The organism is Enterobacter cloacae complex sp. HYC074_NIDB, assembly GCF_056673345.1.
Window position 1 is genome coordinate 1,315,545 of the sequence record NZ_CP114214.1, and the last position, 56,562, is coordinate 1,372,106.

The window sequence follows — 56,562 nt, forward strand, 5'->3', positions numbered from 1 at the left end:
GCGGTGGACGTCAGCTGGTATCCGGCGTACGGCCCCGAGCTGGCGGCGGTGGAGGGCAACAGCGTGCCGATCGGTTTCCCGGTATGGAATACGGGGCTGCGCATTCTGGATGCGATGATGCGCCCGGTACCGTTCGGCGTGGCGGGGGATCTGTATCTCACCGGCATCCAGCTGGCGCAGGGGTATCTGGGACGCCCCGACCTTACCGCCAGCCGCTTTATCGCCGACCCGTTCGCGCCGGGCGAGCGGATGTACCGCACCGGTGACGTTGCCCGCTGGCTGGATAACGGCGCGGTGGAATATCTGGGCCGCAGCGACGACCAGCTGAAAATTCGCGGCCAGCGCATCGAGCTGGGTGAAATCGACCGGGCCATGCTGTCGCTGCCGGACGTGGCCCAGGCCGTGGCGCACGCCTGCGTGTTCAACCAGGCGGCAGCCACGGGTGGCGATGCCCGACAGCTGGTGGGGTACGTGGTTTCCGAATCCGGCTTACCGCTGGATCGCGACGCGCTGCTTGCATCACTCAAAGCCCAGCTGCCACCGCATATGGTGCCGGTGGTGCTGCTGCAAATCAGCGCGCTGCCGTTAAGCGCCAACGGCAAGCTGGATCGCAAGGCGCTGCCGCTGCCGGAGCTGACCAGCAGAACTTCCGGTCGCGCACCTGAGACGCAAACCGAAGTGGCCGTGGCGCAGGCGTTTTCTTCCCTGCTGGGCTGCGCGGTGAACGATATCGAGGCCGATTTCTTTGCCCTCGGCGGCCACTCGCTGCTGGCGATGCGCCTCGCGGCTCAGCTCAGCCGTGCGTTCAGCCGTAAGGTCACGCCGGGGCAGATTATGGTCGCCTCGACGGTAAGCAAGCTTAGCGCCCTGCTGGACTCGCAGATGAGCGACGAACAGGCGCAGCGTCTGGGGTATGAAACCCTTCTGCCGCTGCGTGAAAGCAACGGCCCGACGCTGTTCTGCTTCCATCCGGCGTCCGGCTTTGCCTGGCAGTTTAGCGTCCTGGCGCGCTACCTCAGCCCGCGCTGGTCCATCGTCGGCATTCAGTCGCCGCGGCCAAACGGCCCGATGCAGCAGTGCGCGGATCTCGATGGAGTAATCGAACATCATCTGAACACGTTGCGTAAGCAGCAGCCGCAGGGGCCGTATTACCTGTTCGGCTATTCCCTCGGCGGCACGCTGGCGCAGGGCATTGCGGCCCGCCTGCGCGAGCAGGGTGAAGCGGTGGCGTTCCTCGGCCTGCTGGATACCTGGCCGCCGGAAACCCAGAACTGGGCGGAGAAAGAGGCCAACGGCCTCGACCCGGCGGTGCTGGCAGAAATCGAGCGCGAGCGTCAGGCGTTTATCGCCGCCCAGCAGGGGCAGGGCTCCAGCGAGCTGTTTAACGCCATTGAGGGCAACTACGCCGACGCGGTGCGGCTGCTCACCACCGCACACAGCGCGCGCTTTGACGGTAAAGCGACGCTGTTTGTCGCCGAGCGAACGCGAACCCTGGATCCTCAGGCCGCGTGGGCGCCGTGGGTGGGCGAGCTGGAGGTCTACAGCCAGGACTGCGCCCACGTGGATATTATTTCACCGCAGGCGTTTGAGAAAATTGGGCCGGTACTGAAGGAAATTTTAGGATAGTGCAAATGCCCCTCACCCTAACCCTCTCCCACGGGGAGAGGGGATGGTTTGCTCCCTCTCCCTGTGGGAGAGGGCCGGGGTAAGGGCATCAGACCGCACGTTTTCCAAGCGGCACCACCAACGGCGTACCCGCCACCGGATCGTCAATAATCATGCAGCGCATGCCGTAGATCCGCGCGATCAGCTCTGGCGTCACAATCTCCTTCGGCGCGCCCTGCGCCACAATCTCGCCGTCGCGCAGCGCAATCAGATGTGTCGCGTAGCGGCACGCCTGGTTTAAGTCGTGCAACACCGCCGCCAGGGTGTACCCCTGCGTACGGTTCAGCTCGCTCAGCAGCTCCAGCAGGTCAATCTGATGGCTGATATCCAGCCAGGTCGTCGGCTCGTCCAGCAGCATGATCGAGGTTTCCTGCGCCAGCACCATTGCGATCCACGCGCGCTGGCGCTGTCCGCCGGAGAGGGTATCGACGCTTTGCTGGGCCAGCTCGGTGATGCCCGTCGCCTGCATCGCGCGCTTCACGGCCTCGTCGTCCTCATTGCGCCAGCGGGTAAACAGCGGCTGGTGCGGATAGCGCCCGCGGGAGACCAGCTCCTGCACGGTAATATCCCCCGGCGTGGTGGCGTTTTGCGCCAGCAGACCAATTCGGCGCGCCACCTCTTTGCTGGCGAAGCGCTGGATCTGTTCCCCGTCGAGGAACACGCTACCCTCAACCGGCGACATCAGGCGGCTCAGCGTGCGCAGCAATGTTGATTTGCCGCAGCCGTTTGGCCCGATAATGGCGGTGAAGTGGCCGTCCGGAATGGCGACGGATAAGTCCCGGGCAATGATTTTTTTGCCGTAGCCGAGGGTCAAGTTTTCGCCGCGCAAGCGGGTGGTTGAATCTGTCATTTCTTGCGTGACTCCTGAACGAGCAAGACGATGAGGTAAATCCCGCCGAGGCTGACGGTCACCACGCCCACCGGCAGTTGATAAGGCGTAAACAGCCGCTGGGCGCAGAGATCGGCGGCCAGCAGTAATACTGCACCGCACAGCGCCGCCTGGGTTAATCCCCAGCGCGCGGTGCCGCTAAGTCGCCGCGCGATATGCGGCGCGACAAGGGCAATAAACGAGATCGGCCCGGCGATGGCGGTAGACGCTGCGGTCAGCAAGACCGCCACCAGCATCAGCATCAGGCGCGAGCGCTCTACGCTCACGCCCAGCGCGCAGGCGCTATCGTCGCCCATCTCCAGCAGCCGCATGCGCCTGACCAGCAGCAACGCGCCGATAAACATCAGGATAATCAGCGGCGCGGCGGGCCAGGTTTTTACCCACGTCAGACCGTTGAGGGAACCGGCGTACCACAGCCCGGCGGAGAGTGCGGTTTCCAGCGACGCCTGTAGCAGAAGCCAGGTGTTAAACGCCATCAGCATCGCGCGGATGCCGATCCCGATGATGATCAGGCGGAAGGTGTCGATGCCGTTGCGCCAGGCCAGGGCCCAGATAAGCAGGGAGGTGAGAATGCCGCCCGCCATCGCCGTAAAGGTAATGGCCGTGAGATGCTGCCCGAACAGCACCATCGCCACCAGCACGCCGCTCCACGCGCCGGTATTCAGGCCCATCACGTCCGGGCTGCCGAGGGGGTTACGCATCAGCGACTGGAATATCGCGCCGCTGACGCCAAGCGCCGCGCCAACCAGGATCGCCATTGCCACGCGCGGCAGTCGCCATTCGGTGACCACCATGGTGATGTTACGCGGCGCGCTGCCGGTGAGAGCGTGAAAGACCTGCGCGAAATCAAGCGTTACGGCACCGCTTTGCAGGCTCCAGACCGCCAGCAGCAGACAGGCGACGACCAGCAGGGCGACGCTGGTGAGTAAACGACGGGACGGGGCCATCATGCGCCACCCCCGCGTCTGCGTCGTACCAGGAAGATCAGCACCGGCGCGCCGATAAAGGCGCTGACCACCGAGACACGCAGTTCGCCCGGCACCAGCAGGCGGCCCAGCACGTCGGCAAACAGCAGCAGGGCAGGGGTCGCCAGCAGCGTTACCGGGAGGGACCAGCGGTGATCCGCCCCCACCAGCCAGCGCGCCATGTGCGGCATCATCAGGCCGATAAAGGCAATCGGGCCGACTACGGCGGTCGCGCTGCCGCACAGCACGGTGATGGCAAGCAGGCCCGTCAGCTGCGTACGCGCCACGCGGTTGCCGAGGGCGGTCGCGGTGTCACTGCCGAGGCTCAGGCTGTTCAGCGCCCGGCTTAAACAGAGCGCCACGGCGGCAGCGACGCTCGCCGGGATCACCACCACTTTTAAGGTTTCAAGGGTACGAATATCCAGCGAACCCGCCTGCCAGAAGCGCAGCTGGTCATACACGTCCGGGTTGAGCAGGGCGATGCCGTTGGACAAGCCTTCCAGTACCGCCGCGAGCGCTACGCCCGCCAGCGTTAAGCGTACCGGGCTGAGCTGTCCGCCGCCCTGGCTGCCGGTAAACGCCACCACCAGCGAGGCGGCCAGCGCGCCGCAGAAGGCCATCACCAGCTGTTCAGACGGAGAGGTGAAACCAAACAGCGCCGCGCCGAGCACAATGGCGAAGCTGGCACCAGAGTTCACGCCGAGAATGCCAGGGTCCGCCAGCGGGTTGCGGGTGAGGGTTTGCATCAGGGCACCGGCAAGGCCGAGCGCACCACCGGCCAGCAGGCCGGCTAGGGTGCGGGGCAGGCGAGCGTCGAGCACGATGGTGCAGTCGGCGCTCTGACAGGTACCGGAGATCGCATCGACAATAACGGACGCGGGCAGCGGTTTTGCGCCGACCAGCAGGCTGAGTGCAATCGCAAGGATTAGCAGTAGCAATAAAACGGGCACGGCAAGGGCGCGCACCGCAGAAGAGGAAAACGACATAGCAACATCCATGATTTGATAATGATAGTGATTATCGTTATCTATTTTATTTGGCTATGTTAGCATGTGCGCCCATGGAATGGGTAGAAATAGACTCAAGGCTTTGTCATGAATCAAAAATCCTGGCTGCTTAACCTCAGCCTGCTCAAAACACACCCGGCGTATCGCGCCGTTTTTATCGCTCGCTTTATCTCCATTTTGTCCCTCGGTTTGCTTGGTGTGGCCGTGCCGGTGCAAATCCAGACCATCACTCACTCCAGCTGGCTGGTAGGGCTATCCGTCACCTTAACCGGCGGGGCGATGTTTATCGGCCTGATGGTGGGCGGCGTGCTGGCGGACCGCTACGAGCGTAAAAAGCTTATCCTGCTGGCGCGCGGCACCTGCGGGGTGGGCTTTGTCGGGCTGTGTCTGAACGCCATGCTGCCGGAGCCGTCGCTGATGGTGATTTATGCCCTGGGCCTGTGGGACGGCTTTTTTGCCTCGTTAGGCGTGACGGCGCTGCTGGCGGCCACGCCCGCGCTGGTCGGGCGCGAGAACCTGATGCAGGCGGGGGCGATCACCATGCTCACCGTGCGCCTCGGCTCGGTGATTTCGCCGATGGTCGGCGGTCTGCTGCTGGCGACCGGCAACGTGGCGTGGAACTACGGCCTTGCCGCAGCCGGAACCTTTATCACCACCCTGACGCTGCTGCGTCTGCCGCTCCTGCCACCGCCGCCGCAGCCGCGCGAGCATCCGCTGAAGTCCCTGATGGCCGCGATTCGTTTTCTGTTCAGCAACCCGTTGATTGGCGGCATTGCGCTGCTCGGCGGCCTGCTGACGATGGCGAGCGCCGTGCGCGTGCTGTACCCGGCGCTGGCGGGCGAGTGGCAGATGAGCGCCTCAGAGATTGGCGTGCTGTACGCCGCCATTCCGCTCGGCGCCGCGTGTGGGGCGCTGACCAGCGGCAACCTGGCGCAGAGCGCGAGACCGGGGCTGATCCTGCTGGTGGCGACGCTGGCCTCGTTTATCGCGATTGGTTTCTTCAGCCTGATGCCGGTGTGGGCGCTGGGGGTAATGTGTCTGGTGATTTTTGGCTGGCTGAGCGCGGTCAGCTCGCTTTTACAGTACACCCTGATCCAGACCCAGACGCCGGAAGGGATGCTCGGGCGCATTAACGGCCTGTGGACCGCGCAGAACGTGACGGGCGATGCAATTGGCGCGGCGATCCTCGGCGGGATGGGGGCGATAATGACCCCGGTGGCGTCGGCGAGCAGCAGCGGGTTTGTGTTAGCGATGATTGGCGCGATCTTACTGGTGACGCTGGTGGAATTGCGGCGGTTCAGGCAGGAGGTCGCGTTGAACGACGGTGCGGCCTGATGCCCTCACCCCGGCCCTCTCCCACGGGGAGAGGGAGGAAAAATGCCTACTTAAACAACGCATTCAATCTGTCTAACACCAGCATCGCGCTGTAATAATCCAGGCGGAACGTCTCCGTTCCCAGCGCCCAGACGCGCTTGTTCTTCACCGACGGCAGATGCGCCAGCAGCGGATTGGCGTAAATCGCATTCACGTCTTTCTGGTCGCCGGCAAACACGAACAGCCCTTCGCCGTTCAGCCCCGTCGCCAGATTTTCTCCACCCAGCTGAATAATGTCGTGGCGCTTGCCCTGGCTTGTTGAGGTCTGCAAACCGGCAGGCAGGTCCGCCAGCGTAAAGCCCAGCTGGTGCAGCAGCTTGCCCTGCGCGGAGTCTGTCGTCCACAGGTTCGCCGTGTGTGCCGCGGCGGTGTAAACGATGGCGTTCACCGGCTGTGGCGGCAGCTTCATCTGCTGCTTCACCTGGGCGAGCTGTTTATCGAAGGCAGCGATGCGCTCTGCGGCCTGTGTCTCCTGCCCGGTGATCGTCCCCAGCTGGGTCAGCAGTTCCTGCCAGCTTTTGTCGTCGTAATTGATGATAAGCGTCGGCGCGATGGCGGAAAGCTGCTCGTAGAGCGCAAGCGCGGAATCCCCGCCGGTGGCGCTGATCAAAATCAGGTCCGGCATCTGGGCCGCGACCGCTTCGGCGCTCGGCTCGCCGATGTACAGCCGGGCAACCTTACGCTGCTTCGCGATATCGCCCCACTGACGTAAAAAGCCCTGCGCATCCGCCACGCGGTTGTTCGGCGTGGTCGCACCGCTGGCAATGACCGGCGCGTCAATGGCCAGCAGCGAGCCGGTTAAGGTCACGCTGGTAGAGACAATGCGCGTCGGTTTGCTCTCAAGCGTGTGAACGCCGCGGCTGTCGGAGACCTGGCGCGGCCAGTCGTCGGCGGCGGCTGAGGTTAGTCCTAAAACAAAAAGTCCTGTTAAAAGAAGGGCATTGCGGCAAACGGCAGCGATTTTCACAGAGCGGCATCCTGATTTTATTGAAGATAATGCTTCTCATTTTCAGGGCTGTAGGGAAGGGATGCAAGCGTTTGTCGCACAAGTTATTTGCCCGACGGTTGACAGCGGGGCGATGTGGGATTAGGTTAGCCGACGAAAATATAAATGATAATCATTATTGCTTCTTTTATCATTTTAAGGAGGATGATATGGACACGTCCCTGGCTGAGGAAGTTCAGCACACCGCGACTACGCTGCAAGCAGATAGCTTTTTCTTTATGTCGCCTTACCGCAGTTTTACCACGTCCGGCTGTTTTGCCCGTTTTTCTGAACCCGCCGTCGGCGGTGACGATCCGGCGGGTCCCTTTCAGCAGAAATTAGCTCAGGCTTTCCGGAATGCGAAAAACAGCGGCATTGCCCATCCGGTGATGGTAGGGGCGATCCCCTTCGATACCCGCAAACCGTCATCGCTGTTTATTCCGCAACGCTGGCAAACCTTCTCCCGCCCGGCGCGTCAGCAGTCCGCACGCTACGCCTCCGGCGCGCAGACGCTGAACGTGCAACAACGCACCGAGATCCCGCCGCAGCCGATTTTCGAGGAGATGGTGGCCCGCGCCGCGTCGCTCACCGCCACGCCGCAGGTGAATAAGGTGGTGCTGTCGCGCCTGATTGATATTGCCACCGACAAACAGATTGATAGCAGCGCGCTTATGGAGCGTCTTATCGCCCAGAACCCGGCGAGCTTTAACTTCCACGTACCGCTGGAAGACGGCGGCGTGCTGCTGGGCGCCAGCCCGGAACTGCTGCTGCGTAAAGAAGGCGCGCACTTTAGTTCGCTGCCGCTGGCGGGCTCTGCGCGCCGTCAGCCGGACGATGTGCTGGATCGCGAAGCGGGCACTAAGCTGCTGGCCTCCGAAAAAGACCGTCACGAGCACGACCTGGTAACCCAGGCGATGAAAACCATTCTGGAACCGCGCAGCCATCATCTGAGCATGCCGGCTTCCCCGCAGCTCATTACCACCCCAACGCTGTGGCATCTGGCCACGCCGGTTGAGGGTGACGCGCGTGAAAACGAGAACGCCCTGACGCTGGCCTGCCTGCTGCACCCGACCCCGGCCCTGAGCGGCTTCCCGCATCAGGCGGCAAAAGAACTCATTGCCGAGCTGGAGCCCTTCGACCGCGAACTGTTCGGCGGCATCGTTGGCTGGTGCGACAGCGAAGGTAACGGCGAGTGGGTGGTAACTATCCGCTGCGCGCGGCTGCATCAAAATACCGTTCGCCTGTTTGCCGGCGCGGGCATTGTGCCTGCTTCCTCCCCGGTGGGCGAGTGGCGCGAGACGGGCGTGAAGCTCTCCACCATGCTCAACGTGTTTGGTTTGCACTAAGGAATACTCATGACCATCCCTTTTACCCGCTGGCCTGAGGATTTTGCCCGCCGCTACCGTGAAAAAGGCTACTGGCAGGATCTGCCGCTGACCCACATCCTGACGGACCATGCGGACAGCGATGCGTTCGCGATAATTGACGGCGATCGCCGCATCACCTACCGCGCGTTTAATCAGGCGGTGACGAATCTGGCGTCCGCCCTTCAGGCGCAGGGGCTGCATCGCGGCGAGACCGCGCTGGTGCAGCTCGGCAACGTGGCCGAGTTCTACATCACCTTCTTCGCGCTACTGCAAATCGGCGTCGCGCCGGTCAACGCGCTCTTTAGCCATCAGCGCAGTGAACTCAACGCCTACGCGGAGCAGATCAAACCCGCCGTGCTGATTGCCGATCGCGACCACGCGCTGTTCTCGGGCGATGATTTTCTCAACACCTTTGTGGATGCGCATCGCTCGGTACGCGTTGTGCTGCTACGCGGCGATAAGGGCGAACACGCGCTGGAGGCGGCGATTTCACGCCCGGCGGACAATTTCATCCCGAACCCGACGCCCGCCGACGAAGTGGCGTTCTTCCAGCTCTCCGGCGGCAGCACCGGCACGCCGAAGCTGATCCCACGTACGCACAACGACTACGACTACAGCATTCGCCGCAGCAACGAAATCTGCGGTATCACTGCGCACACCCGCTATCTGAACGCGCTTCCCGCGGCGCACAACTACGCCATGAGTTCGCCGGGATCGTTAGGCGTTTTCACGGCGGGCGGCTGCGTGGTGCTGGCTAACGATCCGAGCGCCACGCTCTGCTTCCCGCTGATTGAGCAGCATCAGATCAACGTCACCTCGCTGGTGCCGCCCGCGGTCAGCCTGTGGTTGCAGGCGATTGCCGACGGCGCGGGGAACGCCCAGCTGAAATCCCTCGAACTGCTCCAGGTAGGCGGCGCACGTCTCTCCGCCACGCTTGCGGCGCGCATTCCGGCGGAAATTGGCTGCCAGCTTCAGCAGGTGTTTGGCATGGCGGAAGGGCTGGTGAACTACACCGCCCTCGACGATGCGCCGGAGCGCATCATCAATACCCAGGGCCGCCCGATGTGCCCGGACGATGAAGTGTGGGTGGCGGATGAGGACGGCAACCCGCTGCCGCGCGGGGAAGTCGGGCGTCTGATGACGCGCGGCCCGTATACCTTCCGCGGCTATTTCAACAGCCCGGAACACAACGCCAGCGCCTTTGATGCCAACGGTTTCTACTGCTCGGGCGATCTGATCGCCATCGACGAGCAGGGTTACATCACCGTGCAGGGGCGCGAGAAAGATCAGATCAACCGCGGTGGCGAGAAGATCGCCGCCGAAGAGATCGAAAACCTGCTGCTGCGCCACGACGCGGTGATCCACGCCGCGCTGGTGAGCATGGAGGACAGCCTGCTGGGCGAAAAAAGCTGCGCGTACCTGGTGGTGAAACAGCCCCTGCGCGCGGTGGAGGTGCGACGCTTCCTGCGCGAGCAGGGCGTTGCCGAATTTAAGCTGCCGGACCGCGTGGAGAGCGTGGATGCGCTTCCGCTCACGCCGGTAGGCAAAGTTGATAAGAAACAGTTGCGCCTGTGGCTTGCTGAACGCGCCCGGGGCTGAGGAACAGAGAATGGCCATTCCAAAATTAACTGCATACGCGCTGCCAACCGCCGCCGAACTGCCGACCAGTAAAGTGAACTGGGCGTTTGAACCGGAGCGCGCCGCGCTGCTGATCCACGATATGCAGGAGTACTTCCTGAACTTCTGGGGCGAAAATAGCGACATGATGCAGCAGGTAGTGGCGAACATCGCTAAACTGCGCGCGTACTGCAAAGAGCACAATATTCCGGTGTACTACACCGCGCAGCCGAAAGATCAGAGCGATGAAGACCGCGCCCTGCTGAACGACATGTGGGGGCCGGGCCTGACCCGCTCGCCGGAGCAGCAGCGCATCGTGGCTGAACTGACGCCGGATGAAGCGGACACCGTGCTGGTGAAGTGGCGCTACAGCGCGTTTCACCGCTCGCCGCTGGAGCAGATGCTGAAAGAGACCGGGCGCAACCAGCTTTTGATTACCGGCGTATACGCCCACATCGGCTGCATGACCACCGCCACCGACGCCTTTATGCGCGACATCAAACCGTTCTTTATCGCCGACGCGCTGGCGGACTTCACCCGCGACGAGCACCTGATGTCGCTGAAATACGTGGCCGGACGTTCGGGCCGCGTGGTGATGACCGACGAGCTGCTGCCGTCCGTTCCGGCAACGAAAGCCGCGCTGCGCGCGCTGATCCTGCCGCTGCTGGACGAGTCCGACGAGCCGATGGATGATGAAAACCTGATCGACTACGGCCTGGATTCAGTGCGCATGATGGCGCTCGCCGCCCGCTGGCGCAAAGTGCACGGCGACATTGATTTCGTGATGCTGGCAAAAAATCCGACCCTCGATGCCTGGTGGGCGCTGCTCTCCCGCGAGGTGAAGTGATGGCTTTTGATTTTACCGGTAAAACCGTCTGGGTGACGGGCGCGGGTAAGGGCATTGGCTATGCGACCGCGCTGGCATTTGTGGAGACCGGGGCGCAGGTGACCGGGTTCGATCTGGCTTTCCCTCACGGCGAATATCCGTTTGCCACCGAAACGCTGGACGTGGCGGATGCGGCGCAGGCGAGTGACGTCTGCGGGCGTTTGCTCAGCAGCCTTGAGCGGCTCGACGTGCTGGTTAACGCAGCGGGCATTCTGCGTATGGGCGCGACGGATCAGCTTTCGCAGGAGGACTGGCAGCAGACCTTTGCGGTCAACGTCGGCGGCGCGTTCAACCTGTTCCAGCAGACGATGGGCCAGTTCCGTCGTCAGCAGGGCGGGGCGATTGTGACCGTAGCCTCTGACGCGGCGCACACGCCGCGCATAGGCATGAGCGCCTACGGCGCGTCGAAAGCGGCGCTGAAAAGCCTGGCGCTGACCGTCGGGCTGGAACTGGCGGGCAGCGGCGTACGCTGTAACCTAGTGTCGCCGGGTTCAACGGATACCGACATGCAGCGCACCCTGTGGACCAGCGACGATGCGGAACAGCGGCGCATTCGCGGCTTTGGCGAGCAATTCAAGCTCGGCATTCCGCTTGGTAAAATTGCCCGTCCGCAGGAGATTGCTGCGACCGTGCTGTTCCTGGCATCCGATGCCGCCAGCCATATCACCTTGCAGGATATCGTGGTGGACGGCGGCTCCACGCTGGGGGCGTAATGATCTGGAAACGTCATTTAACGCTCGAGGAGCTGAACGCCACCAGCCTGAATACGATGGTGGGGCACCTTGGCATCGTCTATACCCGCCTCGGGGACGATACGCTGGAAGCGGAGATGCCGGTGGATGCGCGTACCCATCAGCCGTTTGGCCTGCTGCACGGCGGCGCCTCGGCGGCGCTGGCGGAAACGCTGGGCTCGATGGCCGGTTTTCTGATGACCCGTGACGGGCAGAACGTGGTGGGTACGGAACTGAATGCCACGCACCACCGCGCAGTCTCACACGGTAAGGTACGCGGCGTGTGTCAGCCGCTGCATCTGGGCCGTTCCAGCCAGAGCTGGGAGATCGTGGTGTTCGACGAGCAGGGACGGCGGTGCTGTACCTGTCGGTTGAGTACGATGGTGTTGGGGTAAGTCATTCAGCTGAAAGTGATCGGCTTAACACTGTGGTGTAAATCTCTGGTTTGACCACGCATTATTGCGTTTCAAAGTTGTTAAATTTTACCCGTTGTTCTAGAAACAAAATGTAACATCTCACTGTTTCACAACAACGGACAACAACTATGAACAACTCAGGGAAATACCTTACGTGGGCGGTGCTCTCCGTGGTGGGAGCCTTTGCCCTGGGCTATATCGCCCTCAACCGGGGGGAGCAGATCAACGCGCTGTGGATCGTCGTCGCCTCCGTCTGCATTTATCTGATCGCATACCGTTTTTATGGCCGCTATATCGCAAAGACGGTGCTGGGCGTAGACGGCACGCGCATGACGCCGGCCGTGCGTCATAACGACGGTCTGGACTACGTGCCGACCGATAAAAAAGTGCTGTTCGGTCACCATTTCGCGGCGATTGCCGGGGCAGGCCCGCTGGTGGGGCCGGTACTGGCCGCGCAGATGGGCTACCTGCCGGGGATGATCTGGATCCTCGCGGGGGTGGTGCTGGCGGGCGCGGTGCAGGACTTCATGGTGCTGTTCGTCTCCACCCGTCGCGACGGTCGTTCGCTGGGTGAGCTGGTGAAAGAAGAGATGGGGGCAACCGCCGGGGTGATTGCGCTGGTGGCGACCTTTATGATCATGGTGATCATCCTCGCGGTGCTGGCGATGATCGTGGTGAAAGCGCTGACCCACAGCCCGTGGGGAACCTATACCGTCGCCTTCACCATACCGCTGGCGCTGTTCATGGGGATCTACATTCGCTACCTGCGTCCGGGGCGCATTGGTGAAGTGTCAGTCATTGGCCTGGTGTTCCTGGTGTTTGCCATTATCTCCGGCGGCTGGGTGGCGGAAAGCCCGACCTGGGCGCCGTTCTTCGACTTTACCGGCGTACAGCTGACCTGGATGCTGGTAGGCTACGGCTTCGTGGCGGCGGTGCTGCCGGTATGGCTGCTGCTGGCCCCGCGTGACTACCTCTCTACCTTCCTGAAAATCGGCACCATCGTCGGGCTGGCGATCGGCATTCTGATTATGCGCCCGACCCTGACCATGCCTGCGCTGACCAAATTTATTGACGGCACCGGCCCGGTCTGGACCGGCAATCTGTTCCCGTTCCTGTTTATCACCATCGCCTGTGGGGCGGTGTCGGGCTTCCACGCGCTGATTGCCTCCGGGACCACGCCGAAGATGCTGGCGAATGAAAATCAGGCCTGCCTGATTGGCTACGGCGGCATGCTGATGGAGTCCTTCGTGGCGATTATGGCGCTGGTTTCGGCCTGTATTATTGACCCGGGCGTTTACTTTGCGATGAACAGCCCGATGGCGGTACTGGCCCCGGCCGGCACCGTTGACGTGGTCGCCTCTGCCGCGCAGGTGGTGAGCGGCTGGGGCTTTGCGATTACCCCTGAAACGTTGACGCATATCGCTAATGAGGTGGGCGAGCAGTCGATCATCTCACGCGCGGGCGGGGCACCGACGCTGGCGGTGGGCATGGCCTACATCCTGCACGGCGCGCTGGTCGGGCTGATGGATGTCTCGTTCTGGTATCACTTCGCCATTCTGTTCGAGGCGCTATTTATTCTGACGGCGGTGGATGCCGGTACGCGTGCGGCGCGCTTTATGTTGCAGGATCTGCTGGGGGTGATCTCCCCGAACCTGAAACGTACCGATTCACTCCCGGCTAACCTGCTGGCGACGGCGCTGTGCGTGCTGGCGTGGGGCTACTTCCTGCATCAGGGCGTGGTCGACCCGCTGGGCGGGATTAATACCCTGTGGCCGCTGTTCGGTATCGCCAACCAGATGCTGGCGGGCATGGCCCTGATGCTCTGCGCGGTAGTGCTGTTCAAGATGAAGCGCCAGCGTTACGCATGGGTGGCGCTGGTGCCAACGGCGTGGCTGCTGATCTGTACCCTGACCGCGGGCTGGCAGAAAGCCTTCAGCCCGGACAACAAGGTGGGCTTCCTGGCGATCGCCAATAAGTTCCAGGCGATGATCGACAGCGGTAAGATCCCGGCACAGTACACCGAATCTCAGCTGTCGCAGCTGGTGTTTAACAACCGTCTGGACGCCGGGCTGACCATCTTCTTTATGGTGGTGGTTGTGGTGCTGGCGTTGTATTCTCTGAAAACCGCGCTGGCGGCGTTGAAAGTCGACAAACCGACGGCGAAAGAGACGCCGTATGAGCCAATGCCTGAGAACCTGGACGAGATTGTCACCCAGGCGAAAGGGGCGCATTAACATTACCAAACCCCCTCACCCCAGCCCTCTCCCCAAAGGGGAGAGGGTGTTAAAGTTCCCTCTCCCCTTTGGGGAGAGGGTCAGGGTGAGGGGAATACAAACGAGAAACTGATTATGTTCGACACCCTTTCCAAAGCAGGTAAATACCTGGGCCAGGCCGCTAAAATGATGATTGGCGTGCCGGATTACGACAATTACGTCGAGCATATGCGCGTCAACCACCCGGACCAGACGCCCATGACCTACGAAGAATTTTTCCGCGACCGTCAGGACGCCCGCTACGGCGGCAAGGGCGGGGCGAAGTGCTGTTAACCCTCTTTCGGTAAATAGAGGCTGATCTGCTCCTGTTTACAGCCGTAAAGTGCCGCCAGCTTTTCGCGGGTGCGCTTTTGCGGTCGGGAGTCCAGCGCTTCCAGCTGTGACACGGCGGACTGGCTGATGCCAAGCTTCTCCGCCACCTCCTGCTGGGACATGCCGCGTAAAATGCGCCAGGCGGCCTGTAGGCTGACGTTCTCGTTATGCATGATGTCGCACACTTCACCCGGTAAACCTACGTTATCGTAGATGTCTGATTCGTAAGGGATGTCTTCCCAGTCGTTTTCATCATCGTCATCGTACTCAAGCATGGCTAAACGCATGCGAAAATATTCACCGTAGGGTATGACAACATACTGTTTTTTTCCTTCTTCATCCTTGATGAACTGAATAGTCATATTCCGTATGCTCCTCATGAAGGTAGGTAGTGGTTGTCCGGCGTTTTACTGCCACTACGTAGCAGATATCACCCGGCGGGTCTCCGAAGGTGTAAATGACCTTGTAATCACCTAATCGCAACCTGTAGTGGTTTTCGGGAGAAGATAATTTCTTGATATCCGCGACAGGTGATGTTTTATCGTCCATCTTCTCCAGCCTGAATTTAATGCGGTTCTGATATCGAGGATCGATTTTAGAAAACTGCTTCTCTGCTGTTTTAGACCACACAATCTTCATCCGTACCTCCACTGTACGCCCATACAAAATATAAGGAAATAATAAGACTATTAGATAAATTCCGAATTTCTAATGGGGTACTGTAGAGCGGAGAATAACCGCGAGAAAGCGGCAAAACGCGAATCGTCGAGGCGGCTCGAACAGGCCTCTGCCGGGCGACAGAGGCATACAGTAAATTTGCGATCAGGCGTTCAGACCGCCGTCGACATCCAGACCGGTGCCGGAAATTTGCCCCGCAGCCGGGCTGGCGAGGAAGGTGACTGCCGCTGCGATATCCTCCGGCTGGCCGTAATGGCCCAGGGCAATAAGCTGACGCTGAGAGTCAGCCTGCTCGCCGTCTTCCGGGTTCATATCGCTGTTGGTCGGGCCGGGGTGGACCAGGTTGACGGTAATGCCACGCGGGCCTAAATCACGGGCCAGACCTCGGGTGAGAGAGTTAAGGGCAGACTTGGTCATCGAGTAGACGGCGATCCCCGGCTGCGCCACGCGGTTCGCCAGACAGCTGCCGATGTTGATGATGCGTCCGCCGTCCGACATATGCACCAGCGCTTCCTGAATGGCGATCACCACGCCGTGGATGTTGACGTTGATCAGAGCGTCGATGTCCGCCAGGGTCATGGACTCCAGCGGGCCGCCGCGCGCTATCCCGGCGTTATTGACCAGAATATCCAGCCCGCCGAGGGAGCGCGCCGCCTGCGTGACCGCATCCTGAATCGCCTGCGCGCTGGCGCTGTCGCCCTGAATCGCCTCGCCGTGTCGCCCCAGCGCGTTGATCTCATCGACGACCTGCTGGGCTTTATCGACGGATTTTTCGTAGGTGATAACCACATCGGCACCGGCGCGCGCCAGCGACAGCGCAATCGCCCGACCCAGCCCACGACTGGCGCCGGTAACCAGCGCCTTTTTACCTGTTAAATCGATCTGCATGATGACCTCGTTGCAAGAGTGGAGAGAATCATCATTAGGTATAGCCCGTCGGCGCAATTAACGGCTGAAGGATTCCACCTTCGCAAACGCGGCGCGCAGCACCTCAGGCGTTAACGTCACCGGCAGATAGTGAATCGACTCCACCGGGCGCAGGGTGTGGGCAATGACCTTATCCAGCTCGTCGCGGTTGTGAATATCGACGTCCAGCTCGCGAAGCGTGATCGGCAGGTTAAAGCGTTGGTATGCCGCCACCAGCTGCGCCAGCACGTCGTCCTGGCCGAGCAGGGCGCTCTGGACCAGAATGCCGTAGGCCACCTTGGTGCCGTGCAGGTATTTTTCCGTCTGCGGCAGCACGGTTAAGCCGTTGTGCACCGCGTGCGCCGCCGCCACGCGGGTATAGCGCTCACCCAGACCGCCGACCATTCCGCCTCCGGCAATAATCGCATCCACCACGTCCCGGAACGCCTGCGTCTGTTCGCCGCGCTGCTGATCTGCAAGCGCCTCTTCGCTGCGTTCCAGCAGCACGTCGCGGATCGCCAGCGCACCGTTCAGGCCAAGACGCACGGTCAGCGGCAGACTCTCAGGTTGAGGGGCGAGCACCGCCGCTTCGTACCACTTCGCCAGCGTATCGCCGATGCCCGCCAGCAGGTATTCCGCCGGGGCGTTAAGGATGATCTGCGGCTCCACCAGCACCAGAAAGTTGGCGTCGTCAAAAATCTCAAACTGTAGCGCCTGACCGGCATCGTTGTACCACACGGAGAGCGGGGTCCACGCCGCGCAGGTGGCGGCGATAGTGGGAATGCCCACGAACGGCACGCCCAGACGACGTGCCACGGCCTTGACGGTATCCATTACCGCACCGCCGCCCACGCCAATCACCACGCTGGTTTCACTTCCCGACTCGTTTACCAGATGAGTGACGTCACGCTCGCTGCAATGGCCCTTAAACAACAGATGTTTTGCCCCCGTCGCGTTAAAACTCTGCGGCAGATAAGGGCGTGCGCCCTCGATTGCCCGCTTGCCGTAGATCCACACCGCGCGGGAAAGTTGTTCCGGAGTAAAGAAATTATCCAGGTGTGCAAGGCTTCCCGGATGAGAGAAGTAGTTCGCCGGGCCGGGTACGACGCGGATATCGGTGTTGCTCATGAAGTTGTCCTTTTTTAGCAAGCGCTAACCCGATGTTATGTCTGGACATCCGGATGGCTAATAATATTTCGCTTTATCTTATGCCTTTTCCGTCGTTGTCAGTCAACCGGAGCTGTGAAAAATTCGCTAAATCAGAAGAGTAATGAAGGATTTACGCGGATGGTTTCCAGTCGCCTTGAGATGCGCGGTATCAGCCTGGCCTTTTCCGGCTTTCAGGCCCTGTCGCGCGTGGATTTCACCCTGAACGGCGGGTCGGTGCATGCGCTGACCGGCGCCAACGGCGCGGGGAAATCGACGCTGATGGCGGTGCTGTGCGGGACGCACGACCACTATGAAGGCGAAATCTGCATTAACAACCAGCCGGTAAGCATCCGCGAGCCGCTGGACGCCAAACGGCTGGGCATCCACCTCGTGCAGCAGGAGGTGGACGTGGCGCTGATCCCGGGGTTAAGCATTGCTGAAAACATCATGCTCGACCAGCTGGCGCAGCCAGGGCACCGCTACCGCTGGCGCGACATCCGCCAGCAGGCGCGGCAGGCGCTGGCGCAGCTGGATGTTTCGCTCGACGTTCGCCGCTCCATCGACAGCTGCACGCTTGCCGAAAAGCAGCAGATTTTGCTGGCACGCGCTTTGTCCCACCACTGCCGTTTTTTAATTCTTGACGAGCCCACCGCGCCGCTGGACGCGCACGAGAGCGAGCGTCTGTTTGCGGTGGTAAGACGTCTGCAACAGCAGGGCATCGGCGTGGTGTTTATCTCTCACCGCATTCACGAGCTAAAAGCTATCTGCGACACCCTCACGGTGCTGCGCGACGGCAGGCTGATTGAGTCTGGCCCGATGGCCGATCTCAGCGGTGAAGAGATTGTTGAGAAGATGCTCGGCCACGAGCTGAGCGATATCTATCCGCCCGCGCGGCCGCCGCACGGCGACGAAACGCTGCTGCGGGTAGAAGGGCTGCACGACGATGCGCTGCTGAAAGATATCTCGCTGCACCTGCGCAAGGGCGAAATTCTCGGCATTGCCGGGCTGGCGGGCGCGGGCAAAACAGAACTCTGTAAGGCGCTGTTTGGCGCCAGTAAAAGCCGCGTCGCGAACGGCGAGCTGAACCATCAGCCCTGGAAACCGCGCGCTCCGGCAGACTCGGTGCTGCGCGGCCTGGCGCTGGTGCCGGAAGAGCGGCGCAAAGAGGGCATTTTTATCGACGAGACGGTGAGCATGAATCTTGCCGTGTGCGCCGATAACAGCTTCTCGCGCTGGAGCCTGTTCGGCCATCGTCAGGCGTGGCGCTGGGCGGAGGAGGTGATTGCCCGCGTCGGCGTGCGCACGCGCGGGCCGGGGCAGGTGCTGCGTCGCTTATCTGGCGGCAACCAGCAGAAGGTCGCCATCGGTAAATGGTTGCGTAATGACGCCAGCGTGCTGATATTCGACGAGCCGACCAAAGGCGTGGACGTGAAGGCCAAAACCGATCTGTTTCAGCTTATCGACGGCCTGGCGCGCGAGGGCAAAGGGGTGATTTACGCCTCCGGCGAGTTCGCCGAGCTGGTGGGGCTCTGCGACCGCATCTGCGTGCTGTGGGACGGGCGCATCGTGGCGGAAATCGCCGGAGCAGAGGCCCGGGAAGAGACACTACTTTATTATTCAACCGGAGGAACGGCGTCGTGAGCAAGGCCCTTTCAGTGACCGCGGCGGCGTCTGGCCGTCAGCAACTTTTCGATTTTCTCTACAAGTGGGGCATGTTGCTGACCGTCGTCGCGCTGGTGGCCGTCTTTGGCCTGGCGTCGGACAGCTTCCTCGATCCGAACAACATCATTAACATTCTGCGCTCGATTGCCATCGTGACGGTGATTGCCATCGGCGTGTCGATCTCCCTGACCGTCGGCGGGTTCGATCTCTCGGTGGGATCCACCGCGTCGCTGGCGAACGCGCTGGTGATTTCGCTCTTCGTCTGGCACGGCTTCGGCACTACCGAGTCGATTGTAATCACTCTCGCGCTCTGTACGCTGGTCGGCCTGTTTAACGCGTTTCTGATCGTCATCCTGCGCATTCCGGACATGCTTGCGACCCTTGCCAGCCTGTTTGTCATCCAGGGCGTGGCGATGACCTACAGCTACGGCGGGTCGATTACCGAGAACATGGTGCTGCCGAGCGGCGACATGGCGGAAGGGACCATTCCGGCGGCGTTCAGCCTGCTGGGGCAGGTGCCGACCATTGTGATCGTCATGCTGGTGGTGACGATTCTGGCGCAGCTGGGCCTGTCGCTGACCACTCATGGACGCCGGATGTACGCCATTGGCGGCAACCCCGAAGCCGCGCGCCTCTCTGGCATTCGCACCACGCGCTACAAGGTGGCAGCCTACGTGATTGCCTCCCTGCTGGCGGGCCTGGGCGGGATTTTGCTGGCATCGCGCATTGGGTCGTCGCAGGTGAATGCGGGTGGCGGTTACCTGATGGATGCGGTGGCGGCGGCGTGGATCGGCTTCTCGCTGGCCGGGTCCGGCAAGCCGAATGCCCTGGGGACCCTGGTGGGGGCGGTGATCCTCGGCGTGCTGTCGAACGGGCTGGTGATGCTCTCCGTGCCGTATTACGCCATGGACATTATAAAAGGGCTGGTGCTCGCGGTAGCGCTGGCGATTACCTACATACAAAAACGCTGACAACACAACGGGATAAAAAATGAAAAAGATTGCACTCTCTTTGGTGGCATTAGGGTTATTCACCGCTCTGCCTGGCTTCGCGGCCACGCCCGCACCGCTCCCGGCGGCCATTGCCAACCATGACGGCCCCATTCGCATTGCGGTGATCCGCAACCTCGGCTCAGACGACAACACCACGCAGTTTGTTGCCGGGGCCATTCAGGAAGGGAAAAAGCTCGGCTTTAAGGTCAGCACCTTTTTGAGCAACGGGGATGACGCTAAATTCCAGGACTTCGTGAACCAGGCCATCAGCCAGAAATATGACGGGATCATCCTGTCGCAGGGCCGCGATCCGTACTCCACCGCGCTGGTGAAGAAGGCGGTGGATGCCGGGATCAAGGTCGCCGTATTTGATACCGCCGTCAACGGTGAGATCCCGGGCGTGACCGTTACCCAACAGGACGATGCCTCTCTGACCAATCTCTCCTTCGGCCAGCTGGCGAAAGATTTCAACGGCAAGGCCAATATCGTCAAGCTGTGGGTAGCGGGCTTCCCGCCGATGGAGCGTCGTCAGGCGGCGTATAAAGAGTTGCAAAAGCAATACCCGGAGATTAAAGAGCTGGAGTCCATCGGCGCGGTCTCCTCTGACGTGCAGGGCGACACCGCCAACAAGGTGGGTGCGATCCTGGCGAAATACCCGAAAGGCAAAATCGACGCCATCTGGGGGACCTGGGATGCCTTCAGCCAGGGCGCGTATAAGGCGCTGAAAGAGAACGGCCGCACCGAGATCAAACTCTACAGCATCGACATCTCCAACCAGGATTTACAGCTGATGCGCGAGCCGGGTAGCCCGTGGAAGGTGAGCGTGGCGGTAGATCCGAAGCTGATTGGCGCGACCAACGTACGCCTGATCGCCAACAAGATTGCCGGTGAAGCCACGCCTGCCACCTACGACTTCAAAGCCGCTGCGATCCCGCAGGCGCTGCTGACCGCGCAGCCGGGGGCGGTGAACGTGGCGTCGCTGGGCAAAATCATTCCGGGCTGGGGCCAGACGGAAGATTTTATCGCGCCGTGGTTTGCGACGCTGGAAGCGAAAAATAAATGAGCATGCTTCCTACGCCAGAATACAGCCGCAATATGCGGCTGATTGGCCATAGCGACCAGGGCGGTCGTCCGGATGGCGTGCAGCTGATGGTGCACCGCGGCTTTGCGTATATCGGCCATATGGTGTCGCAGGGCTTTTCGATTGTCGACGTGCGCGATCCAAAAAATCCGAAACCCGCGGGCTATGTCCCCGCGCCGCCGGGCACCTGGAACGTGCACCTCCAGGCGCATGACGACCTGCTGCTGGTGATCAACGCCCGGGATCTGTTTGCCGATGCCCGCTTCGCCGACGAGAAGGTCTACTACACCCGTCAGGTAGGAGAGACCGTCAGCGACGTTCAGGACAGGGGCTGGAGCGCCGGGCTTCGCGTTTTTGATATCTCCACGCCGGACAGGCCGCGCGAAATCGGCTTTCTGTCGCTGAGCGGCATCGGCATTCACCGCATCTGGTACGTCGGTGGCCGCTGGGCGTACGTGTCGGCGCTGATCGACGGTTTTACCGACTACATTTTCCTGACCATTGACCTGGCGGACCCGCGCAAGCCCGAGGTGGCGGGGCGCTGGTGGCTGCCGGGGATGAACCAGTCCGCAGGCGAACAGCCGGACTGGCCGGAAGGGAAACGCTACGCCCTCCACCACGCGATTATTGCGGGGGATACCGCGTACGGCAGCTGGCGCGACGGCGGCCTGACGCTGCTGGACGTGAAGGATCGCACCCAGCCTAAGCTCATTAGCCACCGTAACTGGAGCCCGCCGTTTGGCGGTGGGACGCACACCGCGCTGCCGCTGCCGGACCGCGATCTGCTGGTGGTGCTGGACGAAGCGGTGCTCGATAACCAGGAAGACGGCGAGAAGCTGATCTGGCTGTTTGATATTCGCGAGCCGTCGAACCCGGTGAGTATCTCTACCTTCCCGCATCCGGATGAAATCGACTACGTGGCGAAAGGGGCGCATTTTGGCCCGCACAACCTGCACGAGAACCGGCCGGGGAGCTTTGTCAGCTCCACGCTGATCTTTGCGACGTATCAGAACGCGGGCGTGCGCGCATATGACATTTCCAATCCGTATCGCCCGGTGGAAACGGGAGCGCTGGTGCGCGCGGCGCCGGAGAGGATGATGGATACGCGGCCGAATCGCCCGCAGGTGATCCAGTCGTGCGACGTGTTTGTGGATGCGCAGGGGATTATTTACAGCACGGATTATAACGGTGGGTTGTCGGTGATTGAGTATCTGGGGTGAGTGCGGTTTGATGCCCTCACCCCGGCCCTCTCCCACGGGGAGAGGGAGAAAATCAACTGTACTGCCGCACCCGCGCCACCAGATCTTCCGCGCTGTCGATACGATCGGCAATCACAATCAGCGCCTTGCCGAGCGTTATCCCGTGGCGTAGGCATTCGTGGCGCATCGCCTCGTCCTGAATGGTGTCGATATCCGCGACGTGGGAAAGCCCGACGCTGCGGCGAATGAGTTCGGTGCCGCAGAAGCCGATGGCATCATGCCAGACCTTTTTCAGGAAGGCGGAGGCATAGCCCGGCGCGCTGAGCGCCGCGTCGCGCGTTTTCTCGTGCGCCAGCGCCTGGAAGCGCTCCGCGAAGGTGTTCCACAGCTCCTGAATATCGGTCAGGCGCTGCTCGCGCGCGGCGGCGGCATCGCGAATGCCCAGGTGCCCCGGCAGGCCGCAGAAGTTGAGCAGCAGGTTGCCGATGGCGGTGCCGATGTCAAAGCCCATCGGCCCGAAATAGCCGAACTCGGCATCGATGGCCTTCAGGCTGCCGTCGGCGACAAAAATCGAGCCGCTGTGGATATCCCCGTGCAGCAGGGCTTCAGCCTGAGAAAAGAAGCGGTGCTTGAGGGAGGCCACGGCAATTTTCAGCTGGGCGTCGTCGCGTAGCGCGGCGACGTCATTTTCCAGCTCGGCCGGGTAGCTGTTGCGCGCGTGGATCTGGTACGGATCGTTGAAGAACAGATCTTCGGTGATCTCACACATCTCCGGGTTGATGAATTTCGCCACCTGCGCTTTCTTCTCGTGCGGATGCAGGAAGAAATCGCTGGTGTGGAACAGCGCGTGCGCGAGGTATTCACCCAGCTGACGCGCCGCCTGCGGGTAATAATTATTTTTGATCAGCTCGCCGCGCCAGATGCGATGGCTGGAGAGATCTTCCATCACCATTACCGCCAGTTCCGGGTCAAAGTGGTGGATTTTCACGGTGTGCTGCGGGCTGTGCCGGTGGTGCTCGACCAGCGTTTGCGCCTCCAGACGGGCACGATCCAGCGTCAGCGGCCAGGATTCGCCGACGCAGCGTACATAGGGCAGCGCCTGCTTAACGACGATGCGGCTCACGCCCGCGCTGTCGAAAATTTTAAAAACCAGATTGAGGTTGCCGTCGCCCACTTCCTGCGCCTCTACCAGGGATGACGGATCGTCAAGTCCGCCAAACTGCCTGGCATACTCCACGGCGTCCTGAGCGGTAAAGGTACGGTATTGCGACATGGCCTGCTCCTCAGTTTTGCTAATTAAGACATGTAGACGTCTATACATCTGGATTTCATCCTGACACAATGTGCTACAACAACGCAACAGGGAATTAACGACATGCAGACATTACAGACGACCAGCCTGCGGGTGGCGAATAATCAGCTCTTTATTCTCGACCAGCAGGCGCTTCCGCAGGAGAAACGCTGGCTGGATGCCTCGACGGTCGAGGCGCTGGTCGGTCATATCCACGCTTTGCGCGTACGCGGCGCGCCGCTGATTGGTCTCTCTGCAAGCCTGCTGCTGGCGCTGTTAGCGGAAAGCGGCAAAAGCCGCGACGAGCTGGCGGTGGCGCTGGAAACCCTGCGCGCATCCCGCCCGACGGCGGTAAACCTGATGAACAACCTCGACCGCATGAAGCTGGCGCTGTGGCAGGAAGAGTATGTTCCGGCGCTGGTGGCGGAGGCGCTGCGCCTGATTGACGAAGACAAACGGCTCTGCGACGCGATTGCAAAAGCGGGCAGCGCGCTGGTGAAGCCCGGCAGCCGTCTGCTGACCCACTGCAACACCGGCGGGCTGGCGACGGCGGGCGTCGGTACCGCGCTGGGGGTGATTGCTCGCGCGCATAAGGAAGGCAAGGTAAGCAACGTCTGGGTGGATGAAACCCGTCCGCTATTGCAGGGCGGCAGGCTGACCGCGTGGGAACTCGGCGAGCTGGGCGTGCCGTATCAGCTAATTACCGACTCCATGGCCGCCAGCCTGATGGCAAAAGGGCAGGTGGACGCCGTGTGGGTGGGGGCAGACCGCATTGCGGCCAACGGCGACGTGGCGAACAAAATCGGCACCTACTCTCTGGCGGTGCTGGCGAAATTCCACGGCATTCCGTTCTATGTCGCCGCGCCGCAAACGACCCTCGACCCGGACTGCCCGAACGGCGACGCGATCCCGATTGAGCAGCGCGCCGCCAGCGAGGTGACGGGCGTGGCGGGAAGCTTTGGCGCGGTGCAGTGGGCGCCGGAAAACGCGCAGGTCTATAACCCGGCGTTTGACGTCACCCCCGCCTCGCTGATTAGCGGCTGGGTGCTGGATACGGGCGTGGTCACTCCGGACGAGGTGGCGGAAGGGAAATTTGCCTGAGTCCGGCTATCCTTTAAGGGGCTCCCTTAAGAGGACAACATCGTGACGCTCGATCCTGAAACAGACTTAAAACTGGAGCGCGTGGTGGACGCACCGCGCGATCTGCTGTGGCTCTGCTGGACTACGCCAGAGCACATCAAAAACTTCTTCATTCCTGCTCCCCATAAGGTGACCGAATGCGACCTCGACCTGCGCGTGGGCGGGCGGTTCAATACCGTGTTTGAGGTGGACGGGCAGCGGATGGATAACCGGGGCGTATTCCTTGAAATCGATCCGGGGAAAAAGCTGGTCTTTACCGACGGCTATACCGAAGGCTGGAAACCGGCCGAGAAGCCGTTTATGACGGCAATTTTGCTCCTGGAAGACGCCGGGGAGGGCAAAACCCGCTATACGGCGATAGCGCGCCACCCCACGAAGGAAATTCGTGAGCAGCATGAGCAGATGGGCTTCCACGAAGGGTGGGGGATTGTGCTGGATCAGCTGGTGGGGTATGTGAAAGGGCTTAACGCTTAGTGCGCGCTGGTGCCCTCACCCCGACCCTCTCCCACAGGGAGAGGGAGAAAAGATCAGGCCAGGCGCGGATACGCATCCGCAATCCCATCACCCGTAAACTGGGCCACCCATCCCTCCGGATTGTCGAAAATACGAATCGCCGTAAAGTTCGGCTCTGAGCCCATATCAAACCAGTGCGGCGTGCCCGCAGGAACGGAAATCAGGTCGTTTTTCTCGCACAGCACCTGATACACCTCATCGCCAATGTGCAGGCAGAACAGCCCCGCGCCTTCCACAAAGAAGCGTACTTCGTCTTCGCCGTGAGTGTGTTCGTTCAGGAACTTCGCGCGCAGCGCGTCTTTCTGCGGATTGTCGGCGCGCAGGCTGATCACATCCCAGCTCTGGTAACCCTTCTCTGCCACCAGCTTGTCGATCGCATGCTGATACGCCGCGATCACGGCTTCAGGCGCGGGATCGTGCCCTAAATCGCGATCCGCAGCCCAGCGTTCAAACCGCACGCCTTTTGCGTTGAGCTGTTGGGCAATCTCGGCGGCGTCGGTGCTGTGCCACTGGTGCTGACTGGCGTCTTTATCGGAATAAATGGTTAATGCGCTCATGAAGGGATCTGCTCCGGATTAATCTCGTCAAACTGGTGGATCTGATGGTGATGGCTTGCGCCGTCATCTTCACCGCGAATCAGTTGCAGGGTGCGAAAACCCGCCTGTTCAGCCGCGTCCAGCTCCTGATGAATATCGGAGAGGAAGAGGATCTGCGACGGGGCGATGCCCGTTTGCGCCGCAATATTTTGATAAGACTGCAACTCGCGCTTGGCGCCAATGTGGGTATCAAAATAGCCGCTGAACAGATGAGTAATATCACCTTCGTCGCTGTAGCCAAATAACAGTTTCTGCGCGGCGACGGAGCCAGAGGAATAAACATAGAGATCAATCCCTTGCGCTTTCCACTTTTCCAGCGCCGGGAGCACGTCCGGGTAGAGATGGCCGGTAAAGTCGCCGTTGACGTAACCGTCCTGCCAGATGATGCCTTGCAGGGCTTTGAGCGCCGTCGATTTGCGGTCTTCATCCATAAAGGTAAACAGCACGTTGATGAGATCGCTGACGCTGGCATGCGGAGCGCTGATTTCATCGCGCAGGTTGTCCAGAATCGATTTGACCGGCTCGGCGTACTGCTGCGCGGTCACGAAGGCCGCCAGCCGCTCACGCGCGTAGGGGAACAAAACATCATGGACAAAACGGATATCGCTGGTGGTCCCTTCAATATCCGTCACAATCGCGCGAATCATACTCTCTCCCATTGTCGTAAACGCATTTCGCATTCAAATAAGAATTCTAAACCTTCCAGATGACGGCGGGCTTCGGCCACGTCGCGTCCCCAGCAGGTTAAGCCATGGCCGCGCAGAAGAAAACCATAATTAAGCGGGCGTTCCTGCGCGTAATGGGCGATGCGCGAGGCGAGGGCGTCGATGTCCTGGTCGTTATCAAACACCGGGATGGCCACCGTATCCCGATGCGTGGTCTGCCCGGTAAGGGATTTTTGCATCTCGAAACCGGTGATCTTCAGCTCGGCCTCGTTCACCAGCCGCGACAGCACCGTGGCATTGACGGTGTGAACGTGCAGGACGGCGTTAGCTTCGGGGAACAGGCGATAGATGAGGGTATGCAGCCCGGTCTCTGCCGACGGTTTACGGCCAGACGGCGCACGGTTGGTGGCGATTTCAACCTGTAGAAAATCGGCGGTGGTCAGGCTACCTTTATCTTTTCCGGATTCGCTCAGCCAGCACAGGTGTTCATCCTGACGCACGGACATATTGCCGCCGGTAGCGGGCGCCCAGCCTTTAGCGCCAATCCAGCGGCAGGCCTCGACCAGGTGTGTGAGTTGCAGGTTGTCTGTCATTTCCTTTTACCCTCTCGGCCAGGAATATTTATATCGTTTAGACGTCTAAGCGTCTTGATTGCCAAAGACTAACATCGTGTTATAGTGTCAGCAACATAAGTATTACAGGCAGGCACACTACAATGAGCAATAACCCGTTGATCCCGCAGAGTAAACTTCCCAATCTCGGCACGACGATTTTTACGCAGATGAGCGCCCTGGCGCAGCAGCACAACGCCATTAACCTCTCACAAGGTTTCCCGGATTTTGATGGGCCGAAATATTTGCAGGAGCGTCTGGCGTACCACGTTGCGCAGGGAGCCAACCAGTATGCGCCGATGACCGGCGTGCAGACGTTGCGTGAAGCCATTGCGGATAAAACGGCGGAGTTATACGGCCATAAGCCTGACGCGAACAGCGATATTACGGTGACGGCAGGGGCGACCGAAGCGCTGTATGCGGCGATAACCGCCCTGGTGCGTACGGGTGATGAGGTGATTTGTTTTGACCCGAGCTACGATAGCTACGCCCCGGCGATTGAACTGGCCGGCGGCGTGGTGAAGCGCGTGGCGCTCCAGCCACCGCATTTTCGCCCTGACTGGCAGGCATTTGCTGCGCTGCTGAGTGACAAAACCCGTCTGGTGATCCTGAATACTCCGCATAATCCGTCGGCGACGGTGTGGCAAAAAGCCGATTTTGCTGCGCTGTGGCAGGCCATCGCCGAACGTGAAATATATGTTCTGAGCGACGAGGTGTATGAGCATATCTGCTTCGCCGAAGAGGGGCATGCCAGCGTGCTGGCGCATCCGCAACTTCGCGAGCGTGCAATCGCGGTATCGTCATTTGGGAAAACCTACCATATGACCGGCTGGAAGGTAGGGTACTGCGTGGCCCCGGCGGCCATTAGCGCTGAGCTGCGCAAAGTGCATCAGTACCTGACGTTTGCCGTGAACACACCGGCTCAGCTGGCGCTGGCGGATATGCTGCGTGCGGAACCCGGGCATTACCGCGAGCTGCCGCACTTCTATCGTGAACGTCGGGATCTGTTTGTGGCGGCGCTGAGCAAAAGCCGCCTGGAAATTTTGCCGTCTGAAGGAACCTATTTCCTGCTGGCCGACTACAGCGCGATTTCCGATCTGGACGACGTGAGTTTCTGCCAGTTGTTGACGAAAGAGGTGGGAGTGGCGGCCATTCCGCTGTCGGTGTTCTGCGCCGATCCCTTCCCGCATAAGCTGATTCGTCTTTGCTTTGCGAAGCAGGAATCGACGCTGCTCGCTGCGGCAGAGCGTCTGGCGACGCTCTGACTATTTCACCGTCCAGGCTTCTGAAAAACGACGGTCTGCGAAGAGTTCGAGCAGACCGTTGATCTGCTTCAGACGCAGCACTTCATCGCTGTCCATACCCAACTCCTGGCCAATTTTCTGCTCACTCCAGCCCATAAGCACCAGTTCTCGCACGATTTCTGACATGGCGTTGATCTGGTGGCGTCCACGCGCGCGGTTGTGACGAATAGTTGCCGCCATGCGATCGAACTTTTCCTGGCGCGCTTTACGCAGGCAGGTAACAGGGAGGTAACCTTTAAGCTGGCGCTTCAGGATCGCCCGGTTACTGCCGATATCATGACGGTGAAAACCATCGACAATTTCGTAGTGCTGTGGCGCATTTTCCGTCACAACGATAGGTTGTGTGAATCCATCCAGCTCCAGTGACTTGCTGAGCAGCCGCTTTTCCGGCGGCGCGACGTTATTTGGGTTGTAATCGTTAGCGGTGATGTTTGTCTTTTTTATCCACAATACGCAATCGACGGGCTGATCGCGAAAAGGGCTGATTTCATGTAATGCCTGACGAAACGCATTAATAGCGGCTATTCGCTCTTCTTCTGAAAGTGCCTGAAGGTACGTTTCCATTTCGGTGATTATTCGTTGTTGCATAAAATCCCCCATTCCTTGCGTTTTGCTTTCACTCTGTCGCTGTAGCGCTGATAGTGTTTAGGCTTATTTGGGCTAAACGAAAGTGCCCGGCACCAATAGTCATTGTTGAGTAAAACCTTACAAATGCGTCGCCAGGAAGGGATATCTTTTGCACCAATGTCACCCTCCTGCGTGTCGGGAATATCGTTCATGCCTCGCTTTTGATACCAGTGGAGATAAACCGCGATTTTGTTGCGGTAATGTTCCGCCGTATTTTGCGGCATGCTGTCGAGTAACAGCATGGCGTATTCGCGCCAGCCGAGATGGTCTGGTTTCAGGATCTTCCGGTGGCCATAAAAATGGTTATCGTGCCCGGCATAAATACCTCCGCTTCGCACGCCGCAGGCGCGTTCACACATCGCCGCCCAGCGTTCGGGTTCAATGACATGATAGAGCCACAAGCCCTGACGCTGTTCCGGGCCAAACGGTTCGCAGATGCGCATATAACGCGGCGGCACCCCCGCCTTGTACATCAGGTCGTATAACGGGTTATAGCAACATTTTGATTTCGCGAACCACGTCCAGATGTCGGCGGTTTTCCAGTCGTACAAGGGGTAGATATACCAGGCGTGCCCACCCGGGGCGACGGTCGTCCAGGGTTTATCGTCAGAAAAGCGCTGCTTACGCGCCGACGCGATAGCCAGAAAGCGGTTGTAAGATTCATCGGCGCGGATCCCCACCATGACGGCGGCAGGACGTTTTTGCGCATACCATTCGGCAAACTCGCGCACGAAGGCTTCAAACGTCATTCCCTGCTGATAAAAATCGAAATAGTGGTAATCGGTAATGGCATCTTCCGGTGGCTGGCGAACCCAGTTTGTCCCGGGTTCCCAGCACTGCCATTCAGGTTGAAACTGTGACAGGGCGTTCTGGGTCGTGAGCGGAAGCGCTACCCACCAGAACTGATGGATAACATCCCGATACAGCGTTCTCATCGTGTCAACATGCTGAATGGTTGAGGAGAATTGCGCTTCCCAGTCCAGAAAGATGACATCTATTTTTCGCTTTAATTGCCGTGCTTTCTGGGCAACGAGATGCAGCATCACGGTAGAATCTTTTCCACCGGAAAAGGAAACGCAGACCCTGGAGAAATTGTTAAGCGTCCAGTCTATGCGTTCCGCAGAAGCGTCTAAAACATTTTCCTGTAAAGGGATTTTATAGATCGACATGATTAATCGCGTCCTGCGTGTTAAATGTCTGGAAAAAAACAAAACGATATTATGGAATTATTTGTCCTTAATTTCACGGGGGCATTTTCTTCGGGTTGCCTTATTTGCATTCACCATGCAAATGTATTTTACGCAGACGGCGGAGAAACGCAGAGCTTATGCATTTTTTCAATGAATGTTGAAAAAACAGTGCTATTCAGTGATGAACGGCTGTAGAGCATATAGATCTTTAATTCAGGCAGCTCAAACGGTGGCTCAAGCCTTTTTAATTTCAACGGTTCTTTATATGTTTCATAGATCGACACGGGGATGAAGCCTAACAGATCAGATGAACAGACCATGGAGATGAGAGAGCTAAGGGAGTCCGTACGAAAAGCAATATTTCTTTCCGGAAACGCGTCATTTGCGCGACTCTGAAACTCTTTTACACCCGGATGAGCACTCTGGTAAAAAGTGAATTTCTCCTGGTATAGCACTTCCAGCGTGACTGCGTCAGCGAGCCTTGGGTGGTCTGCTCTACAGATTAAGGCTATCGGCACCGTGGTGAAGTGGGTGCAGACCACAGAGCGATTGTGGATAGGTGCGATAGAGAAGATGAGATCGGCCTTACGATAGGCCAACAAATCTTCCGCTGATTCGGAGGAAATGAGCATGTCTCTTTGCTCTATCTCATAATTCTCTTCAGATATTAACAGCTTCAACGGTTCGAGCATCGAACCAGGAGACACCATTTGAGAGCAATAGATAACGAACTTTTTTTTGATGTCCGAGTGATGCATCATGTTGATCGTCTGCTCAAGCTGATTGAGATTTTTTTCCAGATGATGATGCAGGTTGGTACCTACCGTGGTTGGCGTAATTCCCTTCCCTGAACGGATAAACAGGGGGTCATTAAGCTGACCGCGCAGGCGTTGCAGCGACTGGCTGACGGCGGATGGCGTGATATAAAGCGCCTCGGCAGCCTTACTGATACTGAGGTGTTGGTAAATGCATTCGAAGATGACTAACAGATTGAGATCGAATTTTTTTAGGTCGTAGAGGTTTGCCATGTTTCGTCCTGAGTGAGTTGAGTTTGCTGTCGTTATCACATCCTGGAGTACGACAGAGGGAAGTTACCCTTTACAATCCGTGTGAATAACTCGCTTAATTTAAAATTTAAGTGATCTTAATATATCACGGCTTTGGATTATTGAAACATAACTTCAAGACTAATTAAGATAATTTTATCTTTAAAGTTTGATTGAATTATTTGAATGAAAAGTGGTGTTTATATATAGCGTGAAACCCATAATGAAATTAAATTCATAATCTTTCAGAGACCTCTTCGATACTGCCTATCACAGCCATAGGCAGGACTATCCCTCTTATGCATTGCTCAATGCGCGCAGGGGTGCTGTAATCAAAGCGCTGTTACGGCCTTGATACAAGGTATGTAGAGCGCAACGCAACGCCAGCTTCGGCTGGCACTGAATGTACCTGCGGGGAATTCAGGTATCAGGGCCGCCCGTTGAGGCGGCCTTTTTACTTTTAGGCTTTCCTGTAAAAGGTTCACCTTGCTGTCTTGTTGCTTTTGTAAGGTTTGGCTGATTGATTTGATAAAGCATACGCATTAGCCCCGATGGATAAAGTTGGTTACCTTACATCTCAACGAAAACACGGAGGAAGTACAGATGTCTTTGATTAACACTAAAATTAAACCTTTCAAAAACCAGGCGTTCAAAAACGGTGAGTTCATCGAAGTAACCGAGAAAGATATCGAAGGCCGCTGGAGCGTGTTCTTCTTCTATCCGGCTGACTTCACCTTCGTTTGCCCGACCGAACTGGGCGACGTGGCAGACCACTACGAAGAACTGCAAAAGCTGGGCGTAGACGTTTACTCTGTTTCTACCGATACCCACTTCACCCACAAAGCGTGGCACAGCAGCTCTGAAACTATCGCGAAAATCAAATACGCGATGATCGGCGACCCGACTGGCGCCCTGACCCGTAACTTCGACAACATGCGTGAAGATGAAGGCCTGGCAGACCGCGCGACCTTCGTTGTTGACCCGCAGGGCATTATCCAGGCTATCGAAGTTACCGCTGAAGGTATCGGCCGTGATGCATCTGACCTGCTGCGCAAAGTGAAAGCGGCTCAGTACGTTGCTTCTCACCCAGGCGAAGTGTGCCCGGCGAAATGGAAAGAAGGCGAAGCGACGCTGGCGCCATCTCTGGACCTGGTCGGCAAGATCTAAATTTCCGTCGTTTTTCACGCCATAGCTGCGTTGGCGTCGCCTGCTCACCCCGGTCACTTACTTTAGTAAGCTCCCGGGGATTCTCAGGCTAGCCGCCTTGCTCTGACGCGAAATACTTTGGAAATTGTTTCAGTCATGGGCGCTCCCCGCGCCCATTTCATTCCAGCACCATGATGCAAGTTGCATTCAGGCAGCCCGTATAAGGCGGCTTGCATGATGACGTTTTAAGAGAGGGAAGAATAATGCTCGACACTAACATGAAAACCCAGCTCAAGGCCTACCTTGAGAAACTGACCAAACCTGTTGAGCTGATTGCCACGCTGGACGACAGCGCGAAATCGGCAGAAATCAAAGCACTGCTGACAGAGATTGCTGAGCTGTCGCCGAAAGTGACCTTCAAAGAAGACAACACGCTGGCAGTCCGTAAGCCTTCTTTCCTGATCGCCAACCCAGGGTCTGACCAGGGGCCGCGTTTCGCGGGCTCTCCGCTGGGGCACGAATTTACGTCCCTGGTGCTGGCGCTGCTGTGGACCGGTGGTCATCCGTCAAAAGAAGCGCAGGCGCTGCTGGAGCAGATCCGCGATATCGACGGTGATTTTGAGTTTGAAACCTATTACTCGCTCTCCTGCCACAACTGCCCGGACGTGGTGCAGGCGCTGAACCTGATGTCAGTCCTCAACCCACGCATTAAGCACACGGCGATTGACGGCGGTACGTTCCAGAACGAAATCACCGAGCGCAACGTGATGGGCGTTCCGGCGGTTTACCTGAATGGCCAGGAGTTCGGCCAGGGGCGCATGACGCTGACCGAAATCGTCGCCAAAGTGGATACCGGCGCAGAAAAACGCGCGGCGGAAGAGCTGAACCAACGCGATGCTTATGACGTGCTGATTGTTGGCTCAGGCCCGGCGGGCGCGGCGGCAGCGGTCTACTCCGCACGTAAAGGGATCCGTACCGGTCTGATGGGCGAGCGTTTCGGTGGTCAGGTTCTGGATACCGTAGACATTGAAAACTACATTTCCGTGCCGAAAACCGAAGGCCAGAAGCTGGCCGGTGCGTTGAAAGCGCACGTCAGCGACTACGACGTGGATGTCATTGACAGCCAGAGCGCCAGCAAACTGGTTCCGGCGGCGGTCGAGGGTGGTTTGCACCAGATTGAAACGGCGTCCGGCGCGGTGCTGAAGGCGCGCAGCGTGATCATTGCCACCGGCGCGAAATGGCGCAACATGAACGTCCCGGGCGAAGATCAGTATCGCACCAAAGGCGTGACCTATTGCCCCCACTGTGACGGCCCGCTGTTCAAAGGTAAACGCGTCGCGGTGATCGGCGGCGGTAACTCCGGCGTGGAAGCGGCTATCGATCTGGCGGGAATTGTGGAACACGTTACCCTGCTGGAGTTCGCTCCGGAGATGAAAGCGGACCAGGTGTTGCAGGATAAGGTGCGTAGCCTGAATAACGTCGACATTGTGCTCAATGCCCAGACGACAGAAGTGAAAGGCGACGGCAGCAAAGTGACTGGTCTGGAATACCGTGACCGCGTGAGCGGCGATATCCACAGCGTAGCGCTGGCAGGGATCTTTGTTCAGATTGGCCTGCTGCCAAACACCACCTGGCTGGAAGGCGCTATTGAGCGTAACCGCATGGGCGAGATCATCATCGATGCGAAATGCGAAACCAGCGTTAAGGGCGTATTTGCGGCGGGCGACTGCACCACCGTGCCGTACAAACAGATCATCATCGCTACCGGTGAAGGTGCGAAAGCGTCGCTGAGCTCGTTTGATTACCTGATCCGCACCAAAACTGCATAATAAAAGAAAGCAAGACGACACCTGCAATGCCAGAGGCCACCTAAAGGTGGCCTCTTTTTTTATCTGACGACCATCACCGGAATGTGGGTGTGGCGGATCACGCTGGAGGCGTTCGACCCCAGCAGGTGAGTGGTGATGGAAGGGTTACGTGAACCAATCACTACCACGTCGGCATTTAATTCCCCGGCAAGCTCATTAACGGCGTCGCGCACGCTACCGAACCGGACGTGGGTTTTGATGCGGGAAGGATCGATGCTGAAGTGCCCGACCATGGTTTGCAGGCGCGTCTCGGCTTCGTGCTGTAAATGCTCTTCAAAACGACGCACATCAGCAGCGAAACGATGCAGGCTCAGGCTGGCAGAGCCCGGCAAAACATGCAGAAGATGAATAATTCCGTCCTGCTGCGCGAGAAATTCCGCGTGACGTATAGCCTTATCACTCAGTTCCATTTCAAAAACATCAACCGGCATAATGATTGTTTGATACATAACCGTTTCTCCTTGTTAATAAACGCTGAAATCATTCAACCACAAAATATAAATGGTTTCTGTAATCCCGACAGCACTTTTTTATCTCGCCAGGATAAATCTCAAAACAGCCGGATTCCGGGGCAGATCCCGAGAGGTAGCTACCCTTTTATAAGCTTACCCACACCCTTTCGGAGGTTGCATGAAAGCTCTCACCTATCACGGTCCACATCATGTTCGGGTCGATAATGTCCCCGATCCGGGCATCGAACAGCCTGACGATATCATCCTGCGCGTAACGGCCACGGCGATCTGTGGTTCTGATTTGCATCTTTATCGCGGAAAAATTCCCAAGGTCCAGCATGGCGATATCTTTGGTCATGAATTTATGGGCGAGGTGGTGGAGTGCGGGAGCGAAGTGAAGAACGTGCAGAAAGGTGACCGGGTGGTGATCCCGTTTGTAATTGCCTGCGGTGACTGCTTCTTTTGCCAGATGCAACAGTACGCGGCCTGCGAAAACACGAACCGCGGGCAGGGCGCGGCGCTGAACAAAAAGCAAATTCCCGCCCCTGCCGCGCTGTTTGGCTACAGCCATCTTTACGGCGGCGTGCCGGGCGGACAGGCGGAGTATGTGCGCGTCCCGAAAGGCAACGTGGGGCCGTTTAAAGTGCCTCAACTGCTGTCTGACGACAAAGCGCTTTTCCTGTCAGATATTCTGCCTACCGCCTGGCAGGCGGCGAAAAATGCGCAGATTCAGAAAGGCTCCAGCGTCGCCGTATTCGGGGCCGGGCCGGTGGGGTTACTGACCATTGCCTGCGCGCGGCTTCTCGGCGCAGAGCAGATTTTTGTGGTTGACCATCATCCCTATCGACTGCGGTTTGCCCAGGAGCGCTACGGCGCGATCCCGATTAACTTTGATGACGATAACGACGCGGCGGAGAAAATCATTGAGCAAACGGCCGGACAGCGCGGAGTGGATGCGGTGATTGATGCCGTCGGGTTTGAGGCCAAAGGCAGCACCACGGAAACGATCCTCAGTAACCTGAAAATTGAAGGCAGCAGCGGCAAAGCCCTGCGCCAGTGCATTGCTGCGGTGCGGCGCGGAGGCGTGGTCAGCGTGCCGGGCGTGTATGCCGGTTTTATACACGGCTTCCTGTTTGGCGATGCCTTCGATAAAGGGCTGAGCTTTAAGATGGGGCAGACCCACGTCCATGCCTGGCTGGGAGAGCTGCTGCCGCTTATCGAAAAAGGGCTGCTTACACCGGAAGATATTGTCACCCACTATCTTCCGCTGGCTGATGCGGAGCGCGCCTATAAAATCTTCGAAAAACGGGAGGAGGAGTGCCGCAAGGTGATCCTGGTGCCTGGTGCAGACACCCCGGAGGCAGCGCAGCAGAAAGTGAAGGGACTGGTGAATGCCTTCCCCGGCGGCGTTGTGTGAGGTTCCTCACTCACCAGTGGCGCTCAAGGTATAGCACCGCCACGACGAGGATCGCCAGGATGATGAGAAAAACCAGTGTGATAACAAGTATCTCACCCATGACCGTCCCCACGGCACCACAACAGAGTAAGCGTGGATTAAGCGGTTTTTGTCCGATATAACACAATCGGGTGAATTTGCGGAAAGAGGATGCGGGTGCATCCTCTGTGCAAAGCGGGGTCGCTTGTTCAGAAGGGATTAACGCAGGTAATCGCCAGCGGCTTCGGGCTGGTAGAGCAGCTCAAGCACTTCCAGGTGAGCTGAGGCACCGCCAGGGAGTTCCCAGTGGATAGTATCGCCTGTGCGCAGTCCAAGCAGCGCCGCGCCCACGGGTGCCAGCACCGACAGTTGCGTGCTGCTGTCGGTCATCTGCGCCGGATAGACCAGCGTACGGGTGAGCTCCTCGCCGGTGGTCAGGTTGCGGAACTTCACCTGGCTGTTCATGGTGACCACATCATGCGGCATGGTCTCAGGCGTACACATCTGCGCCCGGTCTAGCTCTTCGTTCAGCGCATCGGCTACCGGCAGCGAGGCGAATTCTGGTTTCTCCAACAGTCGGTCAATACGTTCTGCGTCGAGTTCATTGATGATAATCGTAGGTCTGGACATTTTTACTCCATGTCGTTAATGCTGCGTGTAACGCAGAAACCAATCCAAAAGAAAACCCTCGCCGTCTGGCAGCGAGGGTTTAACTTAGCTGATGATACTGTCTGAAACCGTAAGTTTGAAGTGATGAAGGTCACAATCATGCGCCATATGAATTTTTGGCAATAAACCCGGCGTCCCGATTCACGCTGAACGGAAATTTCGTTACGCTGGAAAGACTGAACCCGGGCAATGCGCGTTGCAGCCCCAGCGTAGAGAGAGCGATATGTACTTTTACCAACCTTCTCAGGGGCACGGCCTGCCGCACGACCCGCTGAACGCCATTATCGGTCCACGTCCGATTGGCTGGATCTCATCCTGTGATAAGGCCGGTCAACTGAACCTTGCCCCGTACAGCTTCTTTAACTGTTTTAACTATCGCCCACCGATCATTGGTTTTTCCAGCAATGGCTGGAAGGATAGCGTGCGGAATATTACCGAAACGGGGGAGTTTGTCTGGAACCTCGCAACGCGCGATCTGGCCGAGGCGATGAATGAAACCTCCGCCACGCTCCCTCATGGCGAGGATGAATTTACCTTTGCCGGCCTGACGCCCGTAGCCAGCCAGCTTGTGAGCTCGCCGCGCGTGGCGGAAAGCCCGGTGAATTTCGAGTGTCGATTGTCATAGTGCATTCAGCTTACCGGCGCGGATGGGACACCGATTGATACCTGGCTGGTGCTCGGCGAAGTCGTGGGCGTCCATATCGCCGAGAGTTTGCTGGAAGAGGGGATTTACCAGACCGCGAAAGCGCAGCCCATTCTGCGTGCGGGTGGACCGACGGCCTACTATGCCATCAGTGATAGCCATCGCTTCGACCTGGTACGCCCGGATGCGCGCAGGGGGTAATATGCGCGCAACCCTATTGCCCGCCGATCAGCAGTTTTTTGCCGATCTGTTGAGCGGCCTGGTGCTCAACCCACAGCAGTTGGGGCGAGTCTGGTTTGCTCATCGTGGCGCGTCTGACGCTGTCGGAAGCGTGAGCCGCGACTGGCCACGGCTTGACGTCGTTCTTCGCGGGGAATATGGCAACAGACTGGTTGCCGGGCAGCAGCCCCTCCACCAGGGGGAAATGCTGTTTCTTCCCGCCCAGGCCGCCAGCGTCCCGGTGTTTGAACGACCGGTCATGCTGCTGAGCATTCTTTTCGCGCCGTCGTGGCTGGGGCTGGTGTTTCATGATACCCGGCACGGGCGATCCGTGCCTGCGCAGCGACACGTGGAGCTTCCTCACCCTGAACGAGGTGAATGTGCCGCGATGCTGATGGCCCTGACGCACCTGAGCGCTTCCCCGCAGGACCAGGCTATTATTCAACCACTGGTGCTGAGTCTGCTGCACTGGTGCCGTAAAGTGGTGTCGTCGCTGCCTGAACCGGGAGTGTCGCGCGGGGATTTCCTCTATCAGAGCATTTGTAACTGGGTGCAGGAAAACTATGCTGAACCCCTGTCGCGGGACAGCGTCGCTTTGCTGTTTAATATTTCGGCTAACCATCTGTCACGCCTGTTCTCTCAACAGGGGACGATGAGTTTTGTGGATTACGTTCGTTGGGTGCGTATGGCGAAGGCGAGAACCATCCTGCAAAAATACCACCTGCCGGTGGGGGAAGTGGCGAAGCGCTGCGGCTATGCCGATAGCGACTATTTTAGCCGTCTGTTCCGGCGCCAGTTTGGCCTGACGCCGGGGGAGTATCGCGCACGCTTTCAGTGACAGTCAGAACGTGATTTCAGCGTTCAACAGATCCAGGATACTTTGCGGCGTCGTTGCTGCAAACAGCGACTCGCGAAACGTTTTATTGACCAGCTTCCGCGCCAACTGGGAAAAGACCTTCACGTGATTAATCCCTTCCTGAGCGCCGAGCGTCAGCATGATCACCAGCTCGACGTCGCCCAAATCCGACTCCCAGTCAATCGCCTTGTCCAGACGGGCAATGCTGATGCTGGAATGGCGTATCCATTGCGATTTGGTGTGAGGGATCGCCACGCCAAACCCGACGGCGGTAGTGACAATCTCTTCGCGCTGCCAGAGATCTTCTTCAAGCTCGAGCGGGTTTTCGGTCCTGCCATGAATCGCAAGATTTCCGCATAAGAACTGAAGCACCTGCTCTTTTGAGGTCAGCGGCTCATTGACCACGATAGTCTCCAGCGCCAGCAATGGACGCGGCGGCGCTTCCGGTGTGAAATCCGCCAGCAGGGCTTCAATCTCCTCTGCGCTGCGGCTGTCGCAGGCCTTATCTGCCAGCGCCCGGCAGGTCGCCATGTCCAGCTGACGCAACTGGGTTTTTACCGCAGGGATGCGCGGCCCGCTCATGCTGAACTCATCTAAGCCCAGCCCAAGCAGAAGAGGGAGGTAGCGCTGCTCTCCGCCAAGTTCCCCGCAAATGCCGACCCATTTCCCGTGACGATGCGCTGCGGTGACGATCTGGCGAACCATGCGTAAAAAAGACGGTGTGATGGGGTTATACAGCCCCGAAACGCGCGGGTTGTTGCGATCGACAGCGTAGAGATACTGAGTCATATCGTTCGAGCCGATACTGAAGAAATCCACCTCTTCGCAGAAGTGATCGATGATAAAGCAGACTGAAGGCACTTCAACCATGATCCCCAGCGGCAGGCGCGCGGTGTGACGTAACCCCTGTGAGGCCAGGGCGTCACGAACGTTTTGCAGCTCCTGTTTGATCCATAAAATCTGATCGAGGCTGTGCACCATCGGGATCATCAACAGCGCATTGCCGCTTGCGCCTGCGCGTAAGATCGCGCGCAGTTGGGTGCGGAAGAGATCGGCAAATTCGGGATAAATGCGAACGGCGCGATAGCCGAGGAACGGGTTTTCTTCCTGGGGAATGTTCAGGTAAGGGATCTGCTTATCGCCGCCGATGTCCATTGTGCGAAAGATGACCGGCTTGCCCTGCGCGGAGAGCAACACCTGCTGATAGGCTTCGAATTGCTCCTGCTCGTCCGGCGCGGTGTCTCTGTCCATATACAGCATTTCAGTGCGAAACAGCCCGATACCCTGCGCGCCGCAGGTAAACGCCCCGGGCGCTTCCAGCGTGCTGCCGATGTTGGCGGCAATCTCTACCGGTACGTTGTCGCGGGTGAGCGCTGGAAGACCCGCATCTTTGATCTGCTGCTGGTGGCGTCGGTCGGCAAGGCGCTGCGCCACGCTGTAGTAATCATTCACCGCGTCGTTGGGTTCAACGACCAGCACGCTACAGATGCCGTCCAGAATGACCTCTTTTCCCATCAACGGCGCCAGTGAGGCGACCGTTAAACCACTCAGCACAGGCACGGAGGCCGCGCGTGCCAGGATCAGCGTATGCGACGTCCGGCCTGTTTTTTCAAGCACCATGCCTTTCAGGTACTGCGTGTCGAGGCTGAGAAACTGGCTGGGCGTCAGATCTTCCGCCACCAGAATAGTGGGGGCGCTGAGGGTGAATGCAGAGGTTTGCTGCAACTCCGGCCAGGTAATGTTAAGAAGCTGCTCGCTGATGTCGCGAATATCGCTGATGCGTTCACGCAGGTAGTCGCTGGCGGAGAGTGACAGCTTGTCGCAGATCAGCTCCATATTACGAATGATCGCCTCCGCAAGGCTTAGCCGCTCCTCGGCGATCAGTCGGCGTATGGTGCCGCCAAACTCCTCATCCTGGATCAGCGAAAGATGCGCGCTGAGAATGGTTTTACTCTCGCCGTCCAGCCCGCGCAAGCGGTGGTTGAGCCGTTCGGCCAGCGTCGCCAGGCTGTGTTCCAGGCGGGTAATATCTTCCGGCGAGGCGGGGATCTGACAATAACGTTTGAGGTTATCGCTCTGCCAGCCTCGCAGAGTGCCAGCCCCGATGCCACTGGCGAGCGTAATGCCGTGCTGAAGATGGGGAGCAAGCCTTACAAGCGAGCGGGGCAGGGGATGCGCAACGTGCGGCGCGTCGCCGGAGGGAATACTGTCGCTGTCGATAAACGCGCCGGTGAGATACGCCTCCAGCACGCGTCGGGCCTGCTCCTCGTCGCTGCCGTTAATTTCCAGCACGCAGCTGTCATTAAACAGCGTACCGGTACTGATCAGCGCCAGCGAGCTTTTGGCATCCGCGTGAGTGTGAAGCCGTCTGTTGATAAAACGGATGTCGCTGCGCCATGCGCTGCACTGCTCTTTTAACGCCCAGGCCGGACGCGCATGCAGGCCGTTGGGCAGTGGGCAGAAAAATTCAATTGAAAGCATACTTCCTCCTGGCCGCGTGAGATCAGCATCTGAAGTCCGTCAGATGATCCACGGTCTCACGGTTCATGCCTGCCACAAGCGCGACAAGCAGTTGTTGGGTGTGATGAATGTCTTTTTCGTCGGCAATGGATGCCGCGCAGTGCCCGTGTCGGGTAGGGGGACCAAGCACAAGAGTCGGCACGCCAGTGCCGAAGAGATGGATCGCCCCGCCGTCCGTTCCGCCGTTGCTGAACATGTCTTTTTGCAGCGGGATCCCCTGCGAGCGCGCGATTGTCTCAGCCAGCGCAATCAGTTTGGCTGGGGCGATGAGCGTTTTGTCGTACAGCACCAGCATCGGGCCCGCACCGATCTGGCGATGGTTGGCGCTGCCATAATCGAAATTTTTTGACCAGCAGGCGGTATCCAGCACCAGCGCGATATCAGGATGAATGGCGCGCGTGGCGGTCTGGCCGCCGCGCAGGCCGACCTCTTCACTTGAGCTGGCCACCAGCCAAAGCTCGCAGTCGAGCGGCGTCTGGTGCAGCTCGCGCAGCAGCGCGATCAGCAGGTAACAGCCGAGACGATCGTCGAAGGCTTTACCCATCACCCGATTGTGGGGAAGGATTTGAAAGGGTGTATCGAACGTCACGCGGTCGCCTGCGTCGATACCGGCGGCGAACACCTCCTCCGCCGACGTCGCGCCAATGTCGACACGCAAATTGTCAACGTTTTCTCCTTTCAGATCCCCATCCAGCAGTCCCGGTATTTTTTTCCCGTTACGCGTGGTGATGCGCACCGGCTGAAGGGTACGGGCCATCATGCGCACGTTGCCGATGGGCAGGACATCAATGGCCCCTTCGCGCGAGACGCTACGCACCATAAAACCGACTTCATCCATATGGGCGCAGACCATCACCTTCGGGCCCCGGCTCTGGTTGACGCGGATAAGCACGGAACCCAGCCCATCAAACTGAACCTCTTTATGGTACTTTTGCGCCTCACTGAGCAGGATGTCGCGCACCTCTTGCTCTGAGGCCGCAATGGCGTCTGCTTCGCTCAGGGCGCGCAGTAAATCTCTGTCCACTCTTATTCTCCCGTCAGCAATAGCCGTTTGTCGAAGGTATAAAGCACCTCCGCACCCGTTTCCGTCACCAGCACCACATCTTCAATTCGTACCCCGCCCAGGTGTTCAAGGTAGATCCCCGGCTCAACGGTCAGCACCATGCCGGGCTGCAACGGGGTGCGGTCGGTAGGGGAAAAACATGGATTTTCATGAACATCAATACCAATGGCATGGCCGGTGTTATGCCCGAACTGCGGACCGTAACCTGCACGTTCAATCACGGAACGTGCGGCGCTATCGATCTGATGACAGGAAACGCCGGGGCGGATGGCATCAATAGCTGCCTGTTGTGCCGCCAGAACGATCTGGTACACCGCATAGAGAGGGTGTTCCTCCGGCGGCGTGTTTTGCCCGGCGACAAGAAAGGTCCTTGTCATATCCGAGCAATACCCCTGGTGTTGGGCGCCGAAATCAAGGGTGATCATCTCGCCAGGCATAATCACTTTGTCAGAGGCTTTGCCGTGGGGCAGCGCACCGCGCGGCCCGCTGGCGACAATGGTGTCGAAAGAGGGCTTGTCCGCGCCCTCCTGCTTCATAAACCACTCCAGCTCGGCAGCGACTTCACGTTCGCGCATACCGGGCTGAATGAAACGCCGGATGTGCTGTGCGGCGCGGTCGGCAATGCCGCATGCTGCACGGATACGGTCGATTTCGTCAGCGGTTTTTATCTGCCGCAGCGCGTCGAGCGAGGTGCTGCAAAGGGTGGCATTCAGCGTATCGCGCCACAGCACGCCTGTTTGCCAGCTCACGTATTCACCCTCAAAGCCAATACGGGCGAGATTGTCCTTCGCAATAATCTGGTTCACCGCCTGCGCAAACGGGTTCTCCGTGTTAAGCAGATGCATCTCATAGCCCGCCGCTCGTGAAGCGATATCGCTGTAGTAACGGAAATCCACCAGGATATGTGCCGCGGTTTGTGTCACCAGCACATATCCCGAACCGGTTGAAATGCCCAGGTGCGGCTGTTTATTCTGGCGCGAAGAGATGAGCACGCCGTCCAGTTTTTCCGCAGCCAGCCAGGCATGAAGCCTTCTCAGTAATTCCATGGTTCACCCCGTTACAGCGTGTCGATAGCGAGTTTTCCGCGCTTGTGCAGACTGTTACGAATAATCACGACAAACAGCGCGGTGATCGCCGCCCCGACCACAATACTGAGCATGTACGCCCCCAGATTGGTGACCAGCGGCCACGCCCAGATCGCCGATTCAGGGAACCACTGCACGGCACCGAGCGCGGTGGCGGTCATTGCACCGGCGATCGCGCCCGCCATATACGCCGGCAGCGTCGCAAGCGGATTTTCCAGCAGGAACGGGATGGCCCCTTCACTGATGCCCATAAAGGCGAGGAACATGGCCGTTTTGCCTTGCGGATAAAGCTGCGGACTAAACAGGCGTTTGCCGGTCAGACGATGGTCAATCAGCGTGGCCAGCCCCAGACCAATGGGCGGAATAACAATCGCCACGGCGCGGGAGGTGATGGGCAGGACATGATCGGTTGTCAGCCCCAGGCCAACAAATCCCGCCGCTTTGTTAATGGGGCCGCCAAGATCAATCGCCGTGGCCGCCGCCATCCCGATGGCGTACATCATGGAGCCCGCCTGACCCGCCGCCAGCAGTACGGTCCGCATACCTGCATTCAGCCAGCCGCCAATCGGCGTGATGATGTAATACATCGCCAGCATCACAAACAGCGCCGAGAGGATTGGGATCAGAAAGGTGCTTTTAAAGGCCAGCAGATACTGTGGAACGTTAATGCGGCTATTCAGCCATTTGACCAGATAGCCTGCGGCTATGGCGATAATCAGCGCGCCAATAAACGTGGAGGGCACGGGTTTGGTGGCAAGCCAGGTCAGTTTTTCCGCATCAAAGTTCAGCACCAGCGTCGGCTGCGTGGCGACAAGGCCACCGATAAACCCGGCCGGGAAGGCCAGTTTTCCGCCGATAGAGTTGGCGACAAAGGCGGCAAACATTGGGATGGCGAAGCTGAACAGCAGCCCGCCGAACGATTCAGTCAGATAGCCAAATTTCAATAGCGAGAGATTGAAACCGGTGAATTTGCCTGAGTTAAGCGCGTCGAGAATACCGGTGTCAGGCGGGATCTCCAGCCAGACGTAGGCGATGAGCTGTGAAATGGCGAGGATAACCCCGCCCATGATAAGTGTTGGCACCATGCGGGATATCCCCGACATAATGTGCTGTGGAAGCTCTTTCCAGAAAGACGCACCGGCGGCAACCGGTGCGGATTTGATGGCAAGTGTGTCACCCTCGTGACTGTCCGGGCGAACCGCGCTGCGTTTTTTAATAGCCATGACGAAAACCCCTGGATGTGAAGATTATTATTGTTCTGCTGCAATCATCTCTTCGATCTCTTTCAGGGTGCCTGCCGCGTTTTTAATGGCGTCCTGAAGCGTAATCTCATACACGTCGCGCGTTTCGAAGCGTTCATTGTCTTCCGGGGTGATCGCGATGGCGTGGATGATAATGTCAGCGTCGGCAATATCCTGCGGGGTCAGGCGATTCTGGATCCCGTCCGCGCCCTGGGTTTCAATTTTTACCTCATATCCGGCTTCCGTCGCCGCGTCTTCCAGCGCCTGGGCTGCCATGAAGGTATGTGCCAGGCCCATCGGGCAGGCGCACAGTGCAATCAGTTTTTTAGCCATGTGAAATTCCTCCTGTAGATAACGCCACGATTATGACGGGGAGGTTTCAGTGATGTTTACCGGATTAATAATGCTTTTGCTGGAAAAATGATGCGTGTGAGCGGAAGTGTGAGGTTAATCGTCATATCACGGAAACCAATGAAAACCGGGCAAAAAGTTGCCCGGCGCAGCATCAGTAACCGGTTTTATCAATGACAAACTGTTTGCCGCAGTTGCCCGGATGCGGCTGTGGCGCAAAGGAGCCGGCAGAGAGTGGGTTGTTGATGGTGCTGGCGTTCAGCGAGATCTGCATTTCGGTCAGATAAGCCGGATTGCCGTGGCAGGTAAGCTTGAACGCTTTTACGCTCTGTTTTCCCCAGCTTTTGGCCACGGCTGCATCGAAGTCGCTGCGGCGGACGCTTTTGCCATAGTTTTCCGCCAGAAATTTTCCTGCCGCGCTGTGCTTCACTTCCTGGTTCATGCGCACCATGGTGCCGAAGTAAGCGTCGGGATCAAAACCAAAGCAGACGCCGTGTTTCGCGTATTCATAACGTTCAAGGCAGGAGTTGCCGCCCGCGCCGGGCATCACGCTGTTCAGCTTCGCCGCGCCCGTTAGCGATAGTCCGGTCTCTGCGGCGTCACATTTGCGGCTGGCTTTTGCTTCCGGCATATTCGGAACCGGACGAGTGGCGCAGCCGAAGCGCATCCAGCGGCGTTCATCCACTCCGCGAGCGGCAATCGATTTCGGCAATGCTGGCCATAAGCCGTGGACGGTCAGAAAATCGGTTTTGTTGCTGCTCTCTTTTTGCAGGCGACACTCTTCCGGTTCGTCACGGTTACGTTCGACCATGCTCTGGCAAAATCCGGTTTGCCAGGAAAGGGCCAGAACGTAGCGATCGAAATCGCCGTACTGGGTTGGCTTAAGCGGATCTGCCTGAATTGAGAAGACACAGAGTGCAAGCGCTACTGCGCCAGACGGGATAACGATATCCTTCCTGAACATTTGCTTTCCTGATTGGTTGGGCGCGATTAATTTCTGGGGGTTATTAAAGCACAAAAAGCGCCCGCAGGCGCTTTTTGGAAATCAGGAATTTCGCTTAGGCAGCGCCGGGAACCAGTACTTCGGTGGCGATAATAACGATAATCAGGCCAACCAGCACCGGCACTGACGTGCGTTTTACCACTTCAAACGGAGAGATTTTCGCCATCCCCGCAACCGCAACCACCACGCCCGATACCGGAGAAATGGTACGACCCAGGTTGGAGGCCTGAAGCATTGGAATGGACAGGTAAGCCGGGTTGATGCCGGAGGAGTGTGCCAGCTTAGGGATCATCTCAACAAAGGCGTAGAACGGCGCGTTACCGGAGCCGGTGGTCATCGCCGCCAGCATGGTCAGCACCACCAGCACCAGCATCAGGATAATGCTGGCCGAGCCGAACGAGGTGGCGATAGAGATCAGGCTCTGAATAAAGCCGATGGTGCTCAGCCCCTGGGCAAACACCCCCGCGGCAACCAGCAGCATCACCACGCCCGCGAAGGCATCCGCCATACCGCGGAAGGCAACTTCCAGACCCGTGAACACTTTCTGGGTGTTAAAACCACGAACGAACTCCAGGATGGCCGCCAGCAGCATACAGATCACCAGGATAGTGATGATGTGCAGCTGCGGGCCCCATTTGCCGTCGAAAATAAGCACGCCAATAATCGGCGTGAAGGGCAGGATGGAATAAAACGCCGGGGCGGTAGTGGTGATTTCGCTGACGTCCATCATTTCGTGGCTGACGTTCTCTTTCTTATCGAGATAGCGCTGCCAGAAGAAATGCGCCACGCCCATGCCGAGAATAGCGGTGATGGAGATCGGCAGTGTGGTTTTGAAGGCGAAGTCAATTAGCGACATTTCCGCGGCTTTCGCGGCCAGCACTACGTCACCGGAAGTAGGGGAGAGAATAATCGCCGCCGGAGAGGCGCAAATAGCCGCCGCTGCACCACGGCTGATCCCGACGTTAACCATTACCGGGAATAAAGTTGCCATTAACAGCACGCCAAGGCCCGTTGCTGAGGAAACGGCTAATGACATCAGACAGGCCAGGAAATAGGCCGCGACCATCAGCAGATAGGGGGAGTTAATATATTGCAGCGGCTTAGAAGCCAGCTTTACCACCATATCATTCGCGCCGATATGGGTCATATAGGCAGCAAATCCGCAGAGCATCATGATCATCATGCCCAGATCGCCGCCGCGGCTCATCAGCAGAATTTTTATATATTCCACAATATCGGTAGCGGTATATCCGGTACTGGCTTCGCTGGCGGGTAAAACCTGATGACCCATTAGCGCGCTAATGATCAGCAGCGTCAGGCCGCCGACAAATAGCACGCCGGTGGCTGAGTAACCTTTAATGATGTAGCGTGCTACACCGACAATGACCACGACTCCAATGAGGAGTTCGAGAAAAGTAAGCATGATTTCCCCTGTTTCCTTGCTGCCCGAGAGACAAATAATCAATAAAAAAGAAGCTGAAATGTGCCGAATAAATGTCCAGTCCTTGCTGATTAAAATCAAGAAAGAGACTACTAAAGGCACTGATGACGATATTTTTGCTAACCCTGCGTCATTTATATTAAGACGTTATTGACCTGATGAATAGATATTATATGTCATTAAATTGATGGTGAAGTGTTAAGGTTTTGAGTATTACTTGCCGACAATCGATTTAAAACGTAAATCTCTTTAAAACCACTTCTCTTTCATTCTTTTGCCTGCTTATACTCGGTTCACTTTCTCCTGTCCGACGATCTCAATATGTACGCCAGCTGGACATATCGCCTGCGCTTTATCAAAAAACATCTGCTGATGTTTTTGCTGGCGTTTGGCTGGCTGTTGATCCAGACTCAGGTGGCCGTCGCGTCCCATCAATGTTCAATGGATTTGCGCGGCGAGGTGGCCACCTGATCCTACCCGCGTAATATGGACACAACCCTAAGGGAGGTTCTGGTTTTCAAATTGTTCCGGACTGAGACCGCCACAGGCACTGTGACGACGCCACCGATTGTAATCGCACTCAATATAATTAAACACTGCTGTTCGCATGATTTCCCGGCTGGCAAAGTCCTCTCCGTGGATACATTCCACCTTCAGCGTGTGGAAGAAGCTTTCTGCACAGGCATTGTCATAACAACAGCCTCTGGCGCTCATACTGCCCTGCAGATTATGGCGTTTCAGTAAGCTCTGATAATCCGTTGAACAGTACTGACCGCCTCTGTCTGTATGCACGATGACATTTTCCGGACGTTTACGCCGCCACAACGCCATCTGTAACGCATCGCAGGCTAGCTGTGTCGTCATCCGCGAGGACATCGACCAGCCAATGACTGACCGCGACCACAGGTCGATAACCACGGCCAGATAAAGCCAGCCTTCACCGGTGCGAAGATACGTGATGTCACCCACCCACTTCTGATTCGGGCCGCTGGCGTAAAAGTCCTGCTTCAGCAGATTCTCTGAGACTGGCAGACCATGTTCGCGGTAACTGACCGGACTGAACTTTCGTGAAGCTTTCGCCCGCAGCCCCTGACGACGCAGGCTGGCTGCCACGGTTTTCACGTTGAACCGGTAACCCTGAGCACGAAGCTCATCCGTCAGGCGTGGCGCACCATAGCGTTGTTTTGCGTCACTGAATGCTTCCCGGACGACGTTATCACAGACAAGGCGGAACTGCTGACGCCGGTTTATCTGATAACGACGCTGATACCAGATGTACCAGCCGCTACGGGCAACCTGAAGTACACGGCACATGGCTTTGATACTGAACTCAGCCTGATGTTTTTCGATGAAGACATACTTCATTTCAGGCGCTTCGCGAAGTATGTCGCGGCCTTTTGGAGAATGGCCAGTTCCTCATCCCGTTCTGCCAGTTGACGCTTCAGACGGGCGATCTCTGCGGACATCTCCTGTTCGCGTTCAGAAGAAGAGAGCTGATTTTGCTGTTTGCTTCGCCAGTTGTAGAGCTGTGATTCATACAGGTTAAGTTCGCGGGCGGCTGCGGCCACCCCAATGCGTTCAGCCAGTTTCAGGGCTTCGTGACGAAATTCAGGCGTGTGCTGCTTGCGTGGCTTTTTGGTGGTTGATGCTGGTTTTGTCATGTGAGTCACCTCTGGTTGAGAGTTTACTCACTTAGTCGCGTGTCCACTATTGCTGGGTAAGATCAACCATCCAGCATATGGAGATGATGGCGCAACCGGGGCCGCATTATGCTGCCGGTGCTTCACCGCTGTGTGAAAAACATTGTGTGCCGGATCAGGTACAAAAAGATCCTGCCCAGCCGCATCTGGTGGCGCTGCCTGCCGCCATGACCCTGACCTTAACTCCGCCAGAGTGCTCGTCTTCAAGCCATTCTGCGTGGTCCGTTACCCCTCCTGCTGTGGGGCCGCCGGCAACGATCCGCTATTGCCGGTTTCGGGAGTAAAAACCTGTTAATTCGTTGATTTTATTTACTTAACGTTTAACAGGAGTTTTATCATGCGTACCGTATTCCTTTCCGCGCTGGTTGGCGCGTCCGTCTCTTTCGCTTCTTATACCGTTCAGGCAAACCAGACCTGGCAGGGCCGCGGCGTGGTTCAGTCGATCTCTGACAGCGCCGTCATGCTCCGGCACGAGGCCATACCGGAACTAAAATGGCCAGCAATGACCATGCCGTTTACTTTATCTGCCGGCGCTACGCTGAATGGCGCCAAACCGGGGGATGAGGTGACCTTCACGCTTCAGCGTGCGGGTGACGGTTTCCAGATTATCTCGCTGACGCCAGCACGCTAAGCGAGGTCACCATGAAACAACACACACTGAGCCTGTGGCTCGGTGGGGTGTTGTTCGGCCTGTTAACCTCCGCCGCGCAGGCGGAGCCGTGGACGCTCGAACACACCCTGACCGAAGCCCAGCGCTACTCAGCAGAACTCTCCGCCAGCCGTAACGAAGCGCAGGCGCTGGATGCAATGGCGGTTTCCGCCACGCAATTACCTGACCCAAAACTGAAATTCGGCATCGAAAACGTGCCGGTACAGGGCAGCAACGATCGGCGGCTGACGCGCGAAGGGATGACCATGCAGAAGGTTGGCATCATGCAAAGCTACGTCAGCTCAGAGAAGCGGGAACGTAAAGCGCAGACCTTGCAGGCGCAGGCGCGAAGCGTGCTGGCAAAATCCGAAGCCGTCCGCGCCGCGCTTCAGCGTGATACCGCCCAGGCCTGGCTGGATCTGGCGCTGGCCCAGCAGGCACTGAACACGGCCAGAACGCTGGTCCGTGAAACGGAACGTCAGCGCGGCGTGCAGAAGGCGAGCGTCGGGGCGGGAAGCGCAATGCCGGACAGCGTACTGGCCCTGCAAATGATCCTCAGCGCCATGCGCGACAAAGAGACGCTGGCGCAGCGGGATGTGCAGCTGGCGCAAAGCCGCCTGCTGGAGCTAACGGGGCACGCTATAACGGAGGTTCGCGGTCCGCTGCCGCGTTATCAGCGTCTTCCTGCCAATGAAAAAACGTTGCAGGAGGGGATCGTCAGGCACCCGGAAGTGGAGGCCGCGCGACGTGAAGCAGAGACCGCGAAAGCGCGTTCAGCGCAATCTGCCGTGGCGGCGATACCCGATGTGGATGTGGAGGTCTATTACGCCCACCGCGCTGAAGGCTATGACGATATGGCTGGCGTGATGTTCAGCGTGGATCTGCCACTGTTCCAGTCAAAACGTCAGGACAAGGATTACGCCGCCGATGTTTCCCGCTCTATACAGGCGGTGGATCAACTGACGCTGCTCAAGCGCGAACACATTGCCCAGGTGCAAACGCTGGTGGCGCAGTATCAGGCTGCGCAAACGGTGTGGCAGCGACAGCGGGACGAGGTACTACCGTTGCAGCGTCAACGGCTGGCGGTACTGACGGCGCAATATCGCTCTGGACAGTCGGCGCTTCCGGCCCTGCTGGAGGCGCGTCGTGGCGTACTGGATACGGAACTGGCGGTGAACCAGGCGGAGCGCGAAATGGCGCGAACCTGGGCTGCCGTGAACTGGCTGATCCCGCAGGAGCTGGCGCAATGAAAAAAACAACGTTAATGGCGATTGCCATCGCGATAGCTGCCGCTGGCGGCTATTTTGTCGGACAGAAGCAGACGCATCAGCCGGCTGCGGCTGCACAACCCTCTGAACGTAAGGTGCTTTACTGGTACGACCCCATGGTACCCGGTCAGCGCTTCGATAAGCCGGGTAAATCCCCCTTTATGGATATGGATCTGGTCCCGCGCTACGCTGATGAAGCGCAGGCGGCGTCAGGCGTGGCCATCAGCACTCAACAGCAGCAAAACCTGGGGATGAAAACCGCCAACGTTGAGATGCGCCAGCTGGTTTCGCCGTTCTCGGCCTTTGCCACGGTTGCAACGGATGAACGTAACGTCTCGGTGGTGTCAGCTCCGGCCAATGGCGTGGTGTCAAAATTGTTTGTTAATGCACCGCAGCAGCAGGTGAAAGCCGGAGAGGCGCTGGCGCAACTGTGGATCCCGCAATGGACCACCGCCCAGCAGGAGTATCTCGCAGTTCGTCAGCTTGGCGATGCCGCATTGACCCGCGCCGCACGCGAGCGGCTGGCGTTGCAGTTTATGCCGGAAGAGGTCATTCGTTTGCTGGAGCGTAGCGGCAAGCCGCAGACCACGCTCATCCTGCGCGCTGACCGGGCCGGCTATGTGGTGAAGCTGGACGTGCGGGAAGGGGCGCAAATCACCGCAACGGCTCCGCTGTTTGAGATCGCCAGCCTCGATCCGGTCTGGCTGGTGGTCGATTACCCGCAAACGCAGGCGCAGTCTCTGGCAGTGGGCAGCAACGTGGTCGCAACGTCAGAAAGCTGGCCGGGGGAGCAATTCCACGGCACGGTCAGCGAATTGCTGCCGCAGATGGAGACGACCACGAGAACCCTGAAAGCCCGTATCGTGCTGGAAAATTCCGCACATAAGCTGAAGCCGGGCATGTACCTCTCCGTCAGGCGTGCGGAAGAGATGAAAGGCCCGCCGGTGCTGGCGGTGCCGGAAGAGGCGGTGATTAACAGCGGAGAGTCTGCGCGTCTGCTGCTGGCTACCGGGGACGGTTATTTCCAGCCTGTGACGGTGACAACCGGCCTGACGGCGCAGGGCTGGACGGCGATCCTGTCCGGGGTCAAAGAGGGCGATAAGGTGGTGACGTCCGGGCAATTCCTCATTGATTCCGAAGCCAGCCTGCGTAGCGTGATGCCGGAGGTGACGCCATGATTGCCGCTGTGATTCGCGCCTCGTTGCATAACCGCCTGCTGGTGATCCTGGCCGCACTGATGATGGCAGGCTGGGGCTGGTGGGCGGTGCAACGCGCGCCGCTGGACGCGTTGCCCGATCTGTCTGATGTGCAGGTCATTATCAAAGCGAGTTACCCCGGAAAAGCGCCGCAGGTGATTGAAGATCAGGTGACCTGGCCGCTGACAACCTCCATGTTGTCTGTGCCGGGCGCCAAAACCGTGCGCGGTTTTTCAATGTTTGGTGACGCTTATGTGTATGTGCTGTTTGAGGATGGCACCGATCTCTACTGGGCGCGATCCCGGGTGCTGGAATATTTAAGCCAGGTACAGGCGCAGTTTCCGCAGGGCGTAAAGGTGTCGCTGGGGCCAGATGCGACGGGCGTCGGCTGGATCTACGAATATGCACTGATCGACCGTAGTGGAAAACACAGCCTGGCAGATCTGCGGGCCCTACAGGACTGGACGCTTAAGTTCGAGCTTAAGACGGTACCGAATGTATCTGAGGTGGCAAGTATTGGCGGAATGGTGCGTCAGTATCAGATCGTGGCGGACCCGGCGAAAATGCGCGCGCTGAATATTACCCACAGCCAGCTATCCGGCGCGGTGCAGGCCGCCAATAAGGAGAGCGGCGGCGCCCTGCTGGAGATGGGCGAAGCGGAGTATATGGTGCGGACAACGGGCTATTTGCGCTCGCTGGAGGATTTTCGCAATGTGGTGATCGCTACCCGCGATGGCGTACCTGTCCTGCTGAAAGATGTCGCCACCATTGGCATTGGCCCGGAGATCCGCCGGGGTGTGGCGGAGCTTAACGGTGAAGGGGAGGTCGCTGGCGGCGTGATCGTGATGCGCTACGGGCAGAATGCGCTGGAAACGCTTCATGCGGTAAAAGCGAAACTGAGCGAGCTGCAAGAAACGCTGCCGCAGGGCGTCGAGATTGTTCCGGTCTACGATCGTTCCACGCTGATTGAGGACTCGGTCAAAACGCTGACGCACAAGCTGCTCGAAGAGTTTGCCGTGGTGGTACTGGTGTGTGCGCTGTTCCTGTTCCACCTGCGCTCCGCGCTGGTGGCGATGGTCTCTCTGCCGCTGGGGATCCTCGGGGCTTTTGTGGTGATGCACTATCAGGGCATTAACGCGAATATGATGTCGCTCGGCGGGATCGCCATTGCCATTGGGGCGATGGTGGATGCCGCAATTGTGATGATTGAAAACATGCACAAGGTGCTGGAGCAGTGGCGGCATGATAATCCGGGCAAGGAGCCCGCGCCGGGGGAATACTGGCGTCTGGCGGAAAAGGCGGCGGTTGAAGTGGGACCGGCGCTGTTTTGCAGCCTGTTAATCATCACGCTGTCATTTATACCGGTTTTTTCGCTGGAAGCGCAGGAGGGGAGAATGTTCTCGCCGCTGGCGTTCACCAAAACCTGGTCGATGGCCGTGGCCGCCGGGCTTGGGATCACCCTGGTGCCGGTGCTAATGGGCTTTTTCATTCGTGGGAAAATCCCGGATGAGAAGACAAACCCGATCAACCGCCTCCTGATCCGCCTGTATGAGCCGCTGCTGGACAAGGTACTGACCTTCCCGAAAACGACGCTGGCACTGGCATGTCTGCTGCTGATCGCCACGCTCTGGCCGCTGAGCCGCCTGGGAAGCGAATTTATGCCGCCGCTGGATGAAGGAGATTTACTCTATATGCCCTCCACGCTGCCGGGGATCTCTACTCGCGAGGCATCACGGCTGCTTCAGCAGACGGACCGCTTGATCAAAAGCGTCCCGGAGGTGGCGAGCGTGTTTGGCAAAGCCGGTCGGGCAGAGTCGGCAACCGATCCCGCGCCATTAACCATGCTGGAAACAACCATCCACTTTAAGCCCCGCGAGCAGTGGCGGCCAGGAATGACGCCGCAAAAGCTGGTGGAGGAGCTCGATAAAACCGTGTCGCTGCCGGGCATTGCCAATGTGTGGGTGCCGCCTGTCCGTAACCGCCTGGACATGCTGGCAACCGGGATCAAAAGCCCGGTCGGCATTAAGGTGAACGGCAATAATATTGCCGACATTGAGCGTGTGGCCCGGCAGATTGAGCAGGTGGTGAAGGACGTTCCTGGCGTCTCCTCTGCGCTGGCGGAGCGTCTGGAAGGCGGACGCTACGTGGATATTCGTATCGATCGGCAAAAAGCCGCGCGCTACGGCGTTTCCGTCGATGAACTGCAAAGCCTGGTCTCCACGTTGGTCGGGGGCGATAACATTGGCGAGGTGATCCAGGGACGCGAGCGGTATCCCATCAACCTGCGTTATCCCCGCGATTTGCGTGATAACGTCGACGCGTTGCGGGTGTTGCCGGTAGTGACCGCCAGCGGTAGCCAGGTGGCGCTGGGGGAATTGGCCGATATCGTCGTGACGGAAGGCCCACCGATGCTAAAAAGTGAAAACGCGCGCCTTTCCAGCTGGATCTATGTTGACTTGCGCGGGCGCGATCTGAAGTCCGCCGTGGATGAAATGCAAAAACGGGTGGAGGAGAAGGTGGTATTGCCGCAGGGCGTGTCTCTCTCCTGGTCCGGGCAGTTTGAATATCTGGAACGGGCGGCCGAGAGGCTCAAAATAGTTTTACCTGTCACGCTGATGATTATATTCGTCCTTTTATGGTTAACCTTCAGGCGGATATCAAATGTCCTGATAATAATGGGGACATTGCCGTTCGCGCTTATTGGGGGCGTGTGGTTATTGTGGCTGCTTGAATATAATTTGTCAGTGGCGGGGGGCGTTGGCTTTATCGCCCTCTCCGGGGTGGCGGCAGAATTCGGCGTAATTATGGTTCTTTATTTGAATCATGCGATCGATAAATATCACAGGCTGGAGCCAGAAGGGGGAAATACGGTGCTGATGCGGGCGATCCACGAAGGTGCCGTGCTGCGCGTGCGTCCGAAGGTGATGACGGTCGCCACTATTATGGCAGGACTGCTGCCCATCATGTGGGGGAGTGGTAGTGGCTCGGAGGTGATGCAACGTATTGCCGCGCCGATGATTGGCGGCATGGTAACGGCACCGTTATTGTCGATGTTAGTTATTCCCGCACTCTACAAATTGTTACATCAACGTTAAATATGTCAACTGCATGTGCTTATTCAGGCATGCAGTTTATGTATCCTCAGATTATTCCCAGGAACGGGATGGTAATTAGGAATAACACCCATGCTGTTAAGCGTTCATTCAAGTATTCTGTGTTAAGGTCTGCACCGAATACTAAATATGGTAATAGCATTGTGATTGTACGAATTAAATTTCCCCTGATTTTGTTGTTTATTATTGGGCAGTTATCGTTTGCGTCTGCTGTTAATGCAGACAGCAATACAGCGGATAAAGGCTGGTTCACCACCTTCACGGATAACGTCGCGCAAACATGGAATGAACCTGAGCATTACGATCTCTATATTCCGGCCATTACGTGGCATGCACGTTTCGCCTACGATAAAGAAAAAACAGACCGTTATAACGAACGTCCGTGGGAGGCCGGCTTCGGTCAGTCTCGCTGGGATGAAAAAGGTAACTGGCATGGCCTATACCTGATGGCGTTTAAGGACTCCTACAATAAATGGGAGCCTATTGGTGGCTACGGCTGGGAAAAAACCTGGCGTCCGTTATCGGACGACAACTTCCGTCTCGGGCTGGGCTATACGGCAGGGTTTACGGCGCGTGATAACTGGAAATACATTCCTGTTCCGGTACTGCTGCCGCTTGCCTCCATTGGTTACGGTCCGGCGACGTTTCAGATGACCTACATACCGGGTACCTATAACAACGGTAACGTTTACTTTGCCTGGATGCGGTTTCAGTTTTAACTGAGTTTTTCTGCTAAATCGGCCAAAAAATGCACAGACATTGAAATGTAAAGAATAAAAATCGGACAGCGAAAATTAACGCGACTTTTGTCACTTTTTATCAAAGATCCGCTGGACAAAACGCCTCACAATTGTTGTACTGATACCCGACACAGCATTTGTGTCGTTTTTTAATGTAAAGGTAATTTTGATGTCTAAGATTAAAGGTAACGTTAAGTGGTTTAATGAGTCCAAAGGATTCGGTTTCATTACTCCTGAAGATGGCAGCAAAGACGTGTTCGTACACTTCTCTGCAATCCAGTCTAATGGTTTCAAAACTCTGGCTGAAGGTCAGCGCGTAGAGTTCGAAATCACTAACGGTGCCAAAGGCCCTTCTGCTGCTAACGTAATCGCTCTGTAATTCAGACGCGTCAGCAAGAATTTCAAAACCCGCTCAATGAGCGGGTTTTTTTCGTTCTGAATCAACCGATAAGATAGATCTTCAGGAAGCTGGCGACGATCGTGACGCTTAGCAATACCATACCTGCGCCTAAGAGATTTTCTTTCATGCTATCACCCTCGTTCAATATTGAGCCAAGAGTGACAGAGAAAAATTAAGCCAACATTAAGGTTGCCGTGCTTAATGTCCGCTGGCGGAGGAAAATAACCAGAATGCGATCGCAGTCATCGCAAACGAGCCAAGCATGTTAACGGCAATGTTCGTCAGCGCCCAGCCCATCCGGCCTTCCTGAAACAGAAACACCACCTCCGCAGAGAAGGTAGAAAACGTTGTTAAGCCGCCGCAGAAA

The 56,562-nt window shown here is 58.0% G+C and carries 55 protein-coding genes and 1 pseudogene (2 of these 56 running past the window's edge); 29 read left to right on the forward strand and 27 right to left on the reverse strand.

Annotation, left to right across the window (positions count from 1 at the left end):
• A protein-coding gene (gene entF / locus O1724_RS06465) for an enterobactin non-ribosomal peptide synthetase EntF (RefSeq protein WP_126297175.1) crosses the window boundary here: on the forward strand, positions 1-1,626 show its final stretch. It extends 2,232 nt beyond the left edge of the window; only the last 1,626 of its 3,858 coding nucleotides appear in the window; its start codon lies off the left edge, out of view; it ends in the stop codon at positions 1,624-1,626.
• Positions 1,627-1,714: 88 nt separating this feature from the next.
• Here the strand turns inward: entF and fepC are convergent, their stop codons facing one another.
• From fepC to fepD, 3 genes are read right to left on the reverse strand one after another with little or no spacing between them, the layout of a single operon-like run.
• On the reverse strand, positions 1,715-2,515 hold the full coding sequence (gene fepC, locus O1724_RS06470; protein ID WP_126297174.1) for an iron-enterobactin ABC transporter ATP-binding protein: 801 nt from the start codon (positions 2,513-2,515) through the stop codon (positions 1,715-1,717).
• On the reverse strand, positions 2,512-3,501 hold the full coding sequence (gene fepG / locus O1724_RS06475; RefSeq protein WP_072139725.1) for an iron-enterobactin ABC transporter permease: 990 nt from the start codon (positions 3,499-3,501) through the stop codon (positions 2,512-2,514). The genes fepC and fepG overlap by 4 nt, the downstream gene beginning before the upstream one ends.
• Positions 3,501-4,505 (reverse strand): Fe(3+)-siderophore ABC transporter permease, encoded by a 1,005-nt coding sequence (fepD, locus tag O1724_RS06480; RefSeq protein WP_126297173.1) that lies wholly within the window; start codon positions 4,503-4,505, stop codon positions 3,501-3,503. The genes fepG and fepD overlap by 1 nt, the downstream gene beginning before the upstream one ends.
• A 108-nt stretch (positions 4,506-4,613) precedes the next feature.
• Here fepD and entS point away from each other — a divergent pair, with 108 nt between their 5' ends.
• Positions 4,614-5,861, forward strand: coding sequence for an enterobactin transporter EntS (entS, locus tag O1724_RS06485; RefSeq protein WP_126297172.1), 1,248 nt, complete (start codon positions 4,614-4,616; stop codon positions 5,859-5,861).
• Between the two features lie 46 nt (positions 5,862-5,907).
• On the opposite strand, the gene fepB is transcribed toward entS, so the two are convergent.
• Positions 5,908-6,867: a Fe2+-enterobactin ABC transporter substrate-binding protein gene (fepB, locus tag O1724_RS06490; RefSeq protein ID WP_048209166.1), complete on the reverse strand. Its 960-nt coding sequence runs from the start codon at positions 6,865-6,867 to the stop codon at positions 5,908-5,910.
• 188 nt (positions 6,868-7,055) lie between these two features.
• Between fepB and entC the strand changes: the two genes are divergently transcribed.
• The 7 genes from entC to O1724_RS06525 all read left to right on the forward strand — a co-directional run bounded on the left by entC (position 7,056) and on the right by O1724_RS06525 (position 14,448).
• Positions 7,056-8,231: an isochorismate synthase EntC gene (gene entC / locus O1724_RS06495; protein WP_023324292.1), complete on the forward strand. Its 1,176-nt coding sequence runs from the start codon at positions 7,056-7,058 to the stop codon at positions 8,229-8,231.
• Positions 8,232-8,240: 9 nt separating this feature from the next.
• A complete protein-coding gene (entE, locus tag O1724_RS06500) occupies positions 8,241-9,851 on the forward strand; it encodes a (2,3-dihydroxybenzoyl)adenylate synthase EntE (protein ID WP_063944375.1) in 1,611 nt (536 codons plus the stop codon).
• Positions 9,852-9,861: 10 nt separating this feature from the next.
• Positions 9,862-10,716: an isochorismatase gene (locus tag O1724_RS06505; RefSeq protein ID WP_048243602.1), complete on the forward strand. Its 855-nt coding sequence runs from the start codon at positions 9,862-9,864 to the stop codon at positions 10,714-10,716.
• Positions 10,716-11,468 carry a 2,3-dihydro-2,3-dihydroxybenzoate dehydrogenase EntA gene (gene entA / locus O1724_RS06510; protein WP_032608826.1) on the forward strand — a complete coding sequence of 251 codons (753 nt, stop codon included), beginning with the start codon at positions 10,716-10,718 and terminating at the stop codon, positions 11,466-11,468. Before O1724_RS06505 ends, entA begins: the two co-directional genes overlap by 1 nt.
• Positions 11,468-11,881, forward strand: a complete 414-nt coding sequence (gene entH / locus O1724_RS06515; RefSeq protein WP_015571173.1) for a proofreading thioesterase EntH — start codon at positions 11,468-11,470, stop codon at positions 11,879-11,881. Before entA ends, entH begins: the two co-directional genes overlap by 1 nt.
• A gap of 149 nt (positions 11,882-12,030) precedes the next feature.
• On the forward strand, positions 12,031-14,136 hold the full coding sequence (gene cstA / locus O1724_RS06520) for a pyruvate/proton symporter CstA (RefSeq protein WP_126297171.1): 2,106 nt from the start codon (positions 12,031-12,033) through the stop codon (positions 14,134-14,136).
• A 114-nt stretch (positions 14,137-14,250) separates the two neighbouring features.
• On the forward strand, positions 14,251-14,448 hold the full coding sequence (locus tag O1724_RS06525; protein WP_006809671.1) for a YbdD/YjiX family protein: 198 nt from the start codon (positions 14,251-14,253) through the stop codon (positions 14,446-14,448).
• On the opposite strand, the gene O1724_RS06530 is transcribed toward O1724_RS06525, so the two are convergent.
• From O1724_RS06530 to O1724_RS06545, 4 genes are all read right to left on the reverse strand, one after another.
• The gene (locus O1724_RS06530; RefSeq protein WP_023324295.1) at positions 14,445-14,849 is read right to left on the reverse strand and encodes a helix-turn-helix domain-containing protein; all 405 of its coding nucleotides are present in this window, start codon (positions 14,847-14,849) and stop codon (positions 14,445-14,447) included. The genes O1724_RS06525 and O1724_RS06530 overlap by 4 nt on opposite strands.
• Positions 14,824-15,126, reverse strand: coding sequence for a type II toxin-antitoxin system RelE family toxin (locus tag O1724_RS06535; protein WP_126297170.1), 303 nt, complete (start codon positions 15,124-15,126; stop codon positions 14,824-14,826). The genes O1724_RS06530 and O1724_RS06535 overlap by 26 nt, the downstream gene beginning before the upstream one ends.
• Positions 15,127-15,309: 183 nt before the next feature.
• Positions 15,310-16,053 (reverse strand): SDR family NAD(P)-dependent oxidoreductase, encoded by a 744-nt coding sequence (locus O1724_RS06540; protein WP_126297169.1) that lies wholly within the window; start codon positions 16,051-16,053, stop codon positions 15,310-15,312.
• Between the two features lie 57 nt (positions 16,054-16,110).
• Positions 16,111-17,199 carry an oxidoreductase gene (locus O1724_RS06545; RefSeq protein WP_126297168.1) on the reverse strand — a complete coding sequence of 363 codons (1,089 nt, stop codon included), beginning with the start codon at positions 17,197-17,199 and terminating at the stop codon, positions 16,111-16,113.
• 159 nt (positions 17,200-17,358) lie between these two features.
• Here O1724_RS06545 and O1724_RS06550 point away from each other — a divergent pair, with 159 nt between their 5' ends.
• The 4 genes from O1724_RS06550 to O1724_RS06565 are packed head-to-tail and all read left to right on the forward strand — an operon-like array spanning position 17,359 to position 22,175.
• On the forward strand, positions 17,359-18,861 hold the full coding sequence (locus O1724_RS06550) for a sugar ABC transporter ATP-binding protein (RefSeq protein ID WP_126297167.1): 1,503 nt from the start codon (positions 17,359-17,361) through the stop codon (positions 18,859-18,861).
• On the forward strand, positions 18,858-19,853 hold the full coding sequence (locus tag O1724_RS06555) for an ABC transporter permease (protein ID WP_023315600.1): 996 nt from the start codon (positions 18,858-18,860) through the stop codon (positions 19,851-19,853). The genes O1724_RS06550 and O1724_RS06555 overlap by 4 nt, the downstream gene beginning before the upstream one ends.
• Before the next feature lie 19 nt (positions 19,854-19,872).
• Positions 19,873-20,937 carry a sugar ABC transporter substrate-binding protein gene (locus tag O1724_RS06560; protein ID WP_022650577.1) on the forward strand — a complete coding sequence of 355 codons (1,065 nt, stop codon included), beginning with the start codon at positions 19,873-19,875 and terminating at the stop codon, positions 20,935-20,937.
• Positions 20,934-22,175, forward strand: coding sequence for an LVIVD repeat-containing protein (locus tag O1724_RS06565; protein ID WP_126297166.1), 1,242 nt, complete (start codon positions 20,934-20,936; stop codon positions 22,173-22,175). The genes O1724_RS06560 and O1724_RS06565 overlap by 4 nt, the downstream gene beginning before the upstream one ends.
• 52 nt (positions 22,176-22,227) lie before the next feature.
• On the opposite strand, the gene mtnK is transcribed toward O1724_RS06565, so the two are convergent.
• Positions 22,228-23,427, reverse strand: a complete 1,200-nt coding sequence (gene mtnK / locus O1724_RS06570) for an S-methyl-5-thioribose kinase (protein WP_126297165.1) — start codon at positions 23,425-23,427, stop codon at positions 22,228-22,230.
• 102 nt (positions 23,428-23,529) lie between these two features.
• Here mtnK and mtnA point away from each other — a divergent pair, with 102 nt between their 5' ends.
• On the forward strand, positions 23,530-24,546 hold the full coding sequence (gene mtnA, locus O1724_RS06575) for an S-methyl-5-thioribose-1-phosphate isomerase (protein ID WP_126297164.1): 1,017 nt from the start codon (positions 23,530-23,532) through the stop codon (positions 24,544-24,546).
• Positions 24,547-24,588: 42 nt separating this feature from the next.
• Positions 24,589-25,059 (forward strand): SRPBCC family protein, encoded by a 471-nt coding sequence (locus O1724_RS06580; protein WP_023315604.1) that lies wholly within the window; start codon positions 24,589-24,591, stop codon positions 25,057-25,059.
• Positions 25,060-25,112: 53 nt separating this feature from the next.
• Here O1724_RS06580 and O1724_RS06585 read toward each other — a convergent pair whose 3' ends face one another.
• The 3 genes from O1724_RS06585 to O1724_RS06595 are packed head-to-tail and all read right to left on the reverse strand — an operon-like array spanning position 25,113 to position 26,952.
• Positions 25,113-25,655 carry a 1,2-dihydroxy-3-keto-5-methylthiopentene dioxygenase gene (locus O1724_RS06585; protein WP_032657551.1) on the reverse strand — a complete coding sequence of 181 codons (543 nt, stop codon included), beginning with the start codon at positions 25,653-25,655 and terminating at the stop codon, positions 25,113-25,115.
• Positions 25,652-26,341: an acireductone synthase gene (gene mtnC / locus O1724_RS06590; RefSeq protein ID WP_032657554.1), complete on the reverse strand. Its 690-nt coding sequence runs from the start codon at positions 26,339-26,341 to the stop codon at positions 25,652-25,654. The genes O1724_RS06585 and mtnC overlap by 4 nt, the downstream gene beginning before the upstream one ends.
• A complete protein-coding gene (locus O1724_RS06595; RefSeq protein ID WP_022650583.1) occupies positions 26,338-26,952 on the reverse strand; it encodes a methylthioribulose 1-phosphate dehydratase in 615 nt (204 codons plus the stop codon). The genes mtnC and O1724_RS06595 overlap by 4 nt, the downstream gene beginning before the upstream one ends.
• Positions 26,953-27,074: 122 nt before the next feature.
• Between O1724_RS06595 and O1724_RS06600 the strand changes: the two genes are divergently transcribed.
• Positions 27,075-28,235, forward strand: coding sequence for a pyridoxal phosphate-dependent aminotransferase (locus O1724_RS06600; RefSeq protein ID WP_023315606.1), 1,161 nt, complete (start codon positions 27,075-27,077; stop codon positions 28,233-28,235).
• Here O1724_RS06600 and O1724_RS06605 read toward each other — a convergent pair whose 3' ends face one another.
• The 3 genes from O1724_RS06605 to citR form a co-directional block, all read right to left on the reverse strand.
• Positions 28,236-28,862, reverse strand: coding sequence for an IbrB-like domain-containing protein (locus O1724_RS06605; RefSeq protein WP_022650584.1), 627 nt, complete (start codon positions 28,860-28,862; stop codon positions 28,236-28,238).
• Positions 28,847-30,070 carry a phosphoadenosine phosphosulfate reductase gene (locus tag O1724_RS06610; protein WP_023315608.1) on the reverse strand — a complete coding sequence of 408 codons (1,224 nt, stop codon included), beginning with the start codon at positions 30,068-30,070 and terminating at the stop codon, positions 28,847-28,849. The genes O1724_RS06605 and O1724_RS06610 overlap by 16 nt, the downstream gene beginning before the upstream one ends.
• Before the next feature lie 128 nt (positions 30,071-30,198).
• The gene (gene citR / locus O1724_RS06615) at positions 30,199-31,119 is read right to left on the reverse strand and encodes a DNA-binding transcriptional repressor CitR (protein ID WP_045332388.1); all 921 of its coding nucleotides are present in this window, start codon (positions 31,117-31,119) and stop codon (positions 30,199-30,201) included.
• Between the two features lie 621 nt (positions 31,120-31,740).
• Here citR and ahpC point away from each other — a divergent pair.
• Together ahpC and ahpF are read left to right on the forward strand one after the other, a co-directional pair.
• A complete protein-coding gene (gene ahpC / locus O1724_RS06620) occupies positions 31,741-32,304 on the forward strand; it encodes an alkyl hydroperoxide reductase subunit C (RefSeq protein WP_003858764.1) in 564 nt (187 codons plus the stop codon).
• A 242-nt stretch (positions 32,305-32,546) separates the two neighbouring features.
• Positions 32,547-34,112 carry an alkyl hydroperoxide reductase subunit F gene (gene ahpF / locus O1724_RS06625; protein WP_022650587.1) on the forward strand — a complete coding sequence of 522 codons (1,566 nt, stop codon included), beginning with the start codon at positions 32,547-32,549 and terminating at the stop codon, positions 34,110-34,112.
• Between the two features lie 59 nt (positions 34,113-34,171).
• Here ahpF and uspG read toward each other — a convergent pair whose 3' ends face one another.
• Positions 34,172-34,600, reverse strand: a complete 429-nt coding sequence (uspG, locus tag O1724_RS06630; protein ID WP_022650588.1) for a universal stress protein UspG — start codon at positions 34,598-34,600, stop codon at positions 34,172-34,174.
• A 181-nt stretch (positions 34,601-34,781) separates the two neighbouring features.
• On the opposite strand from uspG, the gene O1724_RS06635 reads away from it, so the two are divergent.
• The gene (locus O1724_RS06635) at positions 34,782-36,020 is read left to right on the forward strand and encodes a zinc-dependent alcohol dehydrogenase (RefSeq protein ID WP_015571156.1); all 1,239 of its coding nucleotides are present in this window, start codon (positions 34,782-34,784) and stop codon (positions 36,018-36,020) included.
• A 10-nt stretch (positions 36,021-36,030) separates the two neighbouring features.
• Here O1724_RS06635 and yldA read toward each other — a convergent pair whose 3' ends face one another.
• On the reverse strand, positions 36,031-36,120 hold the full coding sequence (gene yldA, locus O1724_RS06640; protein WP_015571155.1) for a small membrane protein YldA: 90 nt from the start codon (positions 36,118-36,120) through the stop codon (positions 36,031-36,033).
• Positions 36,121-36,257: 137 nt separating this feature from the next.
• A complete protein-coding gene (gene rnk / locus O1724_RS06645) occupies positions 36,258-36,668 on the reverse strand; it encodes a nucleoside diphosphate kinase regulator (protein ID WP_006809650.1) in 411 nt (136 codons plus the stop codon).
• Between the two features lie 262 nt (positions 36,669-36,930).
• Here rnk and O1724_RS06650 point away from each other — a divergent pair.
• Both O1724_RS06650 and O1724_RS06655 read left to right on the forward strand, forming a co-directional pair.
• Positions 36,931-37,551, forward strand: a pseudogene (locus O1724_RS06650) (flavin reductase family protein).
• 1 nt (position 37,552) lies between these two features.
• On the forward strand, positions 37,553-38,407 hold the full coding sequence (locus O1724_RS06655; protein WP_023315609.1) for a helix-turn-helix domain-containing protein: 855 nt from the start codon (positions 37,553-37,555) through the stop codon (positions 38,405-38,407).
• 3 nt (positions 38,408-38,410) lie between these two features.
• On the opposite strand, the gene ptsP is transcribed toward O1724_RS06655, so the two are convergent.
• From ptsP to dcuC, 7 genes are all read right to left on the reverse strand, one after another.
• Positions 38,411-40,906 (reverse strand): phosphoenolpyruvate--protein phosphotransferase, encoded by a 2,496-nt coding sequence (gene ptsP / locus O1724_RS06660; protein ID WP_126297163.1) that lies wholly within the window; start codon positions 40,904-40,906, stop codon positions 38,411-38,413.
• A gap of 22 nt (positions 40,907-40,928) precedes the next feature.
• Positions 40,929-41,969 carry an aminopeptidase gene (gene ypdE / locus O1724_RS06665; protein ID WP_023324306.1) on the reverse strand — a complete coding sequence of 347 codons (1,041 nt, stop codon included), beginning with the start codon at positions 41,967-41,969 and terminating at the stop codon, positions 40,929-40,931.
• 2 nt (positions 41,970-41,971) lie between these two features.
• Positions 41,972-43,054, reverse strand: a complete 1,083-nt coding sequence (gene ypdF, locus O1724_RS06670) for an aminopeptidase (RefSeq protein ID WP_126297162.1) — start codon at positions 43,052-43,054, stop codon at positions 41,972-41,974.
• An 11-nt stretch (positions 43,055-43,065) separates the two neighbouring features.
• Positions 43,066-44,316 carry a PTS fructose transporter subunit IIC gene (locus O1724_RS06675; RefSeq protein ID WP_126297161.1) on the reverse strand — a complete coding sequence of 417 codons (1,251 nt, stop codon included), beginning with the start codon at positions 44,314-44,316 and terminating at the stop codon, positions 43,066-43,068.
• A 27-nt stretch (positions 44,317-44,343) separates the two neighbouring features.
• The gene (locus O1724_RS06680; protein ID WP_017382483.1) at positions 44,344-44,667 is read right to left on the reverse strand and encodes a PTS fructose transporter subunit IIB; all 324 of its coding nucleotides are present in this window, start codon (positions 44,665-44,667) and stop codon (positions 44,344-44,346) included.
• Between the two features lie 172 nt (positions 44,668-44,839).
• On the reverse strand, positions 44,840-45,649 hold the full coding sequence (rna, locus tag O1724_RS06685) for a ribonuclease I (protein ID WP_126297160.1): 810 nt from the start codon (positions 45,647-45,649) through the stop codon (positions 44,840-44,842).
• Positions 45,650-45,743: 94 nt separating this feature from the next.
• Complete coding sequence (gene dcuC / locus O1724_RS06690; protein ID WP_017382481.1) at positions 45,744-47,111, reverse strand: anaerobic C4-dicarboxylate transporter DcuC; 1,368 nt, start codon at positions 47,109-47,111, stop codon at positions 45,744-45,746.
• A gap of 339 nt (positions 47,112-47,450) precedes the next feature.
• Here dcuC and O1724_RS06695 point away from each other — a divergent pair, with 339 nt between their 5' ends.
• Positions 47,451-47,600 carry a hypothetical protein gene (locus tag O1724_RS06695; protein WP_214595558.1) on the forward strand — a complete coding sequence of 50 codons (150 nt, stop codon included), beginning with the start codon at positions 47,451-47,453 and terminating at the stop codon, positions 47,598-47,600.
• A 27-nt stretch (positions 47,601-47,627) separates the two neighbouring features.
• On the opposite strand, the gene O1724_RS06700 is transcribed toward O1724_RS06695, so the two are convergent.
• Positions 47,628-48,790, reverse strand: a protein-coding gene (locus tag O1724_RS06700; protein ID WP_463726416.1) for an IS3 family transposase whose coding sequence is annotated in 2 segments (ribosomal slippage) — positions 47,628-48,529 and positions 48,529-48,790 — 1,164 coding nt in all. Because the reading frame shifts where the segments join, the coding sequence is not laid out codon by codon here.
• Positions 48,791-48,873: 83 nt separating this feature from the next.
• Here O1724_RS06700 and O1724_RS06705 point away from each other — a divergent pair.
• From O1724_RS06705 to cspE, 7 genes are all read left to right on the forward strand, one after another.
• Positions 48,874-49,113 carry a hypothetical protein gene (locus tag O1724_RS06705; protein WP_400176774.1) on the forward strand — a complete coding sequence of 80 codons (240 nt, stop codon included), beginning with the start codon at positions 48,874-48,876 and terminating at the stop codon, positions 49,111-49,113.
• Between the two features lie 53 nt (positions 49,114-49,166).
• The gene (locus tag O1724_RS06710; RefSeq protein ID WP_003858733.1) at positions 49,167-49,460 is read left to right on the forward strand and encodes a copper-binding protein; all 294 of its coding nucleotides are present in this window, start codon (positions 49,167-49,169) and stop codon (positions 49,458-49,460) included.
• An 11-nt stretch (positions 49,461-49,471) separates the two neighbouring features.
• Complete coding sequence (locus tag O1724_RS06715) at positions 49,472-50,728, forward strand: TolC family protein (RefSeq protein WP_058658456.1); 1,257 nt, start codon at positions 49,472-49,474, stop codon at positions 50,726-50,728.
• A complete protein-coding gene (locus O1724_RS06720; protein ID WP_045896389.1) occupies positions 50,725-51,924 on the forward strand; it encodes an efflux RND transporter periplasmic adaptor subunit in 1,200 nt (399 codons plus the stop codon). The genes O1724_RS06715 and O1724_RS06720 overlap by 4 nt, the downstream gene beginning before the upstream one ends.
• Positions 51,921-55,037, forward strand: a complete 3,117-nt coding sequence (locus tag O1724_RS06725) for an efflux RND transporter permease subunit (protein ID WP_126296970.1) — start codon at positions 51,921-51,923, stop codon at positions 55,035-55,037. The genes O1724_RS06720 and O1724_RS06725 overlap by 4 nt, the downstream gene beginning before the upstream one ends.
• A 161-nt stretch (positions 55,038-55,198) precedes the next feature.
• Positions 55,199-55,774: a lipid IV(A) palmitoyltransferase PagP gene (pagP, locus tag O1724_RS06730; protein ID WP_479983948.1), complete on the forward strand. Its 576-nt coding sequence runs from the start codon at positions 55,199-55,201 to the stop codon at positions 55,772-55,774.
• Between the two features lie 190 nt (positions 55,775-55,964).
• Complete coding sequence (gene cspE, locus O1724_RS06735; RefSeq protein ID WP_002439184.1) at positions 55,965-56,174, forward strand: transcription antiterminator/RNA stability regulator CspE; 210 nt, start codon at positions 55,965-55,967, stop codon at positions 56,172-56,174.
• A 219-nt stretch (positions 56,175-56,393) separates the two neighbouring features.
• Here cspE and crcB read toward each other — a convergent pair whose 3' ends face one another.
• A protein-coding gene (gene crcB / locus O1724_RS06740) for a fluoride efflux transporter CrcB (protein WP_017382474.1) crosses the window boundary here: on the reverse strand, positions 56,394-56,562 show its end. 215 nt of this gene lie beyond the right edge of the window; only the last 169 of its 384 coding nucleotides appear in the window; the start codon falls outside the window, past its right edge; it ends in the stop codon at positions 56,394-56,396.

Coding starts and splice junctions, on each gene's coding strand:
- O1724_RS06635 (WP_015571156.1), top strand. CDS start 34,782: ATGAAAGCTCTCACCTATCACGGTCCACATCATGTTCGGGTCGATAAT.
- O1724_RS06695 (WP_214595558.1), top strand. CDS start 47,451: ATGTACGCCAGCTGGACATATCGCCTGCGCTTTATCAAAAAACATCTG.
- mtnC (WP_032657554.1), bottom strand. CDS start 26,341: ATGATTCGCGCGATTGTGACGGATATTGAAGGGACCACCAGCGATATC.
- O1724_RS06540 (WP_126297169.1), bottom strand. CDS start 16,053: ATGCAGATCGATTTAACAGGTAAAAAGGCGCTGGTTACCGGCGCCAGT.
- O1724_RS06605 (WP_022650584.1), bottom strand. CDS start 28,862: ATGCAACAACGAATAATCACCGAAATGGAAACGTACCTTCAGGCACTT.
- yldA (WP_015571155.1), bottom strand. CDS start 36,120: ATGGGTGAGATACTTGTTATCACACTGGTTTTTCTCATCATCCTGGCG.
- O1724_RS06655 (WP_023315609.1), top strand. CDS start 37,553: ATGCGCGCAACCCTATTGCCCGCCGATCAGCAGTTTTTTGCCGATCTG.
- dcuC (WP_017382481.1), bottom strand. CDS start 47,111: ATGCTTACTTTTCTCGAACTCCTCATTGGAGTCGTGGTCATTGTCGGT.
- O1724_RS06725 (WP_126296970.1), top strand. CDS start 51,921: ATGATTGCCGCTGTGATTCGCGCCTCGTTGCATAACCGCCTGCTGGTG.
- uspG (WP_022650588.1), bottom strand. CDS start 34,600: ATGTATCAAACAATCATTATGCCGGTTGATGTTTTTGAAATGGAACTG.
- ahpC (WP_003858764.1), top strand. CDS start 31,741: ATGTCTTTGATTAACACTAAAATTAAACCTTTCAAAAACCAGGCGTTC.
- O1724_RS06585 (WP_032657551.1), bottom strand. CDS start 25,655: ATGAGCGCATTAACCATTTATTCCGATAAAGACGCCAGTCAGCACCAG.
- citR (WP_045332388.1), bottom strand. CDS start 31,119: ATGGCAAACCTCTACGACCTAAAAAAATTCGATCTCAATCTGTTAGTC.
- entS (WP_126297172.1), top strand. CDS start 4,614: ATGAATCAAAAATCCTGGCTGCTTAACCTCAGCCTGCTCAAAACACAC.
- cspE (WP_002439184.1), top strand. CDS start 55,965: ATGTCTAAGATTAAAGGTAACGTTAAGTGGTTTAATGAGTCCAAAGGA.
- fepG (WP_072139725.1), bottom strand. CDS start 3,501: ATGGCCCCGTCCCGTCGTTTACTCACCAGCGTCGCCCTGCTGGTCGTC.
- mtnK (WP_126297165.1), bottom strand. CDS start 23,427: ATGTCGCAATACCGTACCTTTACCGCTCAGGACGCCGTGGAGTATGCC.
- entA (WP_032608826.1), top strand. CDS start 10,716: ATGGCTTTTGATTTTACCGGTAAAACCGTCTGGGTGACGGGCGCGGGT.
- entH (WP_015571173.1), top strand. CDS start 11,468: ATGATCTGGAAACGTCATTTAACGCTCGAGGAGCTGAACGCCACCAGC.
- cstA (WP_126297171.1), top strand. CDS start 12,031: ATGAACAACTCAGGGAAATACCTTACGTGGGCGGTGCTCTCCGTGGTG.
- O1724_RS06600 (WP_023315606.1), top strand. CDS start 27,075: ATGAGCAATAACCCGTTGATCCCGCAGAGTAAACTTCCCAATCTCGGC.
- O1724_RS06525 (WP_006809671.1), top strand. CDS start 14,251: ATGTTCGACACCCTTTCCAAAGCAGGTAAATACCTGGGCCAGGCCGCT.
- ptsP (WP_126297163.1), bottom strand. CDS start 40,906: ATGCTTTCAATTGAATTTTTCTGCCCACTGCCCAACGGCCTGCATGCG.
- O1724_RS06610 (WP_023315608.1), bottom strand. CDS start 30,070: ATGTCGATCTATAAAATCCCTTTACAGGAAAATGTTTTAGACGCTTCT.
- O1724_RS06710 (WP_003858733.1), top strand. CDS start 49,167: ATGCGTACCGTATTCCTTTCCGCGCTGGTTGGCGCGTCCGTCTCTTTC.
- O1724_RS06530 (WP_023324295.1), bottom strand. CDS start 14,849: ATGACTATTCAGTTCATCAAGGATGAAGAAGGAAAAAAACAGTATGTT.
- entE (WP_063944375.1), top strand. CDS start 8,241: ATGACCATCCCTTTTACCCGCTGGCCTGAGGATTTTGCCCGCCGCTAC.
- ypdF (WP_126297162.1), bottom strand. CDS start 43,054: ATGGAATTACTGAGAAGGCTTCATGCCTGGCTGGCTGCGGAAAAACTG.
- O1724_RS06675 (WP_126297161.1), bottom strand. CDS start 44,316: ATGGCTATTAAAAAACGCAGCGCGGTTCGCCCGGACAGTCACGAGGGT.
- O1724_RS06545 (WP_126297168.1), bottom strand. CDS start 17,199: ATGAGCAACACCGATATCCGCGTCGTACCCGGCCCGGCGAACTACTTC.
- O1724_RS06720 (WP_045896389.1), top strand. CDS start 50,725: ATGAAAAAAACAACGTTAATGGCGATTGCCATCGCGATAGCTGCCGCT.
- O1724_RS06705 (WP_400176774.1), top strand. CDS start 48,874: ATGATGGCGCAACCGGGGCCGCATTATGCTGCCGGTGCTTCACCGCTG.
- O1724_RS06680 (WP_017382483.1), bottom strand. CDS start 44,667: ATGGCTAAAAAACTGATTGCACTGTGCGCCTGCCCGATGGGCCTGGCA.
- O1724_RS06535 (WP_126297170.1), bottom strand. CDS start 15,126: ATGAAGATTGTGTGGTCTAAAACAGCAGAGAAGCAGTTTTCTAAAATC.
- ahpF (WP_022650587.1), top strand. CDS start 32,547: ATGCTCGACACTAACATGAAAACCCAGCTCAAGGCCTACCTTGAGAAA.
- fepD (WP_126297173.1), bottom strand. CDS start 4,505: ATGTCGTTTTCCTCTTCTGCGGTGCGCGCCCTTGCCGTGCCCGTTTTA.
- O1724_RS06550 (WP_126297167.1), top strand. CDS start 17,359: ATGGTTTCCAGTCGCCTTGAGATGCGCGGTATCAGCCTGGCCTTTTCC.
- O1724_RS06560 (WP_022650577.1), top strand. CDS start 19,873: ATGAAAAAGATTGCACTCTCTTTGGTGGCATTAGGGTTATTCACCGCT.
- O1724_RS06505 (WP_048243602.1), top strand. CDS start 9,862: ATGGCCATTCCAAAATTAACTGCATACGCGCTGCCAACCGCCGCCGAA.
- rnk (WP_006809650.1), bottom strand. CDS start 36,668: ATGTCCAGACCTACGATTATCATCAATGAACTCGACGCAGAACGTATT.
- fepC (WP_126297174.1), bottom strand. CDS start 2,515: ATGACAGATTCAACCACCCGCTTGCGCGGCGAAAACTTGACCCTCGGC.
- rna (WP_126297160.1), bottom strand. CDS start 45,649: ATGTTCAGGAAGGATATCGTTATCCCGTCTGGCGCAGTAGCGCTTGCA.
- entC (WP_023324292.1), top strand. CDS start 7,056: ATGGACACGTCCCTGGCTGAGGAAGTTCAGCACACCGCGACTACGCTG.
- O1724_RS06595 (WP_022650583.1), bottom strand. CDS start 26,952: ATGACAGACAACCTGCAACTCACACACCTGGTCGAGGCCTGCCGCTGG.
- O1724_RS06715 (WP_058658456.1), top strand. CDS start 49,472: ATGAAACAACACACACTGAGCCTGTGGCTCGGTGGGGTGTTGTTCGGC.
- O1724_RS06565 (WP_126297166.1), top strand. CDS start 20,934: ATGAGCATGCTTCCTACGCCAGAATACAGCCGCAATATGCGGCTGATT.
- mtnA (WP_126297164.1), top strand. CDS start 23,530: ATGCAGACATTACAGACGACCAGCCTGCGGGTGGCGAATAATCAGCTC.